Annotated in this window: 41 protein-coding genes, 3 tRNA genes, 1 rRNA gene and 2 pseudogenes (1 of these 47 only partly in view); 27 read left to right on the forward strand and 20 right to left on the reverse strand. The window is 74.4% G+C overall.

The features are described 5' to 3' along the window. The 5 genes from ACIQWA_RS24425 to ACIQWA_RS24445 form a co-directional block, all read right to left on the reverse strand. Nucleotides 1-92, reverse strand: a 16S ribosomal RNA gene (locus ACIQWA_RS24425); the annotation flags it as partial. Between the two features lie 532 nt (nucleotides 93-624). After that, entirely contained in the window at nucleotides 625-1,299 is a 675-nt protein-coding gene (locus ACIQWA_RS24430; RefSeq protein ID WP_402485718.1) for a nucleoside/nucleotide kinase family protein, read from the reverse strand. Between the two features lie 39 nt (nucleotides 1,300-1,338). Continuing rightward, nucleotides 1,339-2,325 carry an LD-carboxypeptidase gene (locus ACIQWA_RS24435; protein ID WP_402485720.1) on the reverse strand — a complete coding sequence of 329 codons (987 nt, stop codon included), beginning with the start codon at nucleotides 2,323-2,325 and terminating at the stop codon, nucleotides 1,339-1,341. Nucleotides 2,326-2,538: 213 nt separating this feature from the next. Then, on the reverse strand, nucleotides 2,539-3,636 hold the full coding sequence (gene trpS, locus ACIQWA_RS24440) for a tryptophan--tRNA ligase (protein WP_402485722.1): 1,098 nt from the start codon (nucleotides 3,634-3,636) through the stop codon (nucleotides 2,539-2,541). Between the two features lie 192 nt (nucleotides 3,637-3,828). Then, nucleotides 3,829-5,292: an APC family permease gene (locus ACIQWA_RS24445; RefSeq protein WP_402485724.1), complete on the reverse strand. Its 1,464-nt coding sequence runs from the start codon at nucleotides 5,290-5,292 to the stop codon at nucleotides 3,829-3,831. Nucleotides 5,293-5,623: 331 nt separating this feature from the next. Between ACIQWA_RS24445 and ACIQWA_RS24450 the strand changes: the two genes are divergently transcribed. Next, nucleotides 5,624-6,766: an ABC transporter substrate-binding protein gene (locus ACIQWA_RS24450; RefSeq protein WP_402485727.1), complete on the forward strand. Its 1,143-nt coding sequence runs from the start codon at nucleotides 5,624-5,626 to the stop codon at nucleotides 6,764-6,766. Between the two features lie 138 nt (nucleotides 6,767-6,904). Next, a complete protein-coding gene (locus ACIQWA_RS24455; protein ID WP_402485730.1) occupies nucleotides 6,905-8,167 on the forward strand; it encodes a hypothetical protein in 1,263 nt (420 codons plus the stop codon). On the opposite strand, the gene ACIQWA_RS24460 is transcribed toward ACIQWA_RS24455, so the two are convergent. Continuing rightward, nucleotides 8,149-8,670, reverse strand: a complete 522-nt coding sequence (locus tag ACIQWA_RS24460; protein ID WP_402485732.1) for an NUDIX hydrolase — start codon at nucleotides 8,668-8,670, stop codon at nucleotides 8,149-8,151. The two genes, ACIQWA_RS24455 and ACIQWA_RS24460, sit on opposite strands and share 19 nt — an antisense overlap. A 135-nt stretch (nucleotides 8,671-8,805) precedes the next feature. On the opposite strand from ACIQWA_RS24460, the gene ACIQWA_RS24465 reads away from it, so the two are divergent. Then, nucleotides 8,806-9,738, forward strand: a complete 933-nt coding sequence (locus ACIQWA_RS24465; protein ID WP_402485733.1) for an ATP-grasp domain-containing protein — start codon at nucleotides 8,806-8,808, stop codon at nucleotides 9,736-9,738. 59 nt (nucleotides 9,739-9,797) lie between these two features. Here the strand turns inward: ACIQWA_RS24465 and ACIQWA_RS24470 are convergent, their stop codons facing one another. Together ACIQWA_RS24470 and ACIQWA_RS24475 are read right to left on the reverse strand one after the other, a co-directional pair. Then, nucleotides 9,798-13,886 (reverse strand): ABC transporter transmembrane domain-containing protein, encoded by a 4,089-nt coding sequence (locus ACIQWA_RS24470; RefSeq protein WP_402485736.1) that lies wholly within the window; start codon nucleotides 13,884-13,886, stop codon nucleotides 9,798-9,800. 405 nt (nucleotides 13,887-14,291) lie between these two features. Further along, entirely contained in the window at nucleotides 14,292-14,966 is a 675-nt protein-coding gene (locus ACIQWA_RS24475; RefSeq protein ID WP_402485739.1) for a TetR/AcrR family transcriptional regulator, read from the reverse strand. 133 nt (nucleotides 14,967-15,099) lie between these two features. Between ACIQWA_RS24475 and ACIQWA_RS24480 the strand changes: the two genes are divergently transcribed. From ACIQWA_RS24480 to ACIQWA_RS24495, 4 genes are all read left to right on the forward strand, one after another. Beyond that, nucleotides 15,100-16,842 carry a carboxyl transferase domain-containing protein gene (locus ACIQWA_RS24480; RefSeq protein WP_402485743.1) on the forward strand — a complete coding sequence of 581 codons (1,743 nt, stop codon included), beginning with the start codon at nucleotides 15,100-15,102 and terminating at the stop codon, nucleotides 16,840-16,842. A 196-nt stretch (nucleotides 16,843-17,038) separates the two neighbouring features. Then, nucleotides 17,039-19,318: a biotin carboxylase N-terminal domain-containing protein gene (locus ACIQWA_RS24485; protein WP_402485746.1), complete on the forward strand. Its 2,280-nt coding sequence runs from the start codon at nucleotides 17,039-17,041 to the stop codon at nucleotides 19,316-19,318. Further along, the gene (locus ACIQWA_RS24490; protein ID WP_402485749.1) at nucleotides 19,315-20,340 is read left to right on the forward strand and encodes a hydroxymethylglutaryl-CoA lyase; all 1,026 of its coding nucleotides are present in this window, start codon (nucleotides 19,315-19,317) and stop codon (nucleotides 20,338-20,340) included. The genes ACIQWA_RS24485 and ACIQWA_RS24490 overlap by 4 nt, the downstream gene beginning before the upstream one ends. Nucleotides 20,341-20,505: 165 nt before the next feature. Further along, entirely contained in the window at nucleotides 20,506-21,696 is a 1,191-nt protein-coding gene (locus ACIQWA_RS24495; protein ID WP_360244983.1) for an acyl-CoA dehydrogenase family protein, read from the forward strand. A 159-nt stretch (nucleotides 21,697-21,855) separates the two neighbouring features. Here the strand turns inward: ACIQWA_RS24495 and ACIQWA_RS24500 are convergent. After that, nucleotides 21,856-22,290: pseudogene (locus tag ACIQWA_RS24500) on the reverse strand (universal stress protein); the annotation flags it as partial. Nucleotides 22,291-22,410: 120 nt separating this feature from the next. On the opposite strand from ACIQWA_RS24500, the gene ACIQWA_RS24505 reads away from it, so the two are divergent. Both ACIQWA_RS24505 and ACIQWA_RS24510 read left to right on the forward strand, forming a co-directional pair. Further along, complete coding sequence (locus ACIQWA_RS24505) at nucleotides 22,411-23,040, forward strand: hypothetical protein (protein ID WP_402485753.1); 630 nt, start codon at nucleotides 22,411-22,413, stop codon at nucleotides 23,038-23,040. A gap of 434 nt (nucleotides 23,041-23,474) precedes the next feature. Next, the gene (locus ACIQWA_RS24510; RefSeq protein WP_402485756.1) at nucleotides 23,475-24,815 is read left to right on the forward strand and encodes an HAD family hydrolase; all 1,341 of its coding nucleotides are present in this window, start codon (nucleotides 23,475-23,477) and stop codon (nucleotides 24,813-24,815) included. A gap of 14 nt (nucleotides 24,816-24,829) precedes the next feature. On the opposite strand, the gene ACIQWA_RS24515 is transcribed toward ACIQWA_RS24510, so the two are convergent. Further along, on the reverse strand, nucleotides 24,830-25,735 hold the full coding sequence (locus ACIQWA_RS24515; RefSeq protein ID WP_402485758.1) for a GNAT family N-acetyltransferase: 906 nt from the start codon (nucleotides 25,733-25,735) through the stop codon (nucleotides 24,830-24,832). A gap of 1,082 nt (nucleotides 25,736-26,817) precedes the next feature. Here ACIQWA_RS24515 and ACIQWA_RS24520 point away from each other — a divergent pair. From ACIQWA_RS24520 to ACIQWA_RS24540, 5 genes and pseudogenes are all read left to right on the forward strand, one after another. After that, nucleotides 26,818-27,910, forward strand: a pseudogene (locus ACIQWA_RS24520) (helix-turn-helix domain-containing protein); the annotation flags it as partial. A gap of 766 nt (nucleotides 27,911-28,676) precedes the next feature. Beyond that, nucleotides 28,677-29,279 (forward strand): oligoribonuclease, encoded by a 603-nt coding sequence (gene orn / locus ACIQWA_RS24525; RefSeq protein WP_375883407.1) that lies wholly within the window; start codon nucleotides 28,677-28,679, stop codon nucleotides 29,277-29,279. Between the two features lie 133 nt (nucleotides 29,280-29,412). Then, nucleotides 29,413-29,488 (forward strand) — tRNA-His (locus tag ACIQWA_RS24530). Nucleotides 29,489-29,723: 235 nt separating this feature from the next. Then, nucleotides 29,724-30,170, forward strand: a complete 447-nt coding sequence (locus ACIQWA_RS24535; protein WP_350504886.1) for a DUF4442 domain-containing protein — start codon at nucleotides 29,724-29,726, stop codon at nucleotides 30,168-30,170. Between the two features lie 109 nt (nucleotides 30,171-30,279). Beyond that, nucleotides 30,280-31,224, forward strand: coding sequence for a hypothetical protein (locus ACIQWA_RS24540; protein WP_402485762.1), 945 nt, complete (start codon nucleotides 30,280-30,282; stop codon nucleotides 31,222-31,224). A gap of 79 nt (nucleotides 31,225-31,303) precedes the next feature. On the opposite strand, the gene ACIQWA_RS24545 is transcribed toward ACIQWA_RS24540, so the two are convergent. The 3 genes from ACIQWA_RS24545 to ACIQWA_RS24555 all read right to left on the reverse strand — a co-directional run bounded on the left by ACIQWA_RS24545 (nucleotide 31,304) and on the right by ACIQWA_RS24555 (nucleotide 33,502). Next, on the reverse strand, nucleotides 31,304-31,759 hold the full coding sequence (locus ACIQWA_RS24545; protein WP_402485765.1) for a GNAT family N-acetyltransferase: 456 nt from the start codon (nucleotides 31,757-31,759) through the stop codon (nucleotides 31,304-31,306). A 182-nt stretch (nucleotides 31,760-31,941) separates the two neighbouring features. Next, nucleotides 31,942-32,847, reverse strand: a complete 906-nt coding sequence (locus ACIQWA_RS24550; RefSeq protein WP_402485768.1) for a spermidine synthase — start codon at nucleotides 32,845-32,847, stop codon at nucleotides 31,942-31,944. 139 nt (nucleotides 32,848-32,986) lie between these two features. Then, a complete protein-coding gene (locus ACIQWA_RS24555) occupies nucleotides 32,987-33,502 on the reverse strand; it encodes a hypothetical protein (RefSeq protein WP_360244920.1) in 516 nt (171 codons plus the stop codon). 262 nt (nucleotides 33,503-33,764) lie between these two features. Here ACIQWA_RS24555 and ACIQWA_RS24560 point away from each other — a divergent pair, with 262 nt between their 5' ends. Continuing rightward, entirely contained in the window at nucleotides 33,765-35,408 is a 1,644-nt protein-coding gene (locus ACIQWA_RS24560) for a tetratricopeptide repeat protein (protein WP_402485771.1), read from the forward strand. A 51-nt stretch (nucleotides 35,409-35,459) separates the two neighbouring features. Here ACIQWA_RS24560 and ACIQWA_RS24565 read toward each other — a convergent pair whose 3' ends face one another. Continuing rightward, nucleotides 35,460-36,116, reverse strand: a complete 657-nt coding sequence (locus ACIQWA_RS24565) for a histidine phosphatase family protein (protein ID WP_402485774.1) — start codon at nucleotides 36,114-36,116, stop codon at nucleotides 35,460-35,462. 281 nt (nucleotides 36,117-36,397) lie between these two features. Between ACIQWA_RS24565 and ACIQWA_RS24570 the strand changes: the two genes are divergently transcribed. From ACIQWA_RS24570 to ACIQWA_RS24580, 3 genes are read left to right on the forward strand one after another with little or no spacing between them, the layout of a single operon-like run. Continuing rightward, the gene (locus tag ACIQWA_RS24570) at nucleotides 36,398-37,672 is read left to right on the forward strand and encodes a hypothetical protein (protein WP_402485777.1); all 1,275 of its coding nucleotides are present in this window, start codon (nucleotides 36,398-36,400) and stop codon (nucleotides 37,670-37,672) included. Further along, a complete protein-coding gene (locus ACIQWA_RS24575) occupies nucleotides 37,669-39,309 on the forward strand; it encodes a hypothetical protein (protein WP_402485779.1) in 1,641 nt (546 codons plus the stop codon). The genes ACIQWA_RS24570 and ACIQWA_RS24575 overlap by 4 nt, the downstream gene beginning before the upstream one ends. Next, nucleotides 39,309-40,670, forward strand: a complete 1,362-nt coding sequence (locus ACIQWA_RS24580; protein WP_402485782.1) for an AAA family ATPase — start codon at nucleotides 39,309-39,311, stop codon at nucleotides 40,668-40,670. The genes ACIQWA_RS24575 and ACIQWA_RS24580 overlap by 1 nt, the downstream gene beginning before the upstream one ends. Before the next feature lie 14 nt (nucleotides 40,671-40,684). On the opposite strand, the gene ACIQWA_RS24585 is transcribed toward ACIQWA_RS24580, so the two are convergent. Then, nucleotides 40,685-40,978 carry a hypothetical protein gene (locus ACIQWA_RS24585; RefSeq protein ID WP_402485785.1) on the reverse strand — a complete coding sequence of 98 codons (294 nt, stop codon included), beginning with the start codon at nucleotides 40,976-40,978 and terminating at the stop codon, nucleotides 40,685-40,687. 281 nt (nucleotides 40,979-41,259) lie between these two features. Here ACIQWA_RS24585 and ACIQWA_RS24590 point away from each other — a divergent pair, with 281 nt between their 5' ends. The 3 genes from ACIQWA_RS24590 (at nucleotide 41,260) to ACIQWA_RS24600 (ending at nucleotide 42,440) form a co-directional block, all read left to right on the forward strand. Continuing rightward, nucleotides 41,260-41,616, forward strand: a complete 357-nt coding sequence (locus ACIQWA_RS24590; RefSeq protein ID WP_360240830.1) for a hypothetical protein — start codon at nucleotides 41,260-41,262, stop codon at nucleotides 41,614-41,616. A 28-nt stretch (nucleotides 41,617-41,644) separates the two neighbouring features. Continuing rightward, nucleotides 41,645-42,298: a bifunctional DNA primase/polymerase gene (locus ACIQWA_RS24595; RefSeq protein WP_360240827.1), complete on the forward strand. Its 654-nt coding sequence runs from the start codon at nucleotides 41,645-41,647 to the stop codon at nucleotides 42,296-42,298. A gap of 68 nt (nucleotides 42,299-42,366) precedes the next feature. Beyond that, nucleotides 42,367-42,440 (forward strand) — tRNA-Lys (locus ACIQWA_RS24600). A 149-nt stretch (nucleotides 42,441-42,589) separates the two neighbouring features. Here ACIQWA_RS24600 and pgi read toward each other — a convergent pair. After that, the gene (gene pgi, locus ACIQWA_RS24605) at nucleotides 42,590-44,251 is read right to left on the reverse strand and encodes a glucose-6-phosphate isomerase (RefSeq protein ID WP_402485789.1); all 1,662 of its coding nucleotides are present in this window, start codon (nucleotides 44,249-44,251) and stop codon (nucleotides 42,590-42,592) included. 242 nt (nucleotides 44,252-44,493) lie between these two features. After that, nucleotides 44,494-46,077, reverse strand: a complete 1,584-nt coding sequence (locus tag ACIQWA_RS24610; protein ID WP_360240821.1) for a Na+/H+ antiporter — start codon at nucleotides 46,075-46,077, stop codon at nucleotides 44,494-44,496. 217 nt (nucleotides 46,078-46,294) lie between these two features. On the opposite strand from ACIQWA_RS24610, the gene ACIQWA_RS24615 reads away from it, so the two are divergent. The 4 genes from ACIQWA_RS24615 to ACIQWA_RS24630 all read left to right on the forward strand — a co-directional run bounded on the left by ACIQWA_RS24615 (nucleotide 46,295) and on the right by ACIQWA_RS24630 (nucleotide 49,110). Then, nucleotides 46,295-47,203: an NADP-dependent oxidoreductase gene (locus ACIQWA_RS24615; protein ID WP_402485793.1), complete on the forward strand. Its 909-nt coding sequence runs from the start codon at nucleotides 46,295-46,297 to the stop codon at nucleotides 47,201-47,203. Nucleotides 47,204-47,264: 61 nt separating this feature from the next. Then, nucleotides 47,265-47,338 (forward strand) — tRNA-Lys (locus ACIQWA_RS24620). A gap of 156 nt (nucleotides 47,339-47,494) precedes the next feature. Continuing rightward, complete coding sequence (locus ACIQWA_RS24625; protein ID WP_402485796.1) at nucleotides 47,495-48,481, forward strand: GlxA family transcriptional regulator; 987 nt, start codon at nucleotides 47,495-47,497, stop codon at nucleotides 48,479-48,481. Then, a complete protein-coding gene (locus ACIQWA_RS24630) occupies nucleotides 48,481-49,110 on the forward strand; it encodes a DJ-1/PfpI family protein (protein WP_402485799.1) in 630 nt (209 codons plus the stop codon). The genes ACIQWA_RS24625 and ACIQWA_RS24630 overlap by 1 nt, the downstream gene beginning before the upstream one ends. Nucleotides 49,111-49,214: 104 nt before the next feature. Here ACIQWA_RS24630 and ACIQWA_RS24635 read toward each other — a convergent pair whose 3' ends face one another. Continuing rightward, nucleotides 49,215-50,876, reverse strand: coding sequence for a chitinase (locus ACIQWA_RS24635; protein WP_402485802.1), 1,662 nt, complete (start codon nucleotides 50,874-50,876; stop codon nucleotides 49,215-49,217). A 204-nt stretch (nucleotides 50,877-51,080) separates the two neighbouring features. On the opposite strand from ACIQWA_RS24635, the gene ACIQWA_RS24640 reads away from it, so the two are divergent. Continuing rightward, entirely contained in the window at nucleotides 51,081-54,290 is a 3,210-nt protein-coding gene (locus tag ACIQWA_RS24640; protein WP_402485805.1) for a S41 family peptidase, read from the forward strand. A gap of 72 nt (nucleotides 54,291-54,362) precedes the next feature. Here ACIQWA_RS24640 and ACIQWA_RS24645 read toward each other — a convergent pair whose 3' ends face one another. Beyond that, the gene (locus ACIQWA_RS24645; RefSeq protein WP_402485807.1) at nucleotides 54,363-54,575 is read right to left on the reverse strand and encodes a hypothetical protein; all 213 of its coding nucleotides are present in this window, start codon (nucleotides 54,573-54,575) and stop codon (nucleotides 54,363-54,365) included. A gap of 140 nt (nucleotides 54,576-54,715) precedes the next feature. Here ACIQWA_RS24645 and ACIQWA_RS24650 point away from each other — a divergent pair, with 140 nt between their 5' ends. Further along, nucleotides 54,716-55,495 carry a phosphoribosyl-dephospho-CoA transferase MdcG domain-containing protein gene (locus ACIQWA_RS24650; RefSeq protein ID WP_402485810.1) on the forward strand — a complete coding sequence of 260 codons (780 nt, stop codon included), beginning with the start codon at nucleotides 54,716-54,718 and terminating at the stop codon, nucleotides 55,493-55,495. Nucleotides 55,496-55,505: 10 nt separating this feature from the next. Here the strand turns inward: ACIQWA_RS24650 and ACIQWA_RS24655 are convergent, their stop codons facing one another. Then, a protein-coding gene (locus ACIQWA_RS24655; protein WP_402485813.1) for a phosphocholine-specific phospholipase C crosses the window boundary here: on the reverse strand, nucleotides 55,506-56,787 show its 3' portion. The gene runs 779 nt beyond the window's last position; 1,282 of the gene's 2,061 nt are visible here — the last part of the coding sequence; its start codon lies beyond the right edge, outside the window — the gene reads right to left on this strand; its stop codon occupies nucleotides 55,506-55,508.

Consider the following 56,787-nt stretch of genomic DNA (forward strand, 5'->3'; position numbering starts at 1 on the left):
CTGATCCACCCCGAAGGGCTTCACCGTTCGACTTGCATGTGTTAAGCACGCCGCCAGCGTTCGTCCTGAGCCAGGATCAAACTCTCCGTGAATGTATACCGGTCTATCCGGTCCACACCCGCGTTGAGCGGCACGGCAACCACCGGAATAGGGCGGTCCCGCGCACTGCGTCCTCGCTAGTGTTTGTTTCAAAAGGAATCTCCAACCCCAGGAAACCTGAGGCCGGGGATGTCAACATATCTGGCGTTGACTTTTGGCACGCTGTTGAGTTCTCAAGGAACGGACGCTTCCTTCGGGCCGCCTTCCAGCGGGCCCTCCGGGCGCTTCGTTCTTTCGTGTTTCCAGCTTATCAGATGTTTTCCGCTCCGTTTTCCGGGGCTTCGTCATCCAACTCGCCGGTGTCTTCTGCGGCTTGACGCCCCGTCCGACGTTTCAAACTCTAGCCGAACCCCGCTCCGAAAAGCGAATCCAGCCGCAATCCGATAAAACGCACACGCCGAATAAGCACCGAGCCGAGACGCGCAAAAGCGAAACGACCGGCACGAACCGGAAGTGGTGATTCAGGGGATTGGCCGCTCCGGGACCGTCCGCGCCGATGCGTGTCCGGTGCTCCCTGCCGAGCGACTAGGAAACACTACCCCTCTCCGGTGCCTGGAGCAAACGCGTTCCGGGGACGGTCCGGGTGCAGAGCGCCCGGCCCTGCTTCACGTACTCGCCGTTGGGGTGGTCGTTGCCGGTGACCCAGCGCAGGGCGGTGGCCTCGTCCCGGCCGCCGTCGCGGTGGCGGCGGAGCAGCCGCTCCTCGCGGACGGTGTCGTCGGTGTCGACGTACCAGAGCTCGCGCAGCAGCCGACGGGCCTCCGGCCACGGGGCGTCCGCGGAGGCGAGGTAGTTGCCCTCGGTGATGACCAGCCGGGTGTGCGGGCGGACGACGTGGCGGGCCGCGACCGGTTCGTCCAAGGTGCGGTCGAAGTCGGGAACGTAGATGTCCTGGAACCGGTCGGCCGCGACCCTGCGCAGCAGGGCGACGTAGCCGTGGGCGTCGAAGGTGGCCGGGGCGCCCTTGCGGTGGGTCAGGCCGAGGCGGTCGAGCTGGGCCGTGGAGAGGTGGAAGCCGTCCAGCGGGAGGTACGCGGCGGTGCCGGGGCCCTCGGCGCGTTCGACCTCGGCGACCAGGTGCCGGGCGAGGGTGGACTTGCCGGCTCCGGGCGGGCCGACAAGTCCGAGGATCGTACGGGCGTTGCTGCCCGGGCCGCGGAGGAGTCCGAGGGCAAGGGCGGTGAGGCGGTCCTCGTTCATGGCCGCACCCTACTCACTGGCCCGGGGCCGACGGCCGACTCAGGCGGGAGCGGAGGCGGGGTCGGGAGAAGAGGCGGGAACGAGGGCGGGCAGCTCCAGGGTGAGCGTGCCGGCGTCCGCGTCGAGCAGGGCGGGGACGCCGAGCGGGACGGTCAGGGTGGACGGGCAGTGGCCGAAACCCAGTTCCCAGAGCACGGGCACGCCGAGGCCGCCGAGACGGTCGAGCATCACGTCCCGGACCCGTTCGGGCCGCCCGCAGCCCTCCCAGGAGCCGAGGGCTATGCCGGCCACGCCGTCCAGGGCGCCGGAGCGCAGGAACTGGGTGAGCAGCCGGTCGAGCTGGTACTGGTGCTCGTTGACGTCTTCGAGGACCAGGATGCGGCCCGCGTAGGAGGGGCGGGCGGCGGGCGTGCCGCGTTCGGCGACGAGTACGTGGAGGCAACCTCCGGCGGTGATGCCCCGGGCGCGGCCGGGGACGAGCGGGCCGGCGGTGGGCGAGGTGAGGACGGTGGTGGCGGCGGGCTCGAAGAGGGTCCGGCGCAGGTGCTCGGCGGTGGGGCCGTCCTCGACGAAGGAGGCGGCGGCGGCCATCGGCCCGTACAGGGTGGCGAGGCCGAGGCGCTGGGCGAAGGCCTCGTGCAGGGAACTGACGTCGCTGAACCCGATGAGGAGCTTGGGGCGGGCGGCGCGCATGGCGGTCCAGTCGAGCAGGTCGACGATTCGGTGGACGCCGTAGCCGCCGCGGGCGCAGATGACGGCGTCGACGTCGGGGTCGAGCCACGCGTCCTGGACGTCGGCGGCGCGGTCGGCGTCGCTGCCGGCCAGGTAGCCGAGGGTGGGGTGGGTGTCGAGGACGTGCGGGGCGACGGTGACGCGCAGCCCCCAGGATCGGAGGATCTCGCAGCCGACGGCGAGTCGCCCGGCGTCGATCGGGCCGCTGGGGGCGACGACGGCGATGTGGTCGCCGGGGCGCAACTGCCGCGGGCGGGTCAGTCCCTGGCCGGGCGTGGTCGGTTGCTGGTCCATGGACCGGACCTTTCGGGGAAGGGGCGGGCTGTGGGCGGCCTCGGGGTGTGGTCGAGGCCGCCCGGTGACGATATGCCCGCGGGTCGACCGGCCGATGTCCGCGGCCGGGCGCGCCCCGGGCGGGCCGTCGACGAGCGGCCCCTGGACGAGCGGACCCTGGACGAGCGGACCGCGGACGGCCCGCGGTGGGGCGCCGACCGGCTTGATGACCCTTCAGATCGCGCCCATCACCTCCCGCACCTCGGCGAGGGTGGCGTCGGCGATGGCGTTGGCCCGCTCCGCGCCCTCGCGCAGGACCTGCCGCAGGTGGCCGCGGTCGGCGGCGAGCTCGGCGCGGCGGGCGCGCAGCGGGCGGAAGTACTCGTTGACGGAGTCTATGACGGTGCGCTTGAGGGCGGCCGCACCGCCGTCGCCGATCTCCTCGGCGATCGCCTCCGGGTCGCGGTCCTGGCAGAGCGCCGCGAGCAGGACGAGGCCGGACACCTCCGGGCGGCCGACCGGGTCGTAGCTGATGCGGCGGTCGGCGTCGGTCTTCGCGCCGCGGATGGTCCGGGCGGTGGCGTCCTCGTCGGCGCCGAGGGCGACGGCGTTGCCACGGCTCTTGCTCATCTTGCCGCCGTCGGTGCCGAGCAGCATCGGGGCGTCGGAGAGCAGCGCCCGGGGGCGGGGGAAGACGGCGCTGCCGTCGGCGTGCGGGTAGCGCTCGTTGAAGCGGCGGGCGATGGTGCGGGCGACTTCGAGGTGGGGCAGCTGGTCCTGGCCGACCGGGACGAGGTCGGCCTTGCAGAACAGGATGTCGGCGGCCTGGTGGACGGGGTAGGTGAACATCAGCCCGTTCACGGCGGCCTGACTGGAGTGGGCGATCTCGTCCTTGACGGTGGGGTTGCGGCTGAGTTCGGCGACGCTCACCAGACTGAGGAAGGGCAGCAGCAGCTGGTTGAGGGCGGGGACGGCGCTGTGGGCGAAGATCGTGGCCCGTTCGGGGTCGAGGCCGGCGGCGAGGTAGTCGAGGACGAGGTTCTCGGTGTGTTCGGCGAGCCGGTCGGCGATGTCGCGGTCGGTGATGACCTGGTAGTCGGCGACCAGGACGAACATCTCGACGCCCTGGTCCTGCAGCCGGACCCGGTTCTGCAGGGTGCCGAAGTAGTGGCCGAGGTGGAGCGGGCCGGTGGGGCGGTCGCCGGTCAGCACCCGGTGGGAGGACGGGTCGTCGATCCGGTCCTGGGCGGTGCGGTCGGACGTGCCCGCGGTCAGGGCAGCGGTGCTTGCGGTGCTTGCAGTGCTTGCAGTGGCGGTGGCACTGGTGGTCATCGGGTTTCTCCCTCGGTACGGCGGCGGTGGCGGCCGTCCGGGGCGAGGGGCCCGTCCCGTGGGGAAACGCGACAGGGCCGTCCATCCCGGACGGCCCTGTGGTCAGGCGAATGGGGTGGCCGTCCTAGGACGGCCACCAGCACAGGCCCACGAAGCTCTTCACGGCTGCAACGATAACTCCGGTCCCCGGTGTCAGTCCTCCACGACCAGGGCCCGGGTGTCCTCGCGCAGCGTCTCGCCGCGGAAGAACTCCGGGCGGACCCGGCCGTACCAGGTCATCAGCGCGGCGCCGAGCAGCAGGATGCCGACGCCGATCACGAACACCGAGCCGATGCCGAACACCGCGCCGCTGCCGTAGTCGGGGGACCAGGCGTCGGTCAGGGTCTGGAGGAAGACGGCGCTCAGCAGCAGGCCGCCGAGCAGCGGGGCGACGCCCTTGAGCAGCAGGTCGCGCAGGCTGGCGCGGAGCGAGTGGCGGAAGTACCGGACACAGGAGAAAGCGGTCAGCGCGTAGTAGAAGCAGATCATCAGACCGAGCGCCAGGATGGTGTCCTGGACGACGTTCTCGCTGATCAGGCTCATGCCGACGTAGAAGACGGCGGTGGCCAGGCCGGCCGCGACGGTGGCGTAGCCGGGCGTGCGGAACCGCGGGTGGACGGTGCCGAAGCGCGGCGGCACGGCGCGGTAGGCGCTCATCGCGAGCAGGGTGCGGGCCACCGGGATGAAGGTGGTCTGCAGGCTCGCGGCGGCGCTGGCGACGACGGCCAGGAACAGCAGGATGCTCCACGGCGAGCCGAGCACCGGGCGGGCGAGCGCGGCGAAGACGTTGTCGGCCGTCGCCGGGTTGCCGAGGCCGTTGCCGGTGCTGCCGACGCCCGCGAACATCTGGGCGGAGACCGCGACCAGCAGGTACGAGCCGACCAGGGTGACCATGGAGACCATCGCGGCCCGGCCCGGGGTCTTGGCGCTGCCGAGGGTCTCCTCGTTCATGGTGAGGCAGGTGTCCCAGCCCCAGTACATGAAGATGGACAGCGACAGGCCGGCGGTGAACGCGCTGAACGAGCCGACCTGGAGCGGGTCGAGCCAGGAGGACGAGAAGCCGATCGAGTCGGGCAGGTCCCCGGCGGCGGCCTTGCCGATGGCGATGGCCGAGAAGAGCAGCAGCACGGCCAGCTGGAGGCCCACCAGGCCGTACTGGAACCACTTGGTGGCCGTCATCCCCCGGTAGCTCATCGCGGTGGCACCGGCGATGAGCAGCACCACGGTGAGCAGGTGGACGGCCTTGTGCTGGTCGAGTCCGGCGATCCAGCTGCTGCCGGTCATCTCACCGAGCATCAGGTAGAGGAACTCCGTCGCCACCCCGGCCAGGTTGGAGAGCACGATGATGGTGGCGACGGTCAGTCCCCAGCCGGCCATCCAGCCGACCCGGGGGCCGAAGGCCCTGACCGTCCAGGTGAAGGACGTACCGCAGTCCGGGAAGTCCTTGTTCAGCTCCTTGTACGCGAACGCGACGAGCAGCATCGGCAGGAAGCCGGCCAGGAACACGGCCGGCATCTGGACCCCGACCGCGGTGACCGTCGGTCCGAGCGTCGCGGTCAGGCAGTACACCGGGGCGACCGTCGAGACGCCCAGCACCACGCTGCCCAGCAGGCCCACCGAGTTGCCCCGTAGACCCTTGTCCCCCGCTCCCCCAGCCGTCCCCGGTTCGGGAACGCCACCACTGGTGCCACTGACCGGGGCACCCTGCGGAGCACCGGGCGCCGTTGCCCGGCCGCTGCTTGTGTGCTCTGAGAGCTGCTGATCAAACACCAGCGCACTCTAAGGCGCGCGAAGAAGGTTGAATAGACCAACTCTTGGTGATTTTATGCACTTACGATGACCTTTGGCCCCTCGGTGACCACCCCCGTGCGGAGGGTGCGCGCGGCGGCGAGATAGGTTTGCCTCACCTAACCTCGACCGTCCGGTCCCGACCGTGAAGGAGCGTCGCGTGGCCCCCGACTCCGACGATTCGAACCTGGCCCTCGTCCTCACCCCCGCCCCCCGCACCCCCAGCCGACGCCGCTTCCTCACCGCCGGAGTGACCGGCGCCGCCGTGCTCGGCCTCGGCGGGCTCCTCGCCGCCTGCGGCAGCTCGGGCGGGTCCGGCGGGTCCGGCGGGTCCGGCGGCAACGGCGGCGGCGCGAAGCCGGGCAGCGGCGGCTCGCCGGACCAGAAGTCGGTCAAGCAGGGCGGCGATGACTACGCCACCGTCATCGAGAAGATGAAGGGCTTCGGGACCGACGCCGCCCCCGGCGTCTACCCGCGCACCGTCAAGCACGCCATGGGCGAGACCGTCATCCCCGCCAAGCCCACCCGGGTCGTGGTGCTGGACACCGGTGAGCTCGACAACGTCGTCTCGCTCGGCATCCAGCCGGTCGGCGTCGTCCACGCCGACGCTTCCAAGTCGCTGCCCTCCTACCTGAAGGACAAGGCGGGCAACCCGGCCGCCGTCGGCACCATCAACAGCCTCAACCTGGAGGCGATCGCGGCGCTCAAGCCCGACCTGATCCTCGGCAGCCAGCTGCGCGCCCAGGACCAGTACGCCCAGCTGTCGAAGATCGCGCCGACCGTCTTCTCACTGCGTCCCGGCTACCCGTGGAAGCAGAACTTCCTGCTCAACGCCAGCCCCTTCGGCCTGCAGGCACAGGCCCAGGCGCAGCTCGACGCCTACCAGGCCGCCGCCACCGCGATCGGCGCCGGGCTCGGCGGCAAGCGGCCCACCATCACGCCGCTGCGCTTCATGCCCGGCCGGACCAGGCTCTACGCCGAACTCTCGTTCATCGGCACCGTCCTCACCGACGTGCCGCTGCCGCAGCCCGCGATCGAGCAGGTCAAGGAACTCGCGGTGGAGGTCAGCCCGGAACAGATCGACAAGGCCGACGCCGACTGGATCTTCTACGGCGTGTACGGCAGCCCCAGTTCGACCAACCAGGACGCGGTGCTGGGCGGGGCGCTCTGGAAGACGCTCGGGGCGGTCAAGTCCGGTCAGGCGCGGCCTGTTTCGGACGAGACCTGGTTCCTCGGGCTCGGCGTGACGGCGGCCAACGCGGTGCTTTCCGACCTCAAGGGCTTCGTCGCGTCCGGGAGTTGAGCCGATACGCCCGGTAGGGGCCGCCGCCGGTCGCCCGGCGATCACGGCGTGCTCCCGGGCACACGCGCGGAAATGGCGCTTGGAGCTGGTGGCGCGGTGCGGGAGGATCGTCGGGACCGTCCCCCGAAGGGCCCGCCGATGACCTCGCTCCACCCCGGTTCCACCGACCCCGCCCCGCCCGGACTGCCCGGCCCGTCCGGGCCCTCTGCGGACGGTGCCGGCTCCTCGCCCCCGGCCGATGTGCCCCGGCCGCCCGGCGCGGGGGCTCCGCTCTGCTCGATCGCGACGGCGGCCGACGGCGGCGCGACCGGCGCCCCCGGCACCCCCGGCACCCCAGTCCGGCACGACACGGTGCCGCAGCCGCGCATGCCGGAGGACGTCGAAGCGCGGCTCCGGGAGGCGTTCGCCGCCCGGCTGCGAGCCGCGCGCGCCGAGGGGCGCTCGCTCGCCGAGCTGGCAGCCGCGTGCCGTAGGCCGGTGGCGGAGGTACGGGCGCTGCTCGGCGAGGCCGAGGCTGCGTCCGAGGCGGCGATCGAGGCGGCGTCCGAGTCCGAGGCCGACACCGGCGCCGGCACCGACGCCGGTACCGGTGCGGGTGCGGGCTCCGCCCCTGACCGGGCCGGGCCGGGGTTCGTCCGGTTCCAGCGGACCGCGGCACCCGCCGAGGGCAACCGGCCTGCGGCGGTGCCGCGTTCGGGGCGCGAGGAGCTCCGGATCCTCGGCTCGCGACGGCCGTCGCCGTCCCGCCGGCTGCGGCGGATGCACCCGCATACCGACCCGACCGGGCAGGAGGCGGCCGCACGGGAGACGGCCGCGACCGACCCGGCCGGTGCGGGGTGGGCAGGTACACCGGCAGGTGCACCGACCGGTGTACCGGGGACGGTGACCGATCACCCGGCCTCGGCGCCCCCGGCGCCGTCTGTCGCCTCGGCACCCGGCGCGCACACCGTGGACCGGGCCGGTGCCGGGGTCCGGATCGGGACCGGAGTGGGGATCGAAGGCTGGACCGCTGCCGGGACCGGCACCGAGGAGTTCCGGGCCGAACCACCGCTCGGCATCCTGATCGGCGGCAGCCCGGTCCGGTCGGACGCCGTCGGCCGCCCGGAGGAGCGGACACCGGTCCGGGTGGCGGCGGAGCCGATCCGGGTCGGGCGCGGGACCACCCTGGTCGTACTGCCCTCCTGGCGTCCCGCCATCGCCGTCTCGGTGTCGACCGAGCAGCTGATCACCGAGACCGGGCTCACCGCCGAGCAACTGGTCGGCGCCCGGCTGACGGTGCGGATGAACCCGTGGGCGCTGCACGACCGGGAGCTCGACCTGCACGGCTGGGAGCTCGGCCCGGTCGGGCCGGGCGGTCGGGCCGCCCGGCCCGGCGGGCGCGGTCAGGCATTCGGGATGTAACCGAGGTCGACGGGCACCGGAGGGCGCCCGTCAACCGCCCAGCCCGCGCGGACGGGCTCCAGCAACTCCGGTAGCCGGGGCGGCCAGAGCGCGTCCGCGTTCTCGTCGGCGAGCTCGGCCGGGGTCCACCACCGCCAGTCGAGGATCCGGTCCACGGCGTGCACCGCGCTGACATCGCCGACCGGGCCGCGGTGCGGTCCGCGGGTGAGGTAGATGTGCTCGTGCTGACGGACCGGGGTTCCGTGCCAGGTGAAGTCGTGCTCCCAGGTGCCGAGCAGCGGGCCCGGTTCGAGATCGGTCCAGCCGGTCTCCTCCCACAGTTCGCGCCGGGCGCCGACCCGCGGGGTCTCACCCCGTTCCAGCCCGCCGCCGGGCATGGTCCAGTGGACGCCGACCTCGTCGTTGTCCGAACGGAGCAGGAACACCGAGCCGTCGCCGTCCAGCACCACCGTACGGGCGGCCCGGCGCGGAACGCGTCTGTGCGGTCGCAGCAGTCTTCGCATCGGGACACTCTGACAGCGCCCGCACCGGGCGTCGACCGGATTCGCCGTCCCCGCACCCCACTTGGGAAGAACCGGGGCAACCGACCGCCGCCGGAGCGCAGCCGGGAACGGCCCGCTGGCCGTACCCTGACCGCCATGCCCGTACCCTCGATCCTCTTCCCCGCCGATCCGCTCAACCCGCGCCGGCCCGATCCGCACTTCGCCTGGGAGGCCCGGCTACTGCGGGAGTTGGGCGGCGAGCACCACCTCGTCGACCACGACGCACTGCTCGCCGGACACGCCGAGGAAGCGGTACGGCGGGTGCCCCCGGACTGCGGACCGCTCTGGTACCGGGGGTGGATGCTCCCCTCCGCGCGGTACGCCGGGTTCGCCGCCGCCCTCACCGCCCGCGGCGGCAACCTGCTGACCAGCGCGCCCGGCTACGCGGCGGCGCACGAACTGCCCGGCTGGTACGGGGTGTTCGAGGGCGCGACCCCGCCCAGCGTCTGGATCCCGTCCGACGGGACGACGGCCCCCACCCCGGCGGAACTGGCGGACGCCGTGGCCCGGCTCGGCGGCACCGGGCCGGCGATCGTGAAGGACTATGTGAAGTCCCGCAAGCACGAGTGGCACGAGGCCTGCTACGTACCGGAGTTGGCGGACCTGGCGGCCGTCGGGCGGGTGGTCGGGCGGTTCGTCGAGCTGCAGGGCGAGTCCCTGGCCGGCGGGGTGGTGCTGCGGCGGTACGAGGAGTTCGAGCGCGCCGACGGAACGGCCCGGAGCGTCGGCGGCACAGCGGAAGGCGCGGGCAGCGACGGGCGGGCGGTGGAGGTCCGGGTGTGGTGGCTCGACGGTCGGCCGATCCTGGTGGGCCCGCACCCGGACGCCCCGCACCAACGGGTCGAGCCCGACCTCACCCACGTCCCCGCGCTGGTGCGAAGACTCGGCTGCCGCTTCGTCACCACCGACCTCGCCAGCCGGGCCGACGGCTCCGGCTGGCGGGTGGTGGAGGTCGGGGACGGCCAGGTGAGCGACCTGCCGCGCGGCGTCGACGCCTCGGGCCTGCTGGCCTCACTGATCGCTGCCTGAGCGCGGCGCCCGACCCCAGGATCGCCGGACCGCATGGCTGCCGGACTCCCGGACCGCGGCTACCCGGCGGCGACCGTCTCGGCAGGGGCCGGGTGGCCGTCCGCGATGAACGCCTGCCAGAGCCGGGCGTACGTCCCGTCCAGGGCGAGCAGTTCGGTGTGGGTGCCGTCCTCGACCACCCGGCCGTGGTCCAGCACCACGACCCGGTCCGCGCGTTCGGCGGTGGTCAGCCGGTGGGCGATGACCAGGGTGGTGCGGCCCCCGCTGAGCCGGTCCGCGGCCTGGTTGACGGCTGCCTCGCTGGCCAGGTCGAGCGCCGCGGTGGCCTCGTCCAGCAGCAGGATGTCCGGGTCGACCAGTTCGGCCCGGGCCAGGGCGATCAGCTGGCGCTGACCGGCCGAGAGGTTGCGCCCGCGGCCGGCGACCTCGTGGTCGTAGCCGCCCGACAGTCCGACGATCATGTCGTGCGCGCCGACCGCCCGGGCCGCCGCCTCCACCTCGGCCGCCGAGGCGTCCGGGCGGCCGTAGGCGATCGCCTCGCGGACCGTGCCCGCGAACAGGTACGCCTCCTGCGGCACCACGCCCAGCCGGTGACGGTACTGGGCCAGGTCGTAGCGGGTGAGGTCCACCCCGTCGACCCGGACGGTGCCCTCGGTCGCGTCGTAGAACCGCGCGACCAGCTTCACCAGCGTCGACTTGCCCGCGCCGGTCTCGCCGACCAGCGCCACCGTCTGACCTGCGGGTATGTGCAGGTCGACGGCGCTGAGCACCTCCGGTGCGCCGTCCGCCCCGCCGTTGTAGGCGAAGCCGACGCCCTCGAAGCTGATCTCGCCGCGCAGCCCCTTCGGCACCGGGACCGGATCGGCCGCCGGGGCCGTGGTGGTCGGGGTGCGCAGCAGCTCACGGATCCGGCCGAGGCCCACCGAGGCCTGCTGGTAGCCGTCGAACACCTGCGACAGCTGGTTGACCGGGGCGAAGAACAGGTCGATGTAGAGCAGGTACGCGACCAGCGCACCGACCGTCAGCGTCCCCGCGTCCACCCGGGCGGCGCCCACGATCAGCACCAGTGCGGCGGCGACGCTGGAGAGGAACTGGACGAACGGGAAGTACAGCGAGATGTAGAACTGCGCCCGGACCCTGGCCTCCCGGTAGGCGATGCCGCGGGCCACGAAGCGGTCGGTGTTGGTGTCCAGACGGCGGAAGGCCTGGACGATCCGCATGCCGGCCACGTTCTCCTGGAGGTCGGCGTTGACGGTGCTGATCAGGTCGCGGGAACGCTCGTACTGGTCCTTGGACTTCTTCCGGAACACCAGGGTGGCGATCACCAGCAGCGGCAGCACGGCGAAGACCACCAGGGCCAGACCGGCGTCGATGATCAGCAGGGCCACGAAGATCCCGGCGAAGGTCAGCAGGCTGACCACCGCGGTGACCATTCCGGTCTGCAGGAAGGACGTCAGCGAGTCCAGGTCGGTGGTCATCCGGGTCATGATCCGGCCGGTCAACTCGCGCTCGTAGTAGTCCAGGCCGAGCCGGTTGAGGTGGGCGAAGATCTTGAGTCGGAGGGTGTAGAGCACCCGCTCACCGGTCCGGCCGCTGACCCGGTTCTCGGCGCTCTGCACCAGCCAGTCCAGCAGCACCACGACGAGGGCGGTGATCGAGGCGACCGCGACGCCGGCCATCAGGCCCTTGCGGACGCCCTCGTCGATCCCGTGCCGGATCAGCACCGGCAGCACCAGCCCGGCGGCCGCATCCAGGGTGACCAGCAGGAAGGCGATGAGCAGCGGGGTGCGGAAGGGGCGCAGCAGGCGGCCGAGGCTGAAGTCCGGGTCCCCGGCCTCGGCCTCGGCGCGGGGGACGGCGGGGGTGTCGGTGGCCGGCGGGAGGGCGGCGACCTTGGCCAGTAGCTCCGGGTCGGCGGTGCGGGCCGCCTTGGCGAGGGCGGGGGTGGGGAGTGCGGGGGTGGGGAGTTTGGGGGTCTGCGCGGTCGGCCGGTCCTTCTCCTCGGTCGGCGCGGGCTCGGCGCCGGGGGCGTCGGCGGCGGCGGAGCTGGGGGCGGCGTCAACGGCGGAGGCGGCGTCAACGTGGGCGGCGGAGCCAGCGGGGGTGTCGAGGGCAGGCCCGGGCTGCGGCTCGGGTGTGCGGCCGGCTTCCGGGTCGGTGATCAGGGCCCGGTACTGGGGACATCGGGCTTCGAGTTCCTCGTGCGTGCCGAGGTCCAGCAGTCGGCCGTGGTCCAGGACCGCGATCCGGTCGGCGAGTTGGAGGGTCGAGCGCCGGTGGGCGATCAGCAGGGTGGTGCGGCCGGTCATCACCGAGCGCAGCGCGTCGTGGATCTCCGCCTCGACCTGCGGGTCGACCGCCGAGGTGGCGTCGTCCAGCAGCAGGATCCGGGGGTCGGTGAGGATCGCCCGGGCCAGGGCGATGCGCTGGCGCTGGCCCCCGGAGAGGGTCAGGCCCTGCTCCCCGACCTTGGTCTCGTAGCCGTCCGGCAGCGCGCGGACGAACTCGTCGGCCTGGGCGGCGCGCGCGGCGGCGACGATCTGCTCGTCGGTGGCGTCCGGACGGCCGTAGGCGATGTTGGTGCGGACCGACTCGGAGAAGAGGAAGCTCTCCTCAGGCACGATGCCGACGGCGGCACGGACCGAGTCCAGGGTGAGGTCGCGCAGGTCGTGGCCGTAGAGGCGGACGGCGCCGCCCGCCGGGTCGTAGAAGCGGGGCACCAGCTGGGCCACCGTCGACTTGCCGGAGCCGGACGCGCCCACCAGGGCGAGGGTCTCGCCGGGGGCCAGCGCGAGGGTGAGCCCGTGCAGCACCGGGGCCGGGTGCTCGGGGTCGTAGCGGAACTCGACCCGGTCGAACTCCAGGGCGACGTCGGGGGTACGGGGACCGACGGTGCCGGCCGGGGCATCGTCCGGGGCGCCCTTCGGGCGATCAGCCGCGGAGTCGGCGGGGGTGTCGGCGGAGCTGGTCGGGGAGGTGGTGCCGTCCCGCGTCAGGTCCAGGGTGAGCGCGTCCGGGCGCTCCTGGACCAGCGGGCGCTCGTCGATCAGTTGCAGGACCCGCTCGACGCCGGCCCGGGCTTGCTGGCCGACCGTGATGACCATGGTCAGCATCCGCACCGGGCCGGTCATCTGGGCGACGTAGGTGGAGAAGGCGACGAAGGTCCCGAGCGTGACCCGACCGTCGACGGCCAGCCAGCCGCCGAAGGCCAGCACCGCGACCTGGGCCAGGGCCGGGATCGCCTGCATCGCCGGGTTGTAGCGGGCGTTGAGGCGGATCGACCGGAGCCGGGCGGCGAACAGGTTGCGGGAGACCAGCTCCAGCTTGTCCTGCTCCTGCGCCTCCTGGCCGAAGCCCTTGACCACCCGGACCCCGCCGATCGCGCCGTCCACCACGCCCGCGACGGCGGCCGCCTCCTGCTGGGCGGCCCAGGTGGCCGGGAACAGGCGCTTGCGACTGCGCCCGCTGACCCACCACAGCGCGGGGGCCATGACCACGGCTATCAGGGTCAGCGGCGGGGACAGCCAGACCATCACGCCCAGCGACATCACGAACATCAGCAGGTAGCCGGTCATCATCGGCAGCATCGAGAGCAGGCCGTTGATCAGCTGGAGGTCGGAGGTCGCGCGCCCCACCACCTGGCCGGTGTCCAGGCGGTCCTGACGGTGGCCGTCGAGCCGGCCGAGCGAGCGGAACAGGTCGCTGCGCATGTCGTGCTGGACGTCGAGGGCCAGCTGGCCGCCGTAGTAGCGACGGACCTGGGTGCAGCCGAAGACCACGACGGCGGCGAGCAGCAGCACCACCGCCCACGGGGTCAGCGAGCGGGTGTGGGCGACGATGACGTCATCGATGATCAGCTTGGTGACCAGCGGCACCATCGCGGTGACGGCCATGCCGACCAGCGAGGCGCCGAAGGCGAGCAGCAGGCTGCGGCGGGACCGCCAGCTGTAGCCGATCAGGCGGCGCAGCCAGCCGTCGGCCCGGGCGGTCGCGCCCTCGGCCGGGTCCGGGCTCGGGGTGGCGGCCACCTCCGGCGCAGGGCGTGCTTCGGTGGCCCTCGGGCCGTTGCCGGGGGCCACCGGGTCGGGGCCGGGGGCCGGTTGGCCGCTCGGTGATTGCTCCACCATGGATCCGTGAGTCTCGGGCATATTTAGGGATGCTAACCATTTCGTCGGGTGGCCGCCACGGCATTTCCGGCCGCGCGAGGCGTTCGGAAGTGACTCCGGTACGGCCCGGATCGTCCGGTCCGGCGACTGGGCAACAGCTCGCGGCCTGCGGTGATTCCCGACCCGAACACAGCTGCGGCCCGACGCTCCGGCCCTTCCCCCAGGGTCACCCGAGAACCCGGCGTGCGCCCAGCGCCCCGGGGGCGGGCAGGCACCGTCCTTTGGACCTAGCACCGTCCTTTGGACTAGGGCCGGGGACGGTACCGGGTCGGCGCCCCCGGCAGCTCCACCGGAACGGTCGGAGGCGGACGGCGGCGACCAAGAAGAACAGACGGGAGCGGACGGAAAGGGACGGGAAGCGGCAGGAGCGGACGAGAACGAACGGGCCTATGCGGGCCCGGCCCCCCGGTCGGCACCCGTGGAGCCAGCCGCAGCCACGGACTCGGCGGCCGCGGCGAAGGCACCGTGGGCGAGGGTGTGCAGCAGCGCGGCCATGTCGCCGCGCTGCAGGCCGGCGCGCTCGCCCTGGGCCGGATTCGGGCCGACGCTGTGCGGGGTCGAGTTGATCAGCCCGAAGACCGCGTGCACGGCGGCCCGCGCGACCGGCTCCGCGCCGGGATCGGCGAGCGACGGGTGGGCCTGCCGGACCACGTCCACCCACAGCTCGACGTAGCCGCGCTGGAGCCGCCGGACGGTGCGGCGGTCCTCCTCCTTGAGGTTCAGCAGTTCGCGGTCGTGCAGGGTGATCAGGTCGCGGTCGTTCAGGGCGAAGTCGACGTGGCCGCTGATCAGGGCGTCCAGGGTGGCGGCCGGACCGTCGCCGCCGCCCGCCCGGCGACGCCCCTCCTCCAGCAGGCGCTCGCTGATGCCGATCAGCAGGTCGGCCAGCATCGCGTCCTTGCCGGCGAAGTGGCGGTAGAGGCCGGGGCCACTGATGCCGACGGCCTTGCCGATCTCGTCCACACCCACGCCGAGGAAGCCCCGGGCGGCGAACAGTCGCGCGGCCTCCCGGCGGATCTGGTCGCGGCGTGGGAGCGCGGAGGCGGTGGGGACGTTCGGCATGCCGCCCATCGTAGACAGTCGGGTTATCGGCCGTTAACCTGGGCGCGTAAGTTAACGTTAATTAACGTGAGGATCAGGGGCGCACCGTACTCGGCCCGCCCGCCTGCTGCCGAGGGCAAGGGAGCTCTTGGGAATGGTCATCTCAACCACCGGTGCCTCCTCCGGCGTCCGGTTCAGCGCAGCGACCGGCGCCGCGTCGGCACCGGGTGCCACAGCACCGATTGCCACAGCACCGATTGCCACAGCACCGGGAGCCGCCGCTCCGGCACCCCGGCTCGGCACCTCCGCCGACCCGGGTTCCGCGGCCTTCCGGGCCAACACCGAGGCGCACCGGGCCCTGGTCGCCGAGCTGCGCGCCAAGCTCGACGCCGCCGCCCTCGGCGGGGGCGCCAAGGCGCGCGCCCGGCACACCTCGCGCGGCAAGCTCCTCCCCCGCGACCGGGTGGACACCCTGCTCGACCCGGCCTCGCCCTTCCTGGAGCTGGCCCCGCTGGCCGCCGACGGGATGTACGACGGGGCGGCGCCCGCGGCCGGGGTGATCGCCGGCATCGGCCGGGTCGCCGGACGCGAGGTGGTGGTGGTCGCCAACGACGCCACCGTCAAGGGCGGCACCTACTACCCGATGACGGTGAAGAAGCACCTGCGCGCCCAGGAGGTCGCGCTGGAGAACCGCCTCCCCTGCATCTACCTGGTGGACTCCGGTGGTGCCTTCCTCCCGATGCAGGACGAGGTCTTCCCGGACCGCGACCACTTCGGCCGGATCTTCTACAACCAGGCCCGGCTCTCGGCCGCGGGCATCCCGCAGATCGCCGCCGTGCTCGGCTCCTGCACGGCCGGCGGCGCGTACGTCCCGGCGATGAGCGACCAGGCGGTGATCGTCCGCAACCAGGGCACGATCTTCCTGGGCGGACCGCCGCTGGTGAAGGCCGCGACCGGCGAGGTGGTCACCGCCGAGGAGCTGGGCGGCGGCGAACTGCACTCCCGCACCTCGGGCGTGACCGACCACCTGGCCGAGGACGACGCCCACGCCCTCTCCATCGTCCGCACCATCGTGTCCGAGCTCGGCCCGCGCACGCCCAGGCCGTGGCCGCTCACCGCGGCCGAGCCGCCGGCCGTCGACCCGGCCGGCCTGTACGGGGCCGTCCCGGTCGACCCGCGCACGCCCTACGACGTGCGCGAGGTGATCGCCCGACTGGTCGACGGCAGCCGCTTCGCCGAGTTCAAGGCCGAGTACGGCGCGACCCTGGTCACCGGCTTCGCCCGGATTCACGGCCACCCGGTCGGCATCGTCGCCAACAACGGTGTGCTGTTCTCCGAGTCGGCCGTCAAGGGCGCCCACTTCATCGAGTTGTGCGACCAGCGCGGCATCCCCCTCCTCTTCCTGCAGAACATCACCGGCTTCATGGTCGGTCGGCAGTACGAGGCGGGCGGCATCGCCAAGCACGGCGCCAAGATGGTCAACGCCGTGGCCTGCACCCGGGTCCCGAAGCTGACCGTGGTGATCGGCGGCTCGTACGGAGCCGGCAACTACTCGATGTGCGGCCGGGCCTACTCACCCCGCTTCCTGTGGATGTGGCCGGGCGCCAAGATCTCCGTAATGGGCGGCGAGCAGGCGGCCTCCGTGCTGGCCACCGTCCGCCGCGACCAGTTGGAGGCGCGCGGCGAGGAGTGGCCGGGCGAGGCGGAGGAGGAGTTCAAGCGCCCGGTCCGCGAGCAGTACGAGCGCCAGGGCAGCGCCTACTACGCCACCGCCCGGCTATGGGACGACGGCGTGATCGACCCGATGGACACCCGCACCGTCGTCGGCCTCGCCCTCACCGCCTGTGCCAACGCCCCGCTGGCGCCGCCCGCTCCGTTCGGTGTCTTCCGCATGTGACCGCTCCGGGGCGGCCGCCCCGGTGCGGCCACTCCGGTGCGAGCACTCCGGTGCACACTCCGCCGCCACCGCTGCGGTGACCCCGCTCTTCCGGGTGTGACTCCTGCGGCGCCGGTCCGACGACCGGGTCGGCGCCGCAACCGCCCACCGCCACCTCCTCTCTTACGGCTCCCCTCGACCCGGAGGAACGCCTCCCATGTTCGACACAGTTCTGGTCGCCAACCGCGGTGAGATCGCCCTGCGGGTGATCCGCACCCTGCGGCGGCTCGGTGTCCGCTCGGTCGCCGTGTTCAGCGACGCGGACGCCGACGCACCGCACGTCCGCGAGGCCGACGTCGCCGTCCGGCTCGGCCCGGCCGACCGCAGCGACAGCTCGGCCGCCGAGACGTACCTGCGCACCGATCAGATCCTCGCCGCCGCCCACCGCACCGGTACCCAGGCCGTCCACCCCGGCTACGGCTTCCTCGCCGAGAACCCCGGCTTCGCCCGCGCCTGCGCCGACGCGGGCCTCGTCTTCATCGGACCACCTCCCGGTGCGGTCGAGCTGATGGGTGACAAGATCAACGCCAAGGAGGCCGTCCGGACCGCCGGCGTCCCGGTGGTCCCCGGCAGCCAGGCCACCGCGCCCACCGACGAGGACCTCGTCGCCGCCGCCGACGAGATCGGCTACCCCGTCCTGCTCAAGCCCTCCGCCGGTGGTGGCGGAAAGGGCATGCGCCTGGTGCGGGATCCGGCCGAGCTGCCCACCGAGATCGCCGCCGCCCGTCGGGTCGCCCGGACCGCCTTCGGCGACGACACCCTGCTGCTGGAGCGGTGGATCGACCGGCCGCGCCACATCGAGGTGCAGGTGCTCGCCGACGCCCACGGCACCACCGTCCACCTCGGCGAGCGCGAGTGCAGCCTCCAGCGCCGCCATCAGAAACTGATCGAAGAGGCTCCCTCCGTCCTGCTCAATGCCGAGACCCGCGCCGCGATGGGCGCTGCGGCCGTCCGCGCCGCCGAGTCCTGCGGCTACACCGGGGCCGGCACCGTGGAGTTCATCGTCCCCGGCATCGACCCGGACGCCCCCGCCTCCGCCGCCGAGGGGGTGCGGGACTTCTTCTTCATGGAGATGAACACCCGCCTCCAGGTCGAGCACCCCGTCACCGAACTCGCCGTCGCCGTCGGTCCGGAATCGGCCCGACTGGACCTGGTCGAGTGGCAACTGCGCGTCGCCGCGGGCGAGCCGCTCTCCTTCGGCCAGTCCGACGTCTCCTTCCTGGGCCACGCCATCGAGGCCCGTATCTGCGCCGAGGACCCGGAACGGGACTTCCTGCCCACCGGCGGTCGCATCCTCACCCTGGACGAGCCCCGGGGCGAGGGCATCCGCGTCGACTCCGGAGTCGCCCCCGGAACCGTCGTCACCAGCGCCTACGACCCCATGCTCGCCAAGGTCATCGCGTACGGGCCCGACCGCCCGACCGCGCTGCGCCGGCTCCGCGCCGCGCTGGCCGACACCCGCATCCTGGGCGTCACCACCAACACCGGCTTCCTGCGCCGACTGCTCGCCCACCCCGAGGTCGTCGCCGGCCGACTGGACACCGGCCTGGTGGAACAGACGGCCCAGCAGCAGCCGGGCCTGCTCGTCGCACCGCACTCCCCGTCGAACGCGGCAACCTCGCACGCGGCAGCCCCGCACGCGGCGGCCCCGAGCGCGACGGCCGCGAGCGCGACCGATCCCGCCGACGCCCCGGCATCCGAACCGCCGTCACCTGCCCACCTCCTCTACTACGCGGCCGCGCTGGCACGGCACCTGGACCTCACCCCGGCCGCCGACCCCGGCGGCTGGACCGACCCGTTCTCCCTTCCCTCCGGCTGGCGCCTCGGTGGCACCCCCGCCTGGACCACCCACCGACTCCGGACCCCCGGCCAGGACCCGGTGTCGGTGCGCATCCGTTCGATCACTGCGGGCAACGTAACCGACGCCACTGACAATTCGCCCGGGACCGCCCGCGAGGTCGAGCTCCAGCTGGACGCCGGGCCCGTCCACCGCGCCCGCGCGACCCTGGCGGCCGACCGGCTGCACCTGACCGTCGACGGCCTGCAGACCGCCTTCGCGCTGGCCACCGACGCCACCCCCGGCCTCCCGGCCGGCCCGGTGACCTGGCTCGGCGTCGAGGGCGACGCCTGGCCGATGCACGCCTACGACCCGGTCGGCGAGAGCGTCGGCGGTGCCTCGGCGCACCACGGCGCGCTGACCGCCCCGATGCCCGGCACCGTCACGGTCGTCAAGACCACGGCGGGCGAGACGGTCCGCAAGGGCCAACCCCTGCTCGTGCTGGAGGCCATGAAGATGGAACACGTGATCGCCGCGCCGCACGACGGTGTGGTGGCCGAGCTGCGCGCCACCGCCGGCGCCACCGTCGCGATGGAGGACCTGCTGGTCGTGGTCACCCCGGCCGAGGCGGCCGCCGAGCCCGCGGAGGTACGGTCATGACGTCCCCGAAGACCCCCGCCCCGACGCCCCCCGCCCCGGGTGGTGCCGCCCGCGAGCCCGACGCGCTCGACCTGGGCCTGCCCGACCCGGTCCGCGCCCCCGGCCTGCCCGAGGAGGTTCGGATCCACGAGGTCGGGCCGCGCGACGGGCTGCAGAACGAGAGCTCCCTGGTGCCCGTCGAGGTCAAGGCCGAGTTCATCGGCCGGCTCGCCGCCGCCGGGCTGCGGACCGTCGAGGCGACCAGCTTCGTTCACCCGAAATGGGTACCCCAGCTCGCCGATGCCGAGGAGCTGGTCCCCCGGCTCGCCGGCCTGCCCGAGCGCCACCCCGGTCTGCGGCTGCCGGTGCTGGTCCCCAACGAGCGCGGCCTCGACCGCGCGCTCGCCCACCACGCCACCGACATCGCGGTCTTCGCCAGCGCCACCGAGACCTTCGCCCGGCGCAACCTCAACCGTTCGGCGGACGAGGCCATGGCGATGTTCCGCCCGGTCGTGACCCGGGCCACCGAGGCCGGGGTCACCGTCCGCGGCTACCTCTCGATGTGCTTCGGCGACCCCTGGGAGGGGCCCGTCCCGGTCGACCAGGTGGTCCGGTACGGCGTCCAGCTGCTGGAGATGGGCTGCGCCGAGCTGAGCCTCGGCGACACCATCGGCGTGGCCACCCCCGGCCAGGTCGGTGCACTGCTGGCCGGGTTCGCGAAGGCCGGCGTGCCCGTCGGCCGGATCGCCGTGCACTTCCACGACACCTACGGCCAGGCGCTCAGCAACACCCTGGCGGCGCTGCGCGAGGGCGTCACCACGGTGGACGCCTCGGCGGGCGGACTGGGCGGCTGCCCGTACGCGAAGAGCGCCACCGGGAACCTGGCCACCGAGGACCTGGTGTGGATGCTGCACGGGCTCGGCGTCCGGACCGGCGTCGACCTGCGCGCGCTGGTCGCGACCAGCGGCTGGATGGCCGGGCAGCTCGGCCGCCCGAGCCCCTCCCGCACCGTCCAGGCGCTGCTCGGCGCCGCCCGGGGCTGACCGGCCCCGCCCGACTTCCCGGCGCCGGCCGCCCGAACGGTCCGGCCGGCGCCACCGCACCCCGTTCATCCGTCAACCACACCGTGCGACCGTCACACCGTCAGACGGACGCCGGTCGTCCCGCTCTTGCCCGCGGCCACCCCGGCCGGGCACCAGGAGGATCAGATGCTCGACCACCGGCTCAGCAGCGAGTACGAGGAACTGCGGCGCACCGTCGCGGAGTTCGCCCAGGACGTGGTGGCGCCGAAGATCGGCGAGTTCTACGAGCGGGAGGAGTTCCCCTACGAGATCGTCCGCGAGATGGGGCGGATGGGCCTGTTCGGCCTGCCCTTCCCGGAGGAGTACGGCGGCATGGGCGGCGACTACTTCGCCCTCGGCCTCGCCCTGGAGGAACTCGCCCGCGTGGACTCCTCGGTGGCGATCACCCTGGAGGCCGCCGTCTCGCTGGGCGCGATGCCGATCTACCGCTTCGGCACCGAGGAGCAGAAGCGCGAGTGGCTGCCCCGGCTGACTTCCGGCGAACTCCTCGGCGCCTTCGGCCTCACCGAGCCGGAGGGTGGCTCGGACGCCGGGGCGACCCGCACCACCGCCCGCTACGACGAGGCCACCGACGAGTGGGTCATCAACGGGACCAAGTGCTTCATCACCAACTCCGGCACCGACATCACCGGTCTGGTCACCGTCACCGCGCTCACTGAACCGATCGCTCGTTCGAGTGAAGAAGGCGAATTCCGCTCGCCTGTGCGGGAGATCTCGTCCATCATCGTGCCCACCGGGACCCCCGGCTTCCAGGTCTCGAAGAAGTACTCGAAGGTCGGGTGGAACGCATCCGACACCCGCGAACTGTCCTTCACCGACTGCCGCGTCCCCGCGGCCAACCTGCTGGGCGAGCGTGGCCGAGGCTACGCCCAGTTCCTGCGGATCCTCGACGAGGGCCGCATCGCGATCGCGGCCCTGGCCACCGGCCTGGCCCAGGGCTGCGTCGACGAGTCCGTCAAGTACGCCGGCACCCGCCGGGCCTTCGGCCGCCCGATCGGTGCCAACCAGGCCATCCAGTTCAAGCTCGCCGACATGGAGCTGCGCGCCCACACCTCCCGCCTGGCCTGGCGGGACGCCGCTTCCCGGCTGCTGCACGGCGAACCGTTCAAGAAGGAGGCCGCGATCGCGAAGCTGTACTCGTCCGAGGCCGCCGTCGACAACGCCCGCGAGGCGACCCAGATCCACGGCGGGTACGGCTTCATGAACGAATTCCCGGTCGCCCGCTTCTGGCGCGACTGCAAGATTCTCGAGATCGGGGAGGGCACGTCCGAAGTCCAGCGCATGCTCATCGCCCGGCAGCTCGGCGTCACCTCGTGACGATCGGCGCCTGACCGTCGACTCCTGACGGCCGGCTTCCGGTGGTCACCCCGGAAGCCGGGCCCACCGGGCCAACCCACCGCTCCACAAGGGCTGTTGAGTTGCACACCGCGGCGGCGGGAACCGCTGCCGCGGAGGCTCCGCGGCAGCCGGAAGTCCTCAAGGGATCACGATCACCGGGCGGTTGGCCCGCCGCGCCAGCCGCCCGGAGACCGAGCCGAAGATCTTGCCGAGCAGGCCGTGCGTCGTGCCGACGACGATCGCGTCGGCGGCGTACTCGCGGCCGACCTCCTCGATCTCGTGGCAGATGTCGCCGCCCCGCTCGATCAGGACCCACGGCACCCCCGCGAGGAAGTCCGCGCAGGCGAGTTCCAGGCCGAGGACCTCCGTGCGGTGGTCCGGGAGATCGACGAAGACGGGAGGTTCACAGCCCGCCCAGACCGTGGCGGGCAGGCGGTTGGCGACGTGCACGATCACCAGGCCGCACTGCGACCGGCGGGCCATGCCGACGGCGTAGGCGAGGGCGCGCTCGCTCGACAACGAGCCGTCGAAGCCCACCACGACACCGTGCTGGAACACCGGGTCGAGGGAGCGCCCGGGCGCGTCCGACGCCGACGGCTCGGTGTGGCCACCGAGCGGACCGGAGGCGGTGTCCGGACGTTCGGCACCGGGGCCGGGTCGGCCCGTCACCGAGGGCTCCGCAGGCCCGGCCGGATGCCCATCACGGCGCTGGCGCGGTCCGGGGCGGTCACGCCGGGCGCGGCTGCCGCGCCGAAGGCTGCGCAGGGCGCGCACCAGGGCGTGGGGTTCGTCCCGCCCAGGGCTCGCGGCTGCGGGCTGCGTCGTCCCGACGGCGGCTGCCCGCCCGCCGTCCGGCCTGCTGTCGGGGTGGGCCGAACCGTCGGCTCGGCCACCGTCGTCGGCGTCGGGGCCGGCCTCGGGGCCAGCACCGGGGCCGGGGCCGGGGCCGGGGCTGCTGCCGTCCGCATGCTCTTCGGGCTGCCCGCCCGGCAGTTCGCCCAACCGCTCGCCGCGCTGTATGCCGATGCGTCGGTCATCGGGCTCGGCGACACCTGGCTCGATGCGCTCGTCACGGTCGTCGTCACCCTCGTCCTGGCGCTCGTCAGCGCGGTCGTCCGGGCGCTCGTCGAGCTGCCCGTCGGACGGGTCGAGGTGGGTGCGGGCGCCGTCCCCCCGGGGCCCTGCGCCCGCACTGCGGGGCGCGTCCGGTTCGACCGGTCGGGAAGGCTCAAAACCAGCCATGGCTCACGGCTCTTCAAGGGAGAGGGGCCGACAGGAGAGGAGGACAACGCTGCCCGGGCAGCAGGCCCGCCCACGGGGTGACGTCGGTCGGCGACGCGCAGCACCGTATGTGACCTGTTCCTTTCAGAGTACGACGGGCATGGGGCCCAGCCCAGCGGCGAAGCCCCCGGAGCGACGTTGTTCCCGCGAAAGAGGGATGCGCCCGCCGTGGCGGTGCGCCCTGCCCGCAGGCGATCGCGCCCCCTCCAGAACGGAGGTTCTAAGGAGCTTGACTGAGCGGACCCAGAGGCGCAACAGGCCCGCCGGACACCGTGACCGGACTGTCATGGATTGGCGACGATCCGTTGCGGAATGTCGCCAACCGTTACGTCCCACGGATCCCGGCCTGCTCACCGGCCCGCCCGGGCCTGCCCCGTCCATCCGGCGTCGGGTCCTTTCAGCCACTGCGTACGGCTTCGCGACGTGCTCTGGCATTTGCCAGGTGCATGGGCCGGGCCGCTGGCACCATGCTCGGCATGCCCCTGCTCCTGTTCGACCTCGACAACACGCTGCTCCCCCGGGACGCCGCCTTCCGGGCCTGGGCGCAGGACTTCCTGTCCGAACACCACCTGCCGCCCGGGGACCTCGACTGGTTCGTCACCCTCGACGGGAGCGGCTACGTGCCGCGCAGCACCGTACTGTCGGCGGTACGGCGCCGCTACGGCCTGGACGCCTCGGCCGAGTTCCTGCTCGCGCACTTCCGACGCGGCATCAACTCGCACATTCATTGCCCGCCCCGGACGGTGGAAGCGCTGCGGACCGCACGGGCGGCCGGCTGGACCCTCGGCATCGTCTCCAACGGCGGCACCCGGCCGCAGTTGGAGAAGATCCGGCGGACCGGGCTGGGGGCACTGGTCGACGGCTGGGTGATCTCGGAAGAGGCCGACTGCGTCAAACCGGATCCGCTGATCTTCGAGATAGCCGCCCGGCGGTGCGGCATCCGGCCGACCGGGGACTGGACGGCGCACACCTGGATGGTCGGGGACCACGCGCCCGCCGACATCGCCGGCGCCGAACTGGCCGGGCTGCGCAGCGTCTGGCTGCACCACGGCCGGCCGTGGGCGGAGAGCGGCTACCGGCCGACGCTGAAGGCGGCCGGGATCCCGGAGGCCGTGGGCCTGGTGCTGTCCGCGCGCAATGCACCTTCCGCGCACGCAGGCGCCCGGCCGGGGGGGCGCGCGGGCGGGCCCGGGCAACAGCAGGCGGCCACCCTGCCCGCCCGTGCGACGGCGCAACTCGGCGTACGGACCGGCGCACGTGTGGCGGTGACCGCTCTGGAGGGTCCGAGTGCGCCCGTTCCCGTGAGCGCCGGGACGGCCGTCGCCCCGGCTTCCGGAGCCGGGTCCGGTGTCCGAAACCGATCAGGCGGGTTTGCCGCGATCGCCGACGGCCTCCATCGCCCGGGAACACGCCAGGGGGCGGACGCCGGGGCGGCCGGCGACCTGCGGACGGGTGGTGGGGCGGAGCCGGGCGCGAACAGCGACCGGCCGTTCGCGCCGGGGCGGCCAACCCCCCTCCGCACCGCGGCCGGTGGGGCAGGTGGAGCCGAAGGTGCTGGTGGGACGGGTGGTACGGGTAGTACCGGTGGGGCGAGGGCCGCCCGTACGGTGTTCGCCGCGGTGCCCGGCGCCGCGAGGACCTCTCCGGCCGTACCGGGCATCCCGACCGTCCCCGCCGCGGTCGCCGCCGTGCTGACCGGGCCCGCGCTCGACCCCGCGCCCGCCACCGCCGCCGACACCGCACCCGCACCCGCACCCGCCGTCGCACCCGCCGTCGCAGCGGTCGTTGCAGCAGTCGTTGCGGCGGTCGCCGGGTAGCGCGGGCCCGCAGGTCAGCCTCTCGGCGAGGTCCTGGTCCACCAGCTGGTCCGGCCCTGTTCGGCGAACCCGAGCTTGCGGTACAGCGGTTCGCCGACCGAGGTGGCGACCAGGGTGGCCGGGCGGTCCGGGTGGGCGCGGGTCAGCGCGGCCTCCAGCACAGCTCGTGCCACGCCCCTTCCGCGCTGGTCGGGCAGGGTGGCGACCCAGTACACCCCGGTGGAGGTGCCGTCGTCGTAGGTGAGGCAGGCACCGGCCGGTGCGCCGTCGACGCGGCCGAGCCAGGCCCGGCAACCGGGTTCGGCGAGCAGCCGCTCCGGGAGGGCTTCACCGCGGGTCCAGGGCTGTCGGGCGGGCAGCGGGAAGCCGTCCACGACGGTGCGCTCCACCAGGGCGAGGGCCTCACCGCTCAATGCCTCATCGACCGTCAGGACGGCGCCGTCGTGCGCCCTCGAGACGACGGGCAGCCCGGCGTCCCGGCCGTCGGCCACCCAGCCATCAGCCACCCAGCCGCCAACCGCCGAGCCGCCGACCACCGAGCCGCCGACCACCGAGCTGCCGGCCACCGAGCCGTCGACGGTCGCACCGTCGACCGGTCCGGGCTCCCGGACCATCACCGGCATGAGCGGCATCCGGACGGCTCCGAGACGGGTCAGGTCGAGCCTGCCGTAAGGGTCCTCCAGAGTGAAGCGAATGGTGCCCCACTCGGCCTGGAGCTCGGTCAACTCCTGTTCCACGTCGGCCGGTTCCGTGTAGGGGCGGGTGACCACGAAGCGCTGGGAGTCGCCCGGGGTGCGGGCGCAGCGGACGGCCGTGAGGCCCGGTCGGACGCGGGATTGCCAGCCGTGTGCGCGGGCTTGGGCGAGCCAGAAGGCGGCGGAGTTGTCGTTGGCCTGTTCGAGCCGGCGGTTGGTGTTCACGGCAGGAACGTAGCCGCGCCGCAGGGGTAACGGTCCGCCCGTCCTGGCGCTGGCCGGATGAAGCCTGGGAGGCGCACAGCCGGTGCCTGTGCGCCCTCCTGTGCGCCGCCGATTTTCGGTCAATTTCGCGCCGCGTGCTCCCCCTTGGGCAAATCCGCAGCCCAGACCCGCCGGCCGGGTGCCCGGAAGCCGGACACCCCAGGAACCGTCCTGCGACAACCAGCCACCGTTGCACCGGCCCTCTTCCCAGAAGGGTCGACGGGTGCCACGCTTCGTGATCGAATGCATCACGCCAAATTGCCATGTCGACATAGCGTCGGATGGTGAACTTGTCACAACGGCAACGGTCCACCCGATAGATTTCGATCTTGGCCAGCAGTGCCGCACCACCCACACCACACCACCGAGGGGGCTTGAGCGCCTTGAGCAGGGTGAGCAGGAGCGACGCGGGTCCTGACAGCGGCCAGGCACCGGCCGGCACCGCGAGTCGGCCCGTGAGAAGCACCGGCACCTCCGCGATCGCCGCCACCACCCGCGCCTCCGGCATCCCGAGCCCCTCGGGCCCCGCCTCGCACTCCCCCTATCCCCCCGCGCCGTCCGCCACCCCCGGCCACTCCCCGGCCGAGCACGGCGGCCCCACGCACGGCGGCCCGGCCCCGTACGGCGCGCAACCAGTACAGGGCGGACACCCGGGTGGACACCAGAGCGGGCACCAGAGCGGGCACCAGAGCGGGCACCAGGGCGGACACCAGAGCGGGCACCCGGGCGGACACCAGGGCGGCCACCCGTCCCCCGCCGGACAGCCCGTCAGCCGAGGCCCCGTCAACCCCGGCCACGGCGCGGCGCACGGCCCCGGCCACGCCACGGCACACGGCGCGGGCCAGCCCCACGGCGGCCCGGCGCAGCCCTACGGCGAGTACCCGGGCTACCCCGGCCACCCGGCCTACCCCGCCACCGGCTCGGCCCCGGGGCTGAACGGTTCCGGTGCCGGCCCGCTCGGCGGCGGCCTGGCCCTGGGCACCGCCCCCGGCCACGGCCCGCTGGGCCACGGCTCCCCGGGCGGCAACGGCTCCGCGAACGCGCTGGCGACCATCGGCTCCCCGCGCAAGCTGTCCGGCCGGCGCCGCCGGGAGACCGTCGCGGTGCTGATCTTCGGCGGCGCACCGATCTTCGAGAGCTCGATCCCGCTCTCCGTCTTCGGCGTGGACCGCCAGGACGCCGGAGTGCCCCGCTACCGACTGCTGGTCTGTGCCGGCGAGGAGGGACCGCTGGCCACCACGGGCGGCCTGACCCTCTCCGCGCCGTACGGCCTGGAGGCCCTCGCCCGGGCCGGCACGATCGTCGTACCGGCCTGGCGCTCGATCTCCCAGCCGCCCCCGGTCGAGGCGATCACCGCCCTGCGCAAGGCCCACCACGAGGGCGCGCGGATCATCGGGCTCTGCACCGGTGCGTTCGTGCTCGCCGCAGCCGGTCTGCTGGACGGCCGCCCGGCGACCACCCACTGGATGTACGCGCCGACCCTGGCCAAGCGGTACCCGCGGGTGCACGTGGACCCGCGCGAGCTGTTCGTGGACGACGGCGACGTGCTGACCTCGGCCGGCACCGCCGCCGGCATCGACCTGTGCCTGCACGTGGTGCGCAGCGACCACGGCGCCGAGGCCGCCAACGCGCTGGCCCGCCGCCTGGTGGTGCCCAGTCGCCGCAGCGGCGGCGGACAGGCCCAGTACATCGATCAGTCTTTACCGGAGGAGATCGGCAACGACCCGCTGGCCGAGGTGGTCACCTGGGCGCTGGAGAACCTCAACCAGCAGTTCGACGTCGAGGTGCTGGCGGCCCGTGCCTACATGAGCCGGCGCACCTTCGACCGCCGCTTCCGCACGCTCACCGGCAGTGCGCCGCTGCAGTGGCTGATCACCCAGCGGGTGCTCCAGGCGCAGCGGCTGCTGGAGACGTCGGAGCTGTCGGTGGACGACGTGGCGCGCCGGTGCGGGTTCCGGTCGCCGGTCGCGCTGCGCGGGCACTTCCGCCGTCAGCTCGGGGTCTCCCCGGCCGCGTACCGGACCAGCTACCGGGCGCGCCGCCCCGGGCAGCAGACGCCGACCCCGGCGGCCGACATCCGGCTGCCCGGCGCCCTGTCGCACGCGGCGGCCGCGGCGGGCGGCGGACCGTTCGGCGGTGGCGGGCACGGCGGTCCGCAGGGCCACCCGTACCCGGCCGGTCCGGGCGGCCAGGGCCAGGCCGGCCAGCCGGGCCAGCACGGGCAGCCGGTCGGGCACGGACAGCCGGTGCCGCACGGACAGGCCGGTCCGTACGGTCCGGGGCAGGCCGGGACGCCGGCCGCCCAGGGCTTCCACGGCCGCGCGGGCCAGCCGTACCCGCACCAGCAGGCCGCGCAGCAACCGCACCCCGGGCAGCAGGGTGCGGCGCGCGGTCCGGTGCGGTCGCCGCTGGTGCCGCCGCAGGCCGGTCCGGGTGCGGGGCGTCCGCCGCGCACCGCCGAGCACGCGGCGGCCGAGGACGGCCACCCCCAGCCGGGGGCGCGCGGTCAGGGCCAGGGGCACCGCAGCGCGGACGGGCGGCCCGGTGACGAGCCGGGCGCGGCCGGACGGGCGCACAGTGCGCCGGGCGGCCGGGTTCCGACGGGTGCCGCCGGTCAGCCGGCGGCCGGGGCGGGTGAGCTCCGGGGCCGGCAGGCGCGGGCTCCGCAGGTCCGCGCACCGGGCGCCGCCCGGGCGACCGCGGCGGACGGGGCGCGGGCGCCGCGCGAGGCGCGCCCCGGACGGGACGGCCACGCGGTCCGTACGGGCCGGGAGGGTGAGCGTCCGGACGGCCCCGGCACCCACGACGGGGCGGAGGAGCACCAGGCCGACGGCTGCGCTCCGGCACCCCGGTCGGCTCCTCCGGTCCCCGCGGCGCGTGATCGCGCCGTAGGGTGAGTTGCGTGAATGACCGTTTGGTATGGATCGACTGTGAAATGACCGGCCTCGACCTCGACCGGGACGCCCTGGTCGAGGTCGCGGTGCTGGTGACGGACTCCGAGCTGAACATCCTCGGCGAGGGCGTGGACGTCATCATCCGCCCGCCGGCGGAGGCCCTCGCGAACATGCCGGAGGTGGTGCGCGCGATGCACACCTCCTCCGGCCTGCTGGAGGAGCTGGAGCAGGGCGTGACCCTCGCCGAGGCCGAGGAGCGGGTCCTGGCGTACGTGCGCGAGCACGTGCCGGAGGCCGGGAAGACGCCGCTGTGCGGCAACTCGGTGGCCACCGACCGCGGCTTCCTGGCCCGGGACATGCCGGCCCTGGAGAAGCACCTGCACTACCGGATCGTGGACGTCTCCTCGATCAAGGAGCTGGCCCGGCGCTGGTACCCGAAGGCGTACTACAACAGCCCGCCGAAGGGCGGGAACCACCGGGCGCTCGCGGACATCCGCGAGAGCATCGACGAACTGCGCTACTACCGCGAGGCGGTGTTCGTGCCGCAGCCCGGCCCGGACGCCGAGACGGCGCGCGGGATCGCGGAGAAGTACCGGGCCGCGACCGACTGACCGGGGCGTCGCGGGGTCGGAGGGGGTGCCTTCGTTCGCCGGAACGAAACCCTGGCGCGAGCACCCTCTCGGATCCTGTAGAGTTCTTCCTGTCGGAACGGGAACGCGGAAGCGGGAACGGACCGGACAGATGGTGGGTGTAGCTCAGTTGGTAGAGCACCTGGTTGTGGTCCAGGTGGCCGCGGGTTCGAGTCCCGTCACTCACCCCAGAGCCTGAGGGGCCGATCTCTTCAAGAGATCGGCCCCTCAGGCGTTTTCGCGTTCCGACGTGCTTCCGACGTGCTTCCGGCGCACTCCCGACGCGTTCCCCACGCATTCCCCACGTGCCCCCGACGCGCTTCCCGACGCGTTCTCCGATCGGGCACGGGCTCAGTTGTGCCCGGCGGCCCGGGTTTTCCGGTCGGCCTCTGCCGCAACAAGCTACCGGCTAGTAACATCGTCGCCATGACCACTCCTTCGATCGGCCAGATGCTCGACGCCACCGTGCCGATGGCGCACACCCTCAAGCTCGAGTACCTGGAGACCACCCCGGACCGCGCCGTGCTCCGGCTGCCCGACCAGCCCGCGTACCACAACCACGTCGGCGGCCCGCACGCCGGCGCGATGTTCACCCTCGCCGAGTCCGCCAGCGGCTGCATCGTGCTGGCCGCCTTCGGGGACCAGCTGTCCCGGGCCGTGCCGCTCGCCGTGAACGCCGAGATCGCCTACAAGAAGCTGGCGATGGGCGAGGTCACCGCCACCGCCGTGCTCGGCCGCCCGGCCGCCGAGGTGGTCGCCGAGCTGGACGCCGGCGGCCGCCCCGAGTTCCCGGTCACCGTCGAGATCACCCGCGCCGACGGCGCCGTCACCGGTGTGATGACGGTCACCTGGACCCTGCGTCCCAACTCCTGACCGCCGCGCGGTCGGTGGCCCCGGGAGCAGCGCCCCGGGGCCGCCTGCGCGATGACTGTCCGTGACGGCGGCCGTGACCTCACCGCCCGCCCGCTCGTTCTCAACTCACGTGCGAGCCAATCACGCGACCGAGCCCCAGGAACCCGCCGCCCGTGGCTTCGCCGGAGCGCGGCGAGCGGCCGCCCGGTGGCTGCCCCGCCCGCGCGCCGTCGCCGTCGGCGGGGCCCTGCTCGCCCAGCTCTGGGGCGTCGGCGCCTCCAGCGCGTACGCGGCCACTGCCGAACCCCCCTCCGGGCAGCCCCGACCGGCCGTCCGCCGGGCCGTACACGGCGGGACCGCCCTCGACGGGCCGTCAGCCCTCCGCCCGGGCAGCCCGGGGCAACACGGCACCGCGGACGCCGGCCGCTCCCCCGGGTCGGCCGGTGCACCGACTGGCGGTGAACCGGCCGGTGGTGAACCGACCAACGGCGCACGGACCGGTGGCGACCCGGCGGGCAGCCCGACCGACGGGGCCACGGGGGTGGTCGGCGGCGTCCTCCAGGAGCGCATCCGGGCCGGCGGGCTCCCGCTGCCCGGCCAGGGCGCCGCCGTCCCCGACGCCTTCGCCCTCGCCTCCGGTCTGCTCGGTACTGTCCCCGCCCAGGGCCGCCCCGCCGGAGCCCGCGCCTCCCGCGAGGGCGAACCGGCCGCACTGCCGGTCGCCCCCCGCCCCCGGCCCGGCTCCACCACCGGCCCCGACGACCCGAACGGCCCGGCCCGGCCCGGCCCGGTCGGGGCAGCCGGGACGCCCCTGGTCCGGGAAGCCGCGACGCACGAGGGACCGGACTCGGCGGAACCCGCCGGAACGGCCGGTACGGCGACCCCCGCCGCGACCCCGACCACCCCCGCGGGCGCCGGGACGCCCGAGGCCCTCGCCCTCGCCGACACGGCGACCGTGACCGCCGCGGAGGACGGCACCGCCACCGCCACCGCCGTACTGGCCCCGATCGCCGCCGGACTGCTGCTCACCGGCGCGGCGATGTTCAAGCACCGCGGACTGCCGCGCGGGCACTGAGCCGCCCCCGGCGGCACGGCAGCACGGCGGCGGGAGCCGGGCCCAAGGCTCAGGGGCTCAGGGGCTCAGGGCTCAGGGCTCAGGACGCCAGCTCCACCGCCAGCAGCGGGAGTTCACGCCCGGGTATCGAACCGGACGGCGTGCTGCCGATCCGGACGGCGCCCATAGCCAGGTAGAAGGGCTCGGCGTTCGGGTCGGCGTCGATGGTGAAGCGGTGCAGGCCGACGGCCCGGGCCTGGTCGCGGACCCGCTCGAACAGGGCCCGGCCGATGCCGTGGCCGATCCGGTCCGGCTCCACGAAGAGCATGTCCAGCTCGCCGGACGGCGGTGCGCCGGTCAGGGCGGCGAACCCCACCACCCGGGCGCCCTCCTCGGCCACCAGCGCCGACGCCCGTTCGACGGCGGCCGCGTCCAGGGTCAACTCCTCCCGGCAGGCGGCCATGAAGGCCTCGTCGTACCCCCAGTACGCCTTGGCCCGCAGGGCGATGGCAGTGAGCAGCTCCGCCTCGTCCGGGCGGGCGGATCGGATGCGCATGCGGCCTCCTCACGTCGACAGCCGTCGGCTGCGGCCAGTGTGCGCCGCAACCGGACCGCACACCAACGGATTTACCACGCGGCGGACACCTGGCCCGCCGGCACAGCTGACACTGCGGACTCAGCGGGCACCGCCGGCACAGCGGGCACCGCCGGCACAGCGGGGCGCAGCGGGCAGCACCGTCAGCGGAAGACGCCCGGCGGCGGCGCCGGGGAGGGCGCCGCGGTGGCGTCCGTGGCGGGGGTGGCCCCGGCCGTGAAGTCGGCCAGCGCGCGGCCGTGTTCGACCCGGCCGAGGGAGGAGTCGGAGGCGACCCGGCGGGTCAGGTCGGTGATCGGGAGCGGGGTGTGGGCGGCGGCCAGGATGAGGTTCCCGAAGCGCTTGCCGCGCAGCACGGCCGGGTCGGCGGTCAGGGCCAGCTCGGGGAAGACCGCGCCGAGGGTGGCGACCTGGGAGCGGGCGAAGGGCAGCGCGCCGCCGTCGGCGATGTTGGCGGCGTACCAGCCGCCGGGGGCGAGGGCGCGGGCCGCGAGGGTGGTGAACTCGACGGTGGTGCAGTGGGCCGGGGTGCGGGCGCCGGAGAAGACGTCGGTGATGACCAGGTCGACGCTGCCCTCGGGGGTGCGTTCCAGCACGCCGCGGGCGTCCCCGCCGCGCACCTTGATCTGCCAGCCGCGCTCCAGGGGGAGTTCGGCGCGGACGAGTTCGGTGAGCGCGGTGTCGATTTCGGCGACCTGCTGGCGCGAGCGCGGCCGGGTGGCGGCCACGTAGCGGGCCAGGGTGAGCGCGCCACCGCCCAGGTGCAGGACGGTCAGCGGGCGGCCGGGCGGCGCGACCAGGTCGATCAGGTGGCCGAGCCGGCGCTGGTACTCGAAGCCCAGGTGGGTGGGGTCGGCGAGGTCGACCAGGGACTGCGGGGCACCGTCGACCAGCAGCGTCCAGGCCTGCGGACGGTCACGGTCGGGGCGCAGTTCGGCCAGGCCGGAGCCGACCTGGCGGGTCAGCGGGCCCTGGGCGTGGGTGCGGCCGTCCGCCCCGGTGGCGAGCGCCGGTTCGGGGCTGCGCGCGGCCCTGTTGCTTCGTCCCATGGTCGCCATTATCGCCGGAGGGCGACCTGGGCCGGTGCCGCGGGCAGGTCACCGCCGAGCGGGCACGCCCCGGTCAGGGGCGTGCCGCGGGGATCCGGTCGGAGGCGTACGGGCCCGGCCGGATCCGCGCGGCACGCCCCTAGAACGGGCCGAGGCCGCCGGCGGTGAGCGTGCAGGCGGCCTCGCAGAGGGCGGAGCGGAGTACCCAGGCGTCGGTGGGGCGGGTGGTGCGGCCGGTTCCGGCGGGCGGGATCACCCAGCGCGGGTCGGTGGCGCCGGGCACCAGGGCGCCGGCCGTACAGGAGCTGCCGGGCAGGTGCCAGGTCTCCCAGGTGCCGGCCGGGACGAGGAAGGAGACGGTGCTGCCGTTGCGGCTCTGCAGGACGGCCCCGCAGGCGCGGCGCAGCCTGAGGATGTCGACGGCCTCCAGGCCGTGCCGCAGGGCGACCGTCACCGTGTCGCAGCCGGTGAGGAGGGTGTCCTCGGCCGGGACGACGGCGTCCCGGCGCAGTCCGCCGCAGGAGCCCCGGCCGCCCTCGACCGGGCCCCGGCCGGGGAACCGGTCGTCGGCGGGGGCGGGGAGCAGGGCGGGGGCGGCGGCGGCGAGCACGCCCCCGGCGACGGGTCGGTGCTGCGGCAGTCCGGTGGCCATCATGGGACCTCCTGTACCTCGTCGGTTCGGAAGCACTGCCGCCGGGTGTGGGGCCGCGGGGGCGGGGACGGGCCGGGGGGACGGCCTGGGCTTCCACGTATCAGGACAACGCCGCGGAACCGCCGGAGGCCACGGGGCGCATTACAGCAAGGCATGGCATTTCATGGCGGATATCCCGCAACAATGCCCGCTTTGAACCGAATTGACGGCAGATGTCGCACGAACCGAATGTGTCCGGCCGGTGACTCCGAGTACTCTCGGCGCCATGGCAGCCACCCCACCGGCCGAGCCGAACCGACCGACCCCCAACACCGTGATGCGCGCACTGCGCGGCGACCGCTCACCGGGCGAGTTCGCCATGGCCGTCCGCCGCGCCGCCCGCGAGATCGGCGAGCACGTGTCCTGCGACGCCCGCTACGTCGGACGGGTCGAGTCCGGTGAGATCCGCTGCCCCAACTACGCCTACGAGCGGGTGTTCCGGCACATGTGGCCGGGGCGCACGCTCACCGACCTCGGCTTCGCCCCCCGCACCGCCGTCCGCCGCCGCTCGGCGGACGGCGGCGGGGCGGCCGCCGAGGCGGCCGCGCTCCACCTCCCGATCCATCCGCCGTTCCCGTCCCCGCCCGCCCCGCGCTCACCGCTCTCCACTCAACTCCCGTACGCTGCCTCGCCGTACGCGGATCCAGCCGCTCCGGACGGGCCCCCGTGGCCGATGGCCGGCGCGGTGCCCAGGGGGCCCGATGGATCGCCCTATCCCGACGAGGAGAACGACGACGTGCGTCGCCGTACGTTCCTGGCCGGCGGCACGACCGCGCTGGCCACCGTGATCGGCATCGACCGGCCGGCCGCCGCCGGTTCGGCAGCCCCTGCCGTCACCGCCACCCGCCCGGGCTTCGGCCCGGCACCCGGCCGATCCGCCTTCCCCGGTGCGGAGTTCACCGCGCCCGCACTGCACGGCGCCGATCCGGTGGTGCCCGGGCGCCCCGGGCCGGTGCCGCCGCTGCGCAAGGTCGGCGCCGCCGAGGTGTTCGGCGTCGAACAGGCCGTCCGGGACATCAGACTGGCCGACGACGCCCACGGCGCGGACGCCCTGTACGAACTCGCCGGGCAGTCCCTGCGCACCGCCTACGTCCTGCTCAACGAGGGCGAGTACAGCGCCGAGACCGAGCGCCGGCTCCAGGCCGGAGCCGGTGAACTGGCCATCTCGGTGGGCTGGTTGGCACACGACTCGAACCGGCTGGCGGACGCCCGCTCGTTCTACGCCGAGGCGCTCGCCACCGCCCGGATGGCCGGGGACTCCGCCCTGGAGGCGCACGTCTTCTGCAACAGCGCCTTCCTCGCCCGGGACGCCGGACGCCCGCGCGAGGCGCTGCGCGCCGCGCAGGCCGGGCAGGCCGCCGCCCGGGAGCTGGACTCCGCCCGGCTGCTCGCCCTGCTCGCCATGCGCGAGGCCGGCGCCTGGGCCGTGCTGCGGGACCGCGCCAGCTGCGAACGCGCGATCGGCCGGGCCTACGCACTGTTCGACCGGGGGCCGTCGGAGACCGACCCGGAGTGGATGTCCTTCTTCGGCGAGGCGGAGATCGCCGGGCTGCAGTCACAGTGCTGGTCCGCCCTGGAGGACTGGGACCGGGCCAGCGAGCAGGCCGCGCTGGCCATAGCGCTGCAGGAGCCGCACTTCGTCCGCAACCGGGTGCTGTACACCGCCGAACTGGCCCACGACCGGCTCGGCCGGGGGGACTTGGCGGGGGCGGCGCACCACGGCTCGGCCGCCGTCGCGCTGTTCGGCGAGGTCCGCTCGGCCCGGATCCGCAGCATGCTGGCGGACACCGCGGGGCGGCTGCGGCAGCACGCCTCGGTCGCCGAGGTCCGCCGCTTCCTGATCGGCTACGACCGGGTCGCGGCGGCCTGAGCGGACCGACGACCGAACCGACGGGTCGTCACCCGGTCGTCACCGCAGGCCTCAGTGGCCGGCGTTCAGCCCCTCCAGGTGGGACAGGTCGTTCCAGACCTCCACCGCCGGGGCGCCGTACTCCCAGGACAGCACGCACAGCGCCGCCGTACCGAGCTTGAACCGCTGGGCGAACTCGGGCGGCAGGCCCAGCCAGCGGGCGGTCAGGATGCGCAGCAGGTGGCCGTGCGCGAACAGGACGACGTCCCGGTCGGCGCAGTGCATCTCGGTGGTGTCCGACTCGGGGACGCCGTGCTCCGCGTTGAGTCCGGCCAGGAAGGCGTCCACCCGGGCGGCGACCTCGGAGAGCTTCTCGCCGCCGGGCACGCCGTCGCGCCAGATCAGCCAGCCGGGGTGGTCGGTGGCCCGGATGTCGACGCCGGTGCGGCCCTCGTACTGGCCGTAGTCCCACTCCAGCAGTTCGGGGCGGTCGACCGCGCGGTCGCCGAAGCCGGCCAGCGCGCAGGTCTCCTTCGCGCGGCCGAGCGGGCTGGTGTAGACGAGCGCGTCCGGCAGGCCGTTCCAGGGGGCCTTGGCGAGCCGGGCGCCGAGCGCCCGGGCCATCGCCCGGCCCTCCTCGGTCAGCGGGATGTCGGTGCGGCCGGTGTGGCGGCCGGTGGCCGACCACTCGGTCTCACCGTGGCGGACCAGCACGATTCGGGCGGGCATGGCAGGCTCCTCGCAACGGGGCGGTCAACGGTCGGTCTCACCCTTGAGCACCGGGCTCCATGATCCCCCACCCGCTCGGCGGCCACGATCGCGGGCCCCGGCCGCCCCTGTCCCTGCCCCGCCCTGGCCCCGGCCCCTGCCCCGGCGCGGCTAGGTGCCCCGACCCCGGGCCGGGCCGGGCCGAGCCGACCCGGTGGTCGCGGCCGGAACGAACCGGAACGGGCCGGAACCGCCCGGTCCGCCCCGCGTTGTCGGACCCGGATGCGACACTGGGCCGCACCATGAACGTCTCGACGAACGTCCCGCTCGGCGGGCCCGCTGAGCCGCTCGCCCTGCGGCTCGCCGAGCTGCGCGGACCGGCCCCTCAGCGCAGTCTGAACGCCCGCTCCCTCGCCGCCCTGGCCGCCAACCCGGGCTGCCACCGCCGCGCCGTCCTGGACGCGGCCGGAGTGGACAAGTCGGCGCTGGCCGCCCGGCTCGGCCGCCCCGCCCCCTTCGGGCAGTCCCCGTTCGCGATCGCCCGCGGCCTGGTCTTCGAGTCCCGGTTGAAGGCGGACGACCACGCCGCCCTGCTGGAGCCGCTCCGCGCCCACCTCGGCGTCCCCGCGGACGACCGGACCCCGCTGCTGGTCCCGGACCTGCTGCACCGCTCCGGCCCGGCCGTCCGCGCCGACCGGACGGCCGAGGCACTGGCCCTGGCCGCCGCCGACCCGGACGCCTGGACGCTGCTGGACCACCCGATGCTCAGGCTCGCGGTGGCCGGCAGCACCGCCTACCTGGAACCGGACGCCCTGGTGGTGCACGGCGGTCGGTGCACGGTGGTCGAGATCAAGTCCTTCCCGGTGCTGGACGGCAGCGCGGACCCGGCCAAGGTCGGCGCCGCCGCCCGCCAGGCCGCCGTGTACGTGCTGGCGCTCCAGCACGCCGCCGCCGCGGCCGCCGGGCTGCCGCTCAGCGACGACCCGTACACCGAGCAGCGGCTGCCGGGCAGCCCCCGCACCACCGTGCTGCTGGTCTGCCCGAAGGACTTCGGCAACCGGCCGACCGCGGTCGCCGTCGACGTCCGCCGCGAGCTGGCCACCACCCGCCGCCAGTTGAGCCGGATGACCGGCATCGGCCGGCTGCTGGAGGCCCTGCCGCCCGGCACCGACTTCGACCTGGCCACCGACCAGGACGGCGCCCCGGCCCGCAGCACCGAACAGCTGACCGCCTCGGTCGAGGCGGTGCCCGCCGCCTACAGCCCGGACTGCCTCTCCACCTGCGAACTCGGCTTCCACTGCCGCGCCCGGGCCCGCTGCGACGACCGGGTCGAGCAGCTCGGCCGGGGCGTGCGCGGCGAGCTGGGCGCCCTCCGCACGGTCACCCAGGCCCTGGCCGCCGCGGCCGGCGCCGCGGGCGCGGACAACGGGGGCGGCGAGGACAGCGACGACAGCGACGGCGCGCACGAGGCGGCCCAACGCCTGGCCTACGCCGCCGCCCTGCGCGCGGAAGCGCTGGGCACGAGAGCCCTCGGTACGGAAGCCCTCGGCACGGAAGCCCTGGGCGGGACGGCATGAGCCTGCTGACCACCCTCGCCCGGCTGGAGGCCGTCCGCAGCGGGCGGGCCGAGCCGCTGGCCACCGTCCGGCACCGGCACCTGTCGGAGCGCCCGATGGTGGTCGTCCCGCTGACCGCCGCCGGTGAGGCCGGCGCCCCGCTGGCCGTCATGCTGGGCACCGACCGGGACGCACCCCGGCTGCACCTGGTGCCGCAGCCGCTCAACCGCACGCTCCGCTTCGACTACCTGGCCGCGCTGGCTGCCGACCTGCTGCCCTACCTGGAGTCCTTCGGCACGGACGTCGAACAGATCGAGGGCTCCGAGAAGGACCCCGAGACCGGCGAGAAGACCCAGGTGTTCCGCGAGCTGTGCACGGACGCGCCGCAGCTGATCGTGCCCAACGGCGCGGGCGTGCACCACCTCGCCCTGATCGGCCGCTCCACCCGCTTCCGCCGCACCGCCGAGGACGCCGACCCGGGCCCCCACCCGGCGCCGCTGCGGGTGCCCCTGCTCGGCCGCTGGCTGACCCACCTCACCGACCGCGCCCAGGTGCCCGGTTCCAGCCTGCTGCTGCCGATGACCGGCCTGCTCGCCCGGCACTGGGCCACCGGCCAGAGCCACCTGGAGGACCAGCACCTGGCCGCCCGGCTGGCCTGGCACGATCCGCCGCCGGGGCTGACCGGGGCCCGGGCGGCCGAACTGGCCGAGTCCGCCCGCGACGAACACGGCCAGCTGCTGCACCCGCCGGCCGGTCCGGCCACCGACCCGGCCTTCGACGAGGGGGTGCTGGCCCCGGCGATCGCCCGCTACGACGCGGCCGTCAACGCCCTGCAGCACAGCACCGAGCAGCGCGACGAGGCCGCCGCCGAGCGGGCCCGGGCGGCCGTCCGCGCGGCGGTCGAACAGCTGGAGCGGGCGCTGTCCGCCGTCCTGCTGCCGACCTGGCGGGACGTCTGGCGGGGCCTGGACCTGCTGCGCGCCCTGCCGCCGGCCGGCCACCTGGAGGAGCGCTGGACCGGCGACCGCTGGTCCTACACCGGCCACCGGGACCGCCTGGCGGCCGGCGAGCCCCCGCAGCCCCGGCAGGACGACGCCGTCACCGCGGCCCGCAAGCTCGCCCAGCGCGAGCGCGAGCAGGCCCGGCTGGACGTCCAGGAGGCCCTGGACGACCCGCTGGCGATGGCCGAACACCGGCTCTCCGGCGAGGCGTTCAGCGGGGTGGTGACCGAGGTCGTGCCCGACTACGACACCACCGGCCGCTCCCCCAAGCCGCGCCCGCTGGTCACCCTGCGCACCACCGACCGCCCGCACGCCGACCTCGGCCGGGAGGCGCACCGGGCGCACGGGCCGACGGCGCAGAAGGCGCGGATCGTGGCGGTCGATCCGGCCGAGGGCACCATCACGCTGCGGGTGCTGTCCGGCATGGGCCGCAAGAAGGAGCCGGAGCCGGGCAGCCTGCCCGAGCCCGGCGAACCGGTCACCTTCACCCTGTTCGAGCTGACGGTCCGCCAGTCCGCGCCGCTGCCCGAACCGGACGACACCCCGTGGACCCACGGCGGCCCGCCGGGCGCCGCCCCGGCCTCGCCGTCCGCCGCCCCGGGCGCCGCCACCACCGCGACCGCCACCGCCGCTGTCGCCGTCGAGGAGTGGGAGTGATGACCGAACCGATCGAGGCGCAGTCCCCGGGGGCGGCCGCCGACGCCGCCGTGGCCCGGATCCTGGCGGCCACCGTCCACCCCGCGATCGGCGCGCCGCGCGGCGTGGTGGTGGACTCCCCGCCCGGCGCCGGGAAGTCGACCCTGGTGGTGCGGGCGGCCCGGGAGCTGGTGGCGGCCGGCGAGCGGCTGATGATCGTCGCCCAGACGAACGGCCAGGTGGACGACCTGGTCGGCCGACTGGCCGAGAAGGCGCCGGAGTTGACGATCGGACGGCTGCACGCGGCGGACTCCCGGCCCGGCCCGGAGGTGCTCGGGCACGCCAATGTCACGCCCTCCGACAAGGTCGCCGACCTGGTCGAGCACGACGTGGTGATCTCCACCGCCGCGAAGTGGCAGTGGGTGCGGGCCGAGGCGCCGTGGCGGCACGCGATCGTCGACGAGGCCTACCAGATGCGCTCGGACGCCCTGTTGGCGGTGGCCCGGCTGTTCGAGCGGGCGCTGTTCGTCGGCGACCCGGGCCAGCTGGACCCGTTCACCGTGGTCGGCACCGAGCAGTGGGCGGGCCTGTCCTACGACCCCTCCAGCAGCGCGGTGGTGACGATGCTGGCGCACAACCCGCAGATCGAGCCGCACCGGCTGCCGGTCTCCTGGCGGCTGCCGGCCAGCGCGGCGCCGCTGATCTCCCGGGCGTTCTACCCGTACACGCCGTTCCGCTCCGGCACCGGCCCGGACGACCGCGGGCTGACCCCGGCCGTCCGCCCGGACGGCTCGGCGCTGGACGCGGTGATCGACCGGGCCGCCGAGCACGGCTGGGCGCTGCTGGAGCTGCCCGCCCGGCACACCGTGCGGACCGACCCGCAGGCGGTGGCGGCCGTCGCGGCGACCGTGCGGCGGCTGCTGGAGCGCGGGCTGACCGCCCGCTCCGAGAAGGGCGAGACGCCGCTCACCGCGGACCGGATCGCCGTCGGCACGGCGCACCGGGACCAGGCGGCGGCGGTGCGGGCGGCCCTGCTCAAGGTGGGTGTCCCGGTGGACGGCACGGCCGGGCCGGCCGTCACGGTGGACACCGCGAACCGGCTGCAGGGCCGGGAGTACGACGTCACCGTGGTGCTGCACCCGCTCTCCGGGCGCCCCGACGCGACCGCCTTCCACCTGGAGACCGGCCGGCTCTGCGTGCTCGCCTCCCGGCACCGGCACGCGTGCATCGTGGTCGCCCGGGCCGGGATCGCCGAACTGCTGGACGAACACCCGTCGACCGAGCCGGTCCAGCTCGGGGTCCCGGTTGCGTTCCCGGACGGCTGGGAGGCCAACCACCAGGTCCTCCAGCACCTCGGCGGCCACCGGGTCCACCTGAGGTAGCCGGTCGTGGACGGTCAGTCCTCGGTCTCGCAGACCGCGAAGGCCACCACGGACCCGTGCGCGGCCTGGGCGCTCCAGCCGGTGGCGTCGGCGGTCGGCCCGCTGGCGCGCACCGGCCCGTCGGCGTCGGGCTGGAGCCGGTAGCCGCCGCCGGTGAGGTGGGTGCCGCTCGGGCAGGTGGCCGTGGAGGTGCCGCCCGGGCTGCTGGGCGGCCCGGTGACGACCTTGGCCGTCTCCGCCGCGGCGGCGGGGGCGGCCGGGGCGAGGAGGGCGGCGGCCAGCAGGAGGCCGGTGGACAGTGCGCGCATGGTGGTGCTCCCGGTTCGATGGGCGGTTCTCGGTTCGGTTCTCAGCGGACGGTTCCCGGTCCGGTGGGCGGCCGCCGTACCCGGTACAACCGGTTCGCATGCGACCGGGAAGCGCGGCGCCCGGGTCACCGCCCCGGCGCGCGCCCCGGGAATAGCGCCTGCACGCGCACCGTTCCGCTACCGGCCGCCGCCGCGAGACAATGGACGACGGCCACGATCGGGCGGCGCGACCCGGAGCAGCCCGCCGCCCTCCCTCACCGAGACCCCGGAGGTGTCCGTCCATGCCCGACTCCCCCGCCGAGACGCCCGAGCCCACCAGGCGCCTGCGCCCCGCGCAGCTCCTGTTCGAGCCGCAGGCCACCGAACCGGAGCCGGAACGATTCTTCGATTTGGAGTCGATCGACGACCCCGCCGAACTGCTGCGCCGCTCCACCGAGCTGGCCCTGGCCTTCCGGGCCGCCGCCGACCGGGCCACCGACTTCCAGGCCGTCGCCGCCGCGCAGCTGGCCGACCCGCGCCGGTTCGACGCGCTGTCGGACACCGAGGTCGCCGAGCGGGCGGACTGGACCCCGGACTACGCCGCCAAGATGATCGAGTACGGCCGCGGCCTGCTCCAGCCGCGCCGCCACGAGGACTGACCCCCGCCTCCGAACCGGCCGCTGGCATATGCCAGCGGCGGAGGGTACGCGATCGCCCGTCGCCCTGTCCGGCGAACGGCGCTTTCCACCACACCGGGGGCGCGCACGGCGCAGGCTGCTGGGCGTGGACATCTGGACGCACCAGTCGGTGGAGTACGTCACCGTGGCCGGGGAGGCCTGGCTGGCCTCCGCCAGCGAGTACCCGCGCAGCATGCGCGCCCTCTGGGAGGCCCGCCCGTGGGCGCCCTCCGTACTGCCCTGCGGGCGGGCCTTCGACGTGATCAGCATGCCGTCGCTGTTCGGCCGCCGGGTGCTGGACGAGCTGTGGGCCTCCGGCCCCGGCTGCGGCCCGGTCGCGGCCTGTCGCGGGCGCACCCTGCTGTTCGTCCGGCCCGGTGCGGCGCCCCGGCTGCGCCGGCTGCTGGCCTGGGAGGAGTGGGCCCGGGACGTGCCGCCGCTGCTGTGCCACGGCAAGGGCGACGCGGTGACCGTCCCGCCGCTGCAGCGGATGGTGCACGGCCCGGACTCCCCCGGCCGGGGCACCGGCCGCTGGATCGTCGCCCCGGAGGAGCGGGAGCCCTGGCTGCCCGGGGCCTCGGTGGTGCTGTGGGCCTGTGTGCGGGCGGCGCGCGAGCCCGGCCCCGGCGTCCCGGCCGAGCCGGTCCTGGTGACCCGGGGGTGAACGGAGGGCGGCCGGTATTCGATTTTGGCTCGGCCGCCGGCCGCTGCTACAGTTTTCTCTGTCAGCAGGCGCCGCTAGCTCAGTTGGTTAGAGCAGCTGACTCTTAATCAGCGGGTCCGGGGTTCGAGTCCCTGGCGGCGCACAGACAGCCGGAAGGCCCCCTGCGAAAGCAGGGGGCCTTCCGGCGTTTCCGCACCGCAAACCTCGCGAACCTCGCGGACCCCGCGAACCTCGCGAGCCCGAACGGGCAGCGCCGGGCCGCCCGCCGGAGCGGACGGCCCGGCCCCGGGCTCAGCGGCCGCGCAGCGCGCGGTAGCGGGCGACCAGCGCGGCGGTGGAGCTGTCCAGCTGCACGTCGCCCTCACCGGTGAGCAGCACCGGCTCGATCCGCTTGGCGAGCACCTTGCCCAGCTCGACGCCCCACTGGTCGAAGGAGTCGATGTTCCAGATCGCGCCCTGGACGAACACCTTGTGCTCGTACAGCGCGACCAGCTGGCCGAGCACCGACGGGGTCAGCTCGGCGGCCAGGATGGTGGTGGTCGGGTGGTTGCCCCTGAAGGTCTTGTGCGGGACGAGCTCGGCCGGCACGCCCTCGGCGGCGACCTCCTCCGGGGTCTTGCCGAAGGCCAGCGCCTGGGTCTGGGCGAAGAAGTTGGCCAGCAGCAGGTCGTGCTGGGCGACCAGGCGGTCGGGCAGGTCGGCGACCGGGCGGGCGAAGCCGATGAAGTCGGCCGGGATCACCTTGGTGCCCTGGTGCAGCAGCTGGTAGTAGGCGTGCTGGCCGTTGGTGCCGGGGGTGCCCCAGACCACCGGGCCGGTCTGCCAGCCGACCGGGGTGCCGTCGCGGGACACCGACTTGCCGTTGGACTCCATGTCCAGCTGCTGGAGGTAGGCGGTGAACTTGGACAGGTAGTGCGAGTACGGCAGCACCGCGTGCGCCTGGGCGTCGAAGAACGAGCCGTACCAGACGCCCAGCAGGCCGAGCAGCAGCGGGACGTTCTGCTCCGGCGGGGCGGTGCGGAAGTGCTCGTCGACCAGGTGGAAGCCGTCCAGCATCTCGCGGAAGGCGTCCGGGCCGATGGCGATCATCAGCGAGAGGCCGATCGCCGAGTCGTAGGAGTAGCGGCCGCCGACCCAGTCCCAGAACTCGAACATGTTGGCGGTGTCGATGCCGAAGTCCTGCACGCCCTGGGCGTTGGTGGACAGCGCGACGAAGTGCTTGGCCACCGCCTCGGTGCCGGCGCCCAGGCCGTCGAGCAGCCAGGCGCGGGCGGAGATCGCGTTGGTGATGGTCTCGATGGTGGTGAAGGTCTTCGAGGCCACGATGAACAGGGTCTCGGCCGGGTCGAGGTCCCGGACCGCCTCGTGCAGGTCGGCGCCGTCCACGTTGGAGACGAAGCGGACCGCCAGGTCGCGCTTGCCGAAGGAGCGCAGCACCTCGTAGGCCATCGCCGGGCCGAGGTCGGAGCCGCCGATGCCGATGTTGACCACGGTGCGGATGGGCTTGCCGGTGTGGCCCTTCCACTCGCCGCTGCGGACCCGGTCGGCGAAGGCGGCCATCTTGTCCAGGACGGCGTGCACGGCGGGGACGACGTTCACGCCGTCCACCTCGACGACGGCGCCGCGCGGGGCGCGCAGCGCAGTGTGCAGGACGGCCCGCTGCTCGGTGATGTTGATCTTCTCGCCGCGGAACATGGCGTCCCGCAGCTCGGCCACGCCGGTGGCGGCGGCGAGTTCGCGCAGCAGCTCCAGCGTCTCGTCGGTGACCAGGTGCTTGGCGTAGTCCACGTGCAGGTCGCCGACCTGGAGCGTGTGGGTGCGGCCGCGCTCGGGGTCGGCGGCGAACAGCTCGCGCAGGTGGGTCTCGCCCAGCTCGGCCCGGTGCTTGGCCAGGGCGGCCCACTGCGGGGTGCGGTCGAGCGGGGTGCGGGCGTCGGCGCGGGTCTCCGACATCGGTGGGTCCTCGATTCATCTGGGTGCAGAAACCGGCAGGGCCAGGCGTGGGGCCGGTCGTCGTCGAGCGGCTTCGCGAGGTCGTTGCGGTACGGGTGGTGCGCCGACTCCGTTGACGGCCTGCCCGGGTTCAGCCTATGCAACTCCGGAGGGGGTGGCGCACATTCCGGCCGGTCGGAGGCCGTGCCGCCGACCGGCCGGACTGCCCGTCACTTCCGTTGCACCCGCCGCTCGCGCCCCGTTCACTTCCGCTCGGAGCGCAGGTCCAGTCCGCGCAGCACGTGGTCCACCAGCTCCGGGTCGGCGCCGAGCTCGCTGCGGGCGACCAGCATCTCGCGGCGGGAGGCGGCGATCATCTCCTGCTCGACCTCGGCGGCGGCCCGCCACTGGGCGATCCGCTGCTTCGCCTCGGCGGCCTCCTCCTCGGCGTAGTTCTCCGGGCAGAGCCGGGCCAGCCGGTCGTGCTGACGGTCCCGCAGCCGGTCGGCGACCTCGGCCGGCAGCCGGTCCTGCTCCTCCAGTTCGCCGAGCCGCGCCAGCCCGGCCTTGGCGGCGCGCCACCACAGCTGACGCACGGCCTGTTCGTGCGCGTCCTGGTCGATGTCCAGGTGCAGGCGCTTGGCCAGCCAGGGCAGGGTCAGGCCCTGCACCAGCAGGGTGAACAGCACCACGCTGAACGCGATGAACACCAGCCGGCCGCGCTCCGGGAAGTCGGCGCCGGAGTGCAGGGTGAGCGGGATGGCCAGGGCCAGGGCGACGGTGGCCACCCCGCGCATGCCGGACCACCAGAGCACCACGCTCTCCCGCCAGCTGAACGGGGTGTCCTCCTCGTCGCCCTTGCGCAGCCTCCTCGACAGCCAGCCGGCCGGCAGCAGCCAGAGCAGCCGGACCGCCACCACGACCGCGATGACCACGGCGGCGTCGCCGAGGAAGCCGGTCCAGCCGCGGCCGGCCTCCTCGAGCACGGTGGCCAGCTCCAGGCCGATCAGCCCGAAGGCGACGCCGGTGATCAGGATCTCGACCACCTCCCAGAAGGCGTTGCCGACCAGCCGGTAGGAGACGGCGTCCGCGTCGGAGGCCCGCTCGGCGAGGTAGAGCGCGCAGACCACGACGGCGAGCACGCCGGAGCCGTGGATCTCCTCGGCGAGGGTGTAGGCGGCGAAGGGCACCAGCAGGTTGAGCGCGACCTGCTGGGTCGGGTCGTCCAGGCGCTCGGCGAGCTTGGCGTTCACCCAGCCCAGCACCACGCCGACGACCACCGCGAGCACGGCGGACAGCACGAAGCGCAGCACGGCGTGGCCGACCGAGAAGTCGCCGCTGACCACGGCCTCGATGGCGAGCGAGTAGATGACGATCGCGGTGACGTCGTTGAACAGGCCCTCGCTCTCCAGGATCGCCACCAGCCGGCGGGGCAGGCCGATGCTGCCGGCCACCGCGACGGCGGCCACCGGGTCGGGCGGGGAGACCAGCGCGCCGACCGCGATCGCGGCGGCGAGCGGCAGCGCGGGCAGCAGCCAGTGCACGGTGCCGGCCACCGCGATCGTGGTGACCACCACCAGGGCGACGGCCAGCAGCAGGATCGAGCGGGCGTTGGCCTTGAAGTAGCGGACGCTGGAGCGGCGGGCGACGGCGAAGATCAGCGGCGGCAGGACCAGCGGGAGGATCAGCTCGGGCTCGATCTTGACGTCCGGGATCTGCGGGACGATCGCCATGACGATGCCGAGCAGGGTCATCAGCACCGGTTGCGGCACGCCCGTCCGCCGGGCGAGGGGCATGGTCACCACGGAGGCGAGCAGCACCAGGAAGAACAGGGGCAGCTGACCCACGGGGAGGTTCCTCTCGACGACGGACGGCTGAGCGCCGCCCAGGATAAATCTGACAATGCGCCCATTCGCGGGGACACGCCGAACGGACGCTTGACCTCAAGCGCACTTCACGTCCGAGGATCGGGGGGTCCGCGAGAGTCGGCGAGCGCCGGCCAGCGGCGGCGAAAGTCCGCGAGAGTCGGCGAGGATCAGCGGGATCCGGCGAGAGGAGCACCCCATGAAGGCGGTCACCGTACCGAGGTCCGGCGGTCCCGAGGTCCTGCGGGTCACCGAGGTGGCGGACCCGGAACCCGGCCCGGGAGAGGTCCGGGTGCGGGTGTACGCCGCCGCGGTCCAGCCGGTGGACCTCGCGATCCGGGAGGGCTTCCGCCCGCCGGGGCTGGTGGCCGAGGAGCCGTTCGTCCTGGGCAACGAGTTCGCCGGGGTGGTGGACCGGCTCGGGCCGGGCGCCGGGAACTGGCGGGTCGGCGACGAGGTGCTGGGCTTCCGGGTGCTGGGCTGCCAGGCCGAGCTAATCACGGTGGACGCCGGCCAGCTGGTGGCCAAGCCCGCCGGGATGCCCTGGGAGCAGGCCGGTGCACTCTCCGCCTCCGGCCAGACCGCCCACGTGGCGCTCGACCTGCTCGGGGTCGGTCCCGGGGACACCGTGCTGGTGCACGGCGCCTCCGGCGGGGTCGGCACCGTCGCCGTCCAGCTGGCCCGCTCCCTGGGGGCCACCGTGATCGGCACCGCGAGCGAGCGCAACCACGAGTACCTGCGCGGACTGGGCGCGATCCCGGTCGCGTACGGCGAGGGGCTGGTCGAGCGGGTCCGGGCGGTCGCGCCGCAGGGGGTGGACGCGGCCTTCGACGCGGCCGGGCGGGGCGCGCTGGCCGCCTCCGTCGAGCTGGTCGCCGACCGGGACCGGATCGGCACCGTGGTCGACTACCCGGAGGCCGAGCGGCTGGGCGTCCGGGGGCTGCGGGGGCCGCGCACCGCCGAGCGGCTGGCCGAGCTGGTCCGGCTGTGGGAGGCGGGCGGGCTGCGGCTGGAGATCGCCGAGACGCTGCCGCTGGAGAAGGCCGCCGAGGCGCACCGGCTGGTCGCCACCGGGCACGTCCGCGGCAAGGTGGTGCTGACCGCCTGAGGCCCTCCGGGCCGATTGTGTGTTTCGGCCGCTGACCAGGTAATGTTCTCCACGTCAGCAGGCGCCGCTAGCTCAGTTGGTTAGAGCAGCTGACTCTTAATCAGCGGGTCCGGGGTTCGAGTCCCTGGCGGCGCACAGACAGCCGAGAGGCCCCTTGCGAGAGCAGGGGGCCTCTCGGCGTTCCGGCGTACCCCCGCGCCCCACCCCCACCCCCGCACCCCCGCGCCCGGTGGCAGGAAAGGTGGGGAACCGGTCATTGCTGCCGTCACCGGCCGGTGACAGGCTGACCGCATGAGAGCGCGCAGCGTGGTCGTCGTCCTCTACGACGACGTGCAGAGCCTGGACGTGACCGGCCCCCTGGAGGTGTTCGCGGGGGCGGGCGCGGCCGCCGGGCAGCCGGGCGCCTACCGGGTGACCACCGCCTCCGCCGGCGGCCGGCCGGTGCGCAGTTCCAGCGGGCTGCGACTGCTGCCGGACGCCGACCTCGCCGAGGTCGGACCGGTGCACACGCTGCTGGTCCCCGGCGGGGTGGCCTTCGAGCACCCGGACGGCGCGCTGGTGGCGCGGATCCGGGAGCTGGCCGACCGGGCCGAGCGGGTGGTGTCGGTGTGCACCGGGGCCTTCCTGCTCGCCGAGGCCGGACTGCTGTCCGGGCGCCGGGCGACCACCCACTGGGCGTACTGCGGGGAGCTGGCCCGCCGGTTCCCGGACGTGACGGTCGACCCGGACCCGATCCACGTGCGGGACGGGCGCATCGCCACCTCGGCCGGGGTCACCGCCGGGATCGACCTGGCCCTGGCCCTGGTCGAGGAGGACCACGGCCGGGACGCCGCGCTGCTGATCGCCCGTCACCTGGTGGTCTTCCTGCGCCGGCCGGGCAACCAGGCCCAGTTCAGCACCCAGCTGGCCGCCCAGGTGGCGGTGCGGCAGCCGCTGCGCGAGGTCCAGCAGTGGATCGCCGAGCACCCCGGGGCGGACCTCTCGGTGGAGGCGCTGGCCCGACGGTCGGCGCTGTCGCCGCGGCACTTCGCCCGGGCCTTCGCCGCCGAGGTGGGGGTGCCCCCGGGCCGTTACGTGGACGGGGTCCGGCTGGAGGCCGCCCGGCGGCTGCTGGAGGACACCGACGACGGCGTCGAGGCGATCGCGCGCTCCTGCGGCTACGGCACCCCGGAGGCGATGCGGCGCGCCTTCGTCCGGACCGTCGCCACCCCGCCCGCCGAGTACCGCCGCCGCTTCCGTTCCCGGCCCGACGGCCGGCCATCCGATGGAGGTCACTGATGCGCATCGCGATCCTGCTCTACCCCGAGTTCACCGGCCTGGACGTGGTCGGCCCGTACGAGGTGCTGTCCCGGATCCCCGGGGCCGAGGTGGTGTTCACCGCCGCGCGGCGCGGCCCGGTCCGCAACGACCTGGGCAGCCTGGCGCTGACCGCGGACGCCGCCCTGGACGAGGTGGACTCCGCCGACCTGCTGCTGGTCCCCGGCGGGCCCGGGACGGAGGCGCAGCTGACCGACGCGGCGGTGCTCGACTGGGTGCGCCGGGTGGACGCGACCACCACCTGGACCACCTCGGTCTGCTCCGGCTCGCTGATCCTCGCCGCCGCGGGCCTGCTGGAGGGCCGCCGGGCCACCAGCCACTGGGGCGTGCTGGACCGCCTGCCCCCGTTCGGCGCGGAGCCCACCGGCACCGAGCGGATCGTGGTCGACGGCAAGTACGCGACCGCGGCCGGGGTCTCGGCCGGGATCGACCTCGCGCTGCGGCTGACCGGCCTGATCGCCGGGGACGGGACCGCGCAGGCGGTCCAGCTGCTCATCGAGTACGACCCGCAGCCGCCGTACGCCGCGGGCTCCCTCGCGAAGGCCTCCCCCGCCGTGGTGGAGGGGGCCAAGCGGCTGCTGGTGCCCTGACGTGCGCCGCGCGGGGTCCGCGTCCGGCGGGCGCGGACCCCGTGGCCGGTCAGCGGCCGGTCAGTGGCCGGTCAGTGGCCGGTCAGCGGCTGGTCAGCGGCTGGTCAGCGGCCGAAGTAGGCGTCGAAGTTCCTGGAGAACTCCCGGCCGCCGAACTGGTCCCAGTTGACCGACCAGGTCATCAGCCCGGCCAGCTTCGGCTGGGCGCCCGAACGCGGCACGTACGTCCCGCAGTTGGCCAGCCTGGTGAGGCAGTCCAGGGCCTTGTCCACCTCGGCCGGGGCGACGTAGCCGTTGCCCGCGTTGGTGGTGGCCGGCATGCCGATGGCGACCTTCGAGGCGGGCAGCGGCGGGAAGACGTTGTTGGCGTTGCCCGCCACCGGGAAGCCGTTGAGCAGCAGGTCGGTCATCGCGACGTGGAAGTCGGCGCCGCCCATCGAGTGGTACTGGTTGTCCAGGCCCATGACGGAGCCGGAGTTGTAGTCCTGGACGTGCAGCAGGGTGAGGTCGTCGCGCAGCGCGTGGATCACCGGCAGGTACGCCCCGGCGCGCGGGTCCTGACCGCCCCAGGGGCCGGATCCGTAGTACTGGTAGCCGAGTTGGACGAAGAAGGTCTCCGGCGCCATGGTCAGCACGAAGCCCGGGCCGTACTTGGCCTTGAGGGTCTTGAGCGCCGAGATCAGGTTGACGATGACCGCGCTCTTCGGGTTCTTGAAGTCGGTGTCGCCGGTGTCGAGGGAGAGCGAGTGGCCCTCGAAGTCGATGTCCAGCCCGTCCAGGCCCCACTTGTCGATGATGGCCGAGACCGAGCTGACGAAGGTGTCCCGGGCGGCGGCGGTGGTCAGCTGGACCTGGCCGTTCTGGCCGCCGATCGAGATCAGCACCTTCTTGCCCTGGGCGCGCTTGGCGGCGATGGCGGCCTTGAAGTCGGCGTCGGACTCGACGGTGGGGCAGTCAGTGGCCGAGCAGCGGTTGAAGCGGATGTCGCCGGAGGTCGGGGAGGTGGGCTCGCCGAAGGAGAGGTCGATGATGTCCCAGGAGTTGGGGACGTCGGCCATCCGGGTGTAGCCCGCGCCGTTGGCGAAGCTGGCGTGCAGGTAGCCGACCAGGGTGTGGTTGCCGGCGGGGGTTCCGGTCGGGGTGCCGGTGGGCGTGCCGGTCGGGGTTCCCGTCGGGGTCCCGGTCGGCGTGGACGTGGGCGTCGGAGTGGGGGTCGGGGTGGGCGTGGGTGTCGGCGTCGGTGTCGGCGTCGGGCTGGGGGCGCCCGGGCCGTCCAGCGAGACGTCGTCCGCGTAGTAGGTGCCCTGCCCGTACCAGCCGTGGGTGTACACGGTGGCGGTGGTCTGGTTGGCGCCGGTGGTGAAGCCGAGGCTGAGCTTCTGGTAGGCGCCGCCGGTGCCGGGCGTCCAGGTGCTGGGGCCGCCGCCGTCGACGCCCAGGTAGACGTAGGAGCCGTTGACCCAGGCGCTGAGCGTGTAGCTGGTGCTGGGGGCGACGGCGACGGTCTGGGAGCACTGGGCGGTGTCGCCCGCGGTGGCCGCGGCGGCGAGCGCGTGGCTGCCGCCGTGCACCGGGCCGGTGACGACGCTGCCGGAGCCGCCGGTGCAGCTCCAGGGGCCGAGCGAGCCGGATTCGAAGCCGCCGTTGACCAGGAACTCGCCGGCCGAGGCGGCGGGCGCCAGGCCGAGCGTGACGCCGACCAGGGTGGCCGCGGCGAGGGCGGCGGCGGTGCCGGCGGCGAGGCCGTTTCTCAGGGTTCTGCGCATGCGGGTGCTCCTGCGGTGGCGCGGTCGTGGGGGACGTCCGAGGGCACGCCGGAGCACGCGCCAGTGGGGGGAACGGCCCGGTCTGGCACCCAAGTTGGACTAGACCACTGAAGTGGATCCGGCCGTGCGCTGTCAATGGTCCAGACCGGTACGGGAGGGCCGTCTCCGGTTGCCGGGGGTGACACCCCGTCGAAGGATGGAGGAGTGACCCCGCCCGGCTACCTCCGCCACCCCCACCTGCACGGCGGCCTGCTCACCTTCACCGCCGAGGACGACGTCTGGATCGCCCCGCTGGAGCCCGGGGCCGCCGCCACCGGCCGGGCCTGGCGGGTCGGCTGCGACCGCACCCGGGTGAGCCACCCCCGCTTCTCCCCCGACGGCACCACCCTCGCCTGGACCAGCTGGCTCGGCCTGACGCCCGAGGTGTGGACCGCCCCGGTCGAGGGCGGCGAGAGCCGCCGGCTCAGCTACTGGGGCAGCCAGGACACCCGGGTGCGCGGCTGGCTGCCGAACGGCGAGGTACTGGCCGTCACCTCCTTCCACGAGCCCTTCGGCCACTACACCTGGGCGCACGCCCTGCCGCCCGACGGCTCCCCCGGCCGCCGGATGCCCTGGGGCCCGGTCGGCGACGCCCAGGTCAGCCGGGACCGGACCGTCCTGCTCACCGGCGCCGCCCCGCACGAGCCCGCCGCCTGGAAGCGCTACCGCGGCGGCGCGATCGGCCGGCTCTGGGTGGACGGCGAGCTGATCCTGCCCGAGCACACCGGACACCTCGCCTCCCCCATGCCGGTCGGCGAGCGGATCGCCTTCCTCTCCGACCACGAGGGCATCGGCAACCTCTACTCCTGCCGCCCCGACGGCACCGACCTGCGCCGGCACACCGACCACGCCTCCTACTACGCCCGCGAGGCCGCCACCGACGGCACCCGGATCGTCTACCAGCACGCCGGAGACCTCTGGCTGCTGGACGGCCTGGACGCCCCCGCCCCGCACCGGCTGCGGGTGCCGCTCGGCGGCGCCCGGGCCGGCCGCCGCCCGTACCAGGTCAGTGCGGCCTCCCAGGTCAAGGACCTCGCCTGCGACCGGACCGGCCGGGCCGGGGTGATCACCGTGCGCGGCAGCCAGTACTGGCTCACCGCCAAGGACGGCCCGGCCCGCGTCCTCGCCGACACCCCCGGGGTCCGCACCCGGCTGCCGGTGGTGCTCGGGCACACCGGCGAGGCGGCCTGGGTCACCGACGCCGAGGGCGCCGACGCGATCGAGGTGATGCCGCTGCCGGGCCACCAGGAGACGGCGGCCCACCGCCACCGGGTGCTCGCCGCCGGCCGGCTCGGAAGGGTCCTGGAGCTCACCGCCGCCCCGGACGGCTCCCGGCTCGCCGCCACCAGCTCGGACGGCCGGCTGCTGTTGGTCTCCGCCGAGGACGGCGCGGTGCGCGAACTGGCCGCCTCCGAGGACGGGCCGGTCGCCGGCGCCCGGTTCTCCCCCGACTCGCACTGGATCGCCTGGTCCCAGCCGGCCGCCGGGCGCTCGCTGCGCCGGATCCGGCTCACCCGCACCGACGCGCCCGCCCCGATCACCGACGTCACGGACGGCCGGTTCGAGGACGAGCAGCCGGTGTTCACCCGGGACGGCCGCTACCTGGCCTTCCTGTCCTGGCGCGGCTTCGACCCCGTCCACGACGTGCACACCGGCGACCTCTCCTTCCCGGTCGGCTGCCGCCCGTACCTCGTCCCGCTCACCGCCGACACCCCCTCCCCGTTCGCCGCGCCCGCCGAGGAGGCCGCCCCGCGCGGGGACGGCGACGGCGACGGCACCGTCCGGGTCGACCCGGCGGGCATCGGCGAGCGGCTGCTCCAGTTCCCGGTGATCGCCTCCAAGTACTCGGCCACCGACGCGGTGCGCGGCGGCCTGGTCTGGCTGCGCTGGCCGATCTCCGGCACCCTCGGGCAGACCTTCGCCAACCCCGACGACACCTCCGGCCGGCCCTCCCTGGAGCACTTCGACCTGGCCCGGGGCACCCGCACCACCCTGGTCGACAAGCTGGACGGCTACGCCGTCTCCGGGGACGGCGGCTCGATCGCGGTCTACTCGGCCGGGACGCTGCGGGTGATCCCGGTCGCCGCCCCCTCCGCCGGGACCAGCGTCGACCTGCGCCGGATCACCCACACCGTGCACCCGGCCGCCGAGTGGCGCCAGGCCTACCACGAGGCGGCCCGGATCGTCCGGGACCAGTTCTGGGACGAGCGGATGTCCGGTCTGGACTGGCCCGCGCTGGTCGCCCAGTACGAGCCGCTGCTGGAACGCGTCTGCTCACCCGACGACTTCGCCGACCTGCTGCGCGAGCTGCTCGGCGAGCTCGGCACCTCGCACGCCTACGTCACCCCCTCCCGGCGCGCCGAGGGCCCCGGCCTCGCCCAGCAGCCGCTCGGCCTGCTCGCCGCCAACGCCCACCGCGCCCCGGACGGCCGCTGGCTGGTCGACCGGGTGCTGCTCGGCGAGTCCTCCGACCCGCGCGCCCGCGCCCCGCTGGCCGCCCAGGGCGTCCGGGACGGCGACGAACTGCTGGAGGTCGGCGGCCGCCCGGTGGACCCGGTGCGCGGTCCGCTGCCCCTGCTGGCCGGCACCGGCGGCACCACCGTCGAACTCGCCCTGCGCAGCGGCCCGGACGGCCCGGTGCGGCGGATCACCGTCACCCCGCTGACCGACGAACGGGCCGTCCGCTACCAGGACTGGGTGGCCAAACGCCGTTCCCTGGTACGGGAGTTCAGCGACGGCCGGTGCGGCTACCTGCACATCCCGGACCTCGGCGGCTCCGGCTGGGCGCAGTTCAACCGGGACCTGCGGCGCGAACTGGACAAACCCGCGCTGGTCCTCGACGTGCGCGGCAACGCCGGCGGCAACGTCTCCGAACTCGTCCTGGAGAAGCTCACCCGGCACGTCCTCGCCTGGGATTTCAGCCGCGGCCGCCGGCCCGTCCGCTGGCCCCGGCACGCCCTGCGCGGCCCGCTGGTCGCGCTCGCGGACGAGGCCACCAGCTCGGACGGGGACGTGATCATCGCGGCGATCAAGCTGCTCGGCCTCGGGCCGGTGATCGGCAACCGGACCTGGGGCGGGGTGGTCGGGATGACCGGGCGGCACACCCTGGGCGACGGCACCCAGATCTCGGTGCCGAAGAACGCCTCCTGGTTCAGCGGCGGGCTCGGCTGGTCGGTGGAGAACCGGGGCGTCGAGCCGGACGTGCACGTGCTGCGCACCCCGCGGGACTGGGCGCGGGGGCGCCACCCGGAGCTGGTCACCGCCGTCCAACTGGCCCTGGAGCTGCTGGAGGACGCCCCGGCGGCGGCGCCCCCGCCGGAGTCCACGCCCCGGCCGGACCTGCGGCGCCCGCCGCTGCCGCCGCGCGAGCGCTGACGGCGGTCCGGGCGGCGGTCCCAGCAGCGGACAGCAGTCCCGGGCGGCGGGCAGCGGTCCCGGCGTCAGACCTCAGTCCCAGGGATCGCCCTCGGCCGTCATGTTCTCGGCGGCCCGCCGGTCGGCCTCCTCCTGGGCGGCCGTCCGCTCCTGCGTCTGCCGGGCCCGTTCGACGTCGTCGCTGTACGCGTCGGCGGCCTCGTCATGGGCGAGCGCGGCCCGCTCGGCGGCTTCCTGGCCGGTGGCCTCGTGCGTCCTGTGGAAGATCCTGTCGAGAATGCCCATGACTCCTCCTCCGAACGGATTACCGGGCTGTCCCCCACTCTCACACCGGGAGTCGGCGGTCGCACGTTGAGCCTTTGGTCCCGGCCCGACGCGCCCAAGGGCCGTAGCCGGGCGGTTCCGGACGGGCGGAGGGTGGCGGTGTGAGGAACTCGACCGAGGAACTGCACGACGGACCGCGCCGCCGGGTCGGCGCCCTGGCCGCGCTGGACGGCCGGCTGCCCGGCACCCACGACCTGCTGCTGATGCAGTGCCCGGGCTCGCTGCGCCCGCCGGCCGGCGGCGAGCTGCCGGACTGGGCCCGGACGGTGCTGCGGGCGCACCCGTGGGTCACCGTCGGCCGGGCGCCCTCGCCGGTCGGCGCCCCGGTGGACGTCCCGCGTGCGCGGCGCTGCACCCGAGGGTGGCCGGCCGCCCCCGAGCACTGGATCCCGGTCACCGTACGCGGCCCGCGCCCCGGACAGCGGCTGGACGCCCTGGCGCCCTGGGCGGCGGTGGCCCGGACGCTGCGGCCCGAGCAGCTGGTCGGCCGGCAGGAGCTGCTGGCCCCCGGGCGGGTCGCCGGGCTCCCGGCGCTGGCCCTGCTGCCGGAGGTCGGCCGGCTGGTCGCGGACCACCGGCTGGCCTGGGGCCCGATCGGCGCGGTCGGCTACGAACTGGGCACCGGCGTCCCGGTGGTCGGCCCGCTCAGCCCGCTGCGGCTGGTCCTGCGCACCCCGCACCCGGTCAGCCGGCGGGACGCGCTGCACCTGCGGCGGGCGCTGAGCAAGCTGCCGGTGCCGGTGCAGGCCGAGCTGGAGACCCGCTACGGCGCGGTGCAGCTCGCCGAGTACGCGGCCGGGCCGCTGACCGTCACCCTGCTGACGCCGTACGGGCCCCGGGAGGTCCACGATCCGTGGTTCCCCCGGGGCCCGTACGTGTGAACCGGGACGGTCAGCCGCTGACGCTGGGCGCGCCCGTCTCCAGGTGGCCGGTGAACCGCTGCGACCAGCTGCTGTCGGCGTCCACCGTGACGGTGAAGTCGTACCAGCCGTTGCTGTAGGCGACCGCGTTGAAGAAGTCGCTGACGCTGCCGCCGGCCGGGACCTGGTACGTCCAGGGCCCGTCCGTGCGGTAGTTGGTGGAGGTGATGGTGAAGGTCATCGGGGCGCTGCCGGTGTTGGCCAGCTTGAAGTAGACGGCGAGCTTGCCGCTGCCCGGCTCGACCGCGTACGAGGCGGTGACGGCCGCGTTCTTGCCCGCCTTGGTGGCGTCGCCCTTGAAGCGGCGCAGGAAGCGGTTGGGGCCGACCACGGTGAGGTCGTACGGGCCGCCGCCGAAGTTGGTGCCGCAGTTGAAGAAGTCGCTGGTGCTGCCGCCCGGGGCGACGGTGTACTGCCAGGGCCCGCCGCTGCGGTAGGCGTTGGCGTAGGCCGCGAAGTGCGCGGACCTCACGGCCGCGGTGCCCGTGTTCGCCATCGCGATCCAGACCTTCATCACCCCGCCCGAGCCGAACTCCAGGTGGTCCAGGTTGGCGTTGGGCTGGTACGGCAGGGCGCGGGCCGGGCGGGTGCCGGGCTCCTGGGCGGGCAGCGCGTTGTCGGCGGGCGAGGGGTTGGGCAGCGGGCCGCAGGTGGCCAGGCCGATGGTCTGCGAGGTGTCGGGCAGCGCGGGCATGCCGTACACCGGGTTGGCGAAGTCGAAGACCGAGGTGAGGTCACCGCAGACCTGGCGGCGCCAGGCGCTGATGTTGGGGCTGGTGGCGGGCGTGCCGAGGGCGGCGGTCCACACCTCCAGGAAGCGCAGCACCGAGGTGTGGTCGAAGGTCTCGGAGTTGACCCAGCCGCCGCGGGTCCACGGGGAGACCGCGATCAGCGGGACGCGGAAGCCGAGGCCGATGTTGGTGGAGTTGTAGAACTCCCCCGGGGTGCCCGCGGGCGCGGCCGGCGGCGGGACGTGATCGAAGAAGCCGTCGTTCTCGTCGTAGTTGATCAGCAGGACGGTGGAGTTGAAGACGTTGGGGTCCGCGTTCAGGGCGTCCATCACCAGGTGGACGAAGTGCGCGCCGTCCTCGGGCGTGGCGTAGGGGTGCTCGGAGGACTGCTGGTCGGCGACGATCCAGGAGACCTGCGGCAGGGTGCCGTTCAGCACGTCGGCGCGGATCGCGGCGGCGATGTCGTCCGGGGTCCGGCCGGTGACCTTGGGCACCGAGCCCATGCCCTTGACGGCCAGCGGG

This window comes from Kitasatospora sp. NPDC098652 (genome assembly GCF_044760155.1).
In the GTDB taxonomy this organism is placed as follows: domain Bacteria; phylum Actinomycetota; class Actinomycetes; order Streptomycetales; family Streptomycetaceae; genus Kitasatospora.

What these genes read in the sequence shown, in the direction of transcription:
- ACIQWA_RS24615 (WP_402485793.1), top strand. Translation starts at nt 46,295, where the DNA reads ATGAAGGCGGTCACCGTACCGAGGTCCGGCGGTCCCGAGGTCCTGCGG.
- ACIQWA_RS24560 (WP_402485771.1), top strand. Translation starts at nt 33,765, where the DNA reads ATGGCAGCCACCCCACCGGCCGAGCCGAACCGACCGACCCCCAACACC.
- ACIQWA_RS24470 (WP_402485736.1), bottom strand. Translation starts at nt 13,886, where the DNA reads ATGCCCGAGACTCACGGATCCATGGTGGAGCAATCACCGAGCGGCCAA.
- ACIQWA_RS24570 (WP_402485777.1), top strand. Translation starts at nt 36,398, where the DNA reads ATGAACGTCTCGACGAACGTCCCGCTCGGCGGGCCCGCTGAGCCGCTC.
- ACIQWA_RS24485 (WP_402485746.1), top strand. Translation starts at nt 17,039, where the DNA reads ATGTTCGACACAGTTCTGGTCGCCAACCGCGGTGAGATCGCCCTGCGG.
- ACIQWA_RS24480 (WP_402485743.1), top strand. Translation starts at nt 15,100, where the DNA reads ATGGTCATCTCAACCACCGGTGCCTCCTCCGGCGTCCGGTTCAGCGCA.
- ACIQWA_RS24630 (WP_402485799.1), top strand. Translation starts at nt 48,481, where the DNA reads ATGCGCATCGCGATCCTGCTCTACCCCGAGTTCACCGGCCTGGACGTG.
- ACIQWA_RS24645 (WP_402485807.1), bottom strand. Translation starts at nt 54,575, where the DNA reads ATGGGCATTCTCGACAGGATCTTCCACAGGACGCACGAGGCCACCGGC.
- trpS (WP_402485722.1), bottom strand. Translation starts at nt 3,636, where the DNA reads ATGACCACCAGTGCCACCGCCACTGCAAGCACTGCAAGCACCGCAAGC.
- ACIQWA_RS24535 (WP_350504886.1), top strand. Translation starts at nt 29,724, where the DNA reads ATGACCACTCCTTCGATCGGCCAGATGCTCGACGCCACCGTGCCGATG.
- ACIQWA_RS24590 (WP_360240830.1), top strand. Translation starts at nt 41,260, where the DNA reads ATGCCCGACTCCCCCGCCGAGACGCCCGAGCCCACCAGGCGCCTGCGC.
- ACIQWA_RS24625 (WP_402485796.1), top strand. Translation starts at nt 47,495, where the DNA reads ATGAGAGCGCGCAGCGTGGTCGTCGTCCTCTACGACGACGTGCAGAGC.
- ACIQWA_RS24580 (WP_402485782.1), top strand. Translation starts at nt 39,309, where the DNA reads ATGACCGAACCGATCGAGGCGCAGTCCCCGGGGGCGGCCGCCGACGCC.
- ACIQWA_RS24505 (WP_402485753.1), top strand. Translation starts at nt 22,411, where the DNA reads ATGCCCATCACGGCGCTGGCGCGGTCCGGGGCGGTCACGCCGGGCGCG.
- ACIQWA_RS24475 (WP_402485739.1), bottom strand. Translation starts at nt 14,966, where the DNA reads ATGCCGAACGTCCCCACCGCCTCCGCGCTCCCACGCCGCGACCAGATC.
- pgi (WP_402485789.1), bottom strand. Translation starts at nt 44,251, where the DNA reads ATGTCGGAGACCCGCGCCGACGCCCGCACCCCGCTCGACCGCACCCCG.
- ACIQWA_RS24510 (WP_402485756.1), top strand. Translation starts at nt 23,475, where the DNA reads ATGCCCCTGCTCCTGTTCGACCTCGACAACACGCTGCTCCCCCGGGAC.
- ACIQWA_RS24435 (WP_402485720.1), bottom strand. Translation starts at nt 2,325, where the DNA reads ATGGACCAGCAACCGACCACGCCCGGCCAGGGACTGACCCGCCCGCGG.
- ACIQWA_RS24635 (WP_402485802.1), bottom strand. Translation starts at nt 50,876, where the DNA reads ATGCGCAGAACCCTGAGAAACGGCCTCGCCGCCGGCACCGCCGCCGCC.
- ACIQWA_RS24550 (WP_402485768.1), bottom strand. Translation starts at nt 32,847, where the DNA reads ATGGGACGAAGCAACAGGGCCGCGCGCAGCCCCGAACCGGCGCTCGCC.
- ACIQWA_RS24465 (WP_402485733.1), top strand. Translation starts at nt 8,806, where the DNA reads ATGCCCGTACCCTCGATCCTCTTCCCCGCCGATCCGCTCAACCCGCGC.
- ACIQWA_RS24460 (WP_402485732.1), bottom strand. Translation starts at nt 8,670, where the DNA reads ATGCGAAGACTGCTGCGACCGCACAGACGCGTTCCGCGCCGGGCCGCC.
- ACIQWA_RS24455 (WP_402485730.1), top strand. Translation starts at nt 6,905, where the DNA reads ATGACCTCGCTCCACCCCGGTTCCACCGACCCCGCCCCGCCCGGACTG.
- ACIQWA_RS24495 (WP_360244983.1), top strand. Translation starts at nt 20,506, where the DNA reads ATGCTCGACCACCGGCTCAGCAGCGAGTACGAGGAACTGCGGCGCACC.
- ACIQWA_RS24430 (WP_402485718.1), bottom strand. Translation starts at nt 1,299, where the DNA reads ATGAACGAGGACCGCCTCACCGCCCTTGCCCTCGGACTCCTCCGCGGC.
- ACIQWA_RS24585 (WP_402485785.1), bottom strand. Translation starts at nt 40,978, where the DNA reads ATGCGCGCACTGTCCACCGGCCTCCTGCTGGCCGCCGCCCTCCTCGCC.
- ACIQWA_RS24555 (WP_360244920.1), bottom strand. Translation starts at nt 33,502, where the DNA reads ATGATGGCCACCGGACTGCCGCAGCACCGACCCGTCGCCGGGGGCGTG.
- ACIQWA_RS24565 (WP_402485774.1), bottom strand. Translation starts at nt 36,116, where the DNA reads ATGCCCGCCCGAATCGTGCTGGTCCGCCACGGTGAGACCGAGTGGTCG.
- ACIQWA_RS24545 (WP_402485765.1), bottom strand. Translation starts at nt 31,759, where the DNA reads ATGCGCATCCGATCCGCCCGCCCGGACGAGGCGGAGCTGCTCACTGCC.
- ACIQWA_RS24575 (WP_402485779.1), top strand. Translation starts at nt 37,669, where the DNA reads ATGAGCCTGCTGACCACCCTCGCCCGGCTGGAGGCCGTCCGCAGCGGG.
- ACIQWA_RS24490 (WP_402485749.1), top strand. Translation starts at nt 19,315, where the DNA reads ATGACGTCCCCGAAGACCCCCGCCCCGACGCCCCCCGCCCCGGGTGGT.
- ACIQWA_RS24595 (WP_360240827.1), top strand. Translation starts at nt 41,645, where the DNA reads ATGCCAGCGGCGGAGGGTACGCGATCGCCCGTCGCCCTGTCCGGCGAA.